The organism is Rhodococcoides kroppenstedtii (assembly GCF_900111805.1).
GTDB lineage: Bacteria > Actinomycetota > Actinomycetes > Mycobacteriales > Mycobacteriaceae > Rhodococcoides > Rhodococcoides kroppenstedtii.
Genome location: NZ_FOJN01000002.1, coordinates 1 through 57,671, shown reverse-complemented (window position 1 = coordinate 57,671; position 57,671 = coordinate 1). Strand labels below are relative to the sequence as shown.

General features: G+C 69.3%; 51 protein-coding genes and 1 pseudogene. 33 read left to right on the top strand and 19 right to left on the bottom strand.

Features of this window, described 5'->3' with window-relative positions:
• Positions 1–328: 328 nt before the first annotated feature.
• The 3 genes from BMZ18_RS19265 to BMZ18_RS02430 form a co-directional block, all read right to left on the bottom strand.
• Positions 329–1,420, bottom strand: coding sequence for a hypothetical protein (locus BMZ18_RS19265; protein WP_139203775.1), 1,092 nt, complete (start codon positions 1,418–1,420; stop codon positions 329–331).
• Positions 1,417–1,569 carry a hypothetical protein gene (locus BMZ18_RS19575; protein ID WP_156511583.1) on the bottom strand — a complete coding sequence of 51 codons (153 nt, stop codon included), beginning with the start codon at positions 1,567–1,569 and terminating at the stop codon, positions 1,417–1,419. The genes BMZ18_RS19265 and BMZ18_RS19575 overlap by 4 nt, the downstream gene beginning before the upstream one ends.
• Positions 1,570–2,330: 761 nt before the next feature.
• Positions 2,331–4,121 carry a recombinase family protein gene (locus BMZ18_RS02430; protein WP_068360485.1) on the bottom strand — a complete coding sequence of 597 codons (1,791 nt, stop codon included), beginning with the start codon at positions 4,119–4,121 and terminating at the stop codon, positions 2,331–2,333.
• Positions 4,122–4,138: 17 nt separating this feature from the next.
• Here BMZ18_RS02430 and BMZ18_RS02425 point away from each other — a divergent pair, with 17 nt between their 5' ends.
• The 10 genes from BMZ18_RS02425 (at position 4,139) to BMZ18_RS02380 (ending at position 9,984) form a co-directional block, all read left to right on the top strand.
• A complete protein-coding gene (locus tag BMZ18_RS02425; RefSeq protein WP_068360499.1) occupies positions 4,139–4,561 on the top strand; it encodes a VOC family protein in 423 nt (140 codons plus the stop codon).
• A gap of 160 nt (positions 4,562–4,721) precedes the next feature.
• Positions 4,722–4,943, top strand: a complete 222-nt coding sequence (infA, locus tag BMZ18_RS02420) for a translation initiation factor IF-1 (RefSeq protein ID WP_005140011.1) — start codon at positions 4,722–4,724, stop codon at positions 4,941–4,943.
• 103 nt (positions 4,944–5,046) lie between these two features.
• Complete coding sequence (gene rpmJ, locus BMZ18_RS02415; RefSeq protein WP_013127970.1) at positions 5,047–5,160, top strand: 50S ribosomal protein L36; 114 nt, start codon at positions 5,047–5,049, stop codon at positions 5,158–5,160.
• Positions 5,161–5,329: 169 nt separating this feature from the next.
• Positions 5,330–5,704 carry a 30S ribosomal protein S13 gene (rpsM, locus tag BMZ18_RS02410; protein WP_068102254.1) on the top strand — a complete coding sequence of 125 codons (375 nt, stop codon included), beginning with the start codon at positions 5,330–5,332 and terminating at the stop codon, positions 5,702–5,704.
• Positions 5,704–6,117: a 30S ribosomal protein S11 gene (gene rpsK / locus BMZ18_RS02405; RefSeq protein ID WP_068102252.1), complete on the top strand. Its 414-nt coding sequence runs from the start codon at positions 5,704–5,706 to the stop codon at positions 6,115–6,117. The genes rpsM and rpsK overlap by 1 nt, the downstream gene beginning before the upstream one ends.
• Before the next feature lie 20 nt (positions 6,118–6,137).
• Complete coding sequence (gene rpsD, locus BMZ18_RS02400; RefSeq protein WP_068102250.1) at positions 6,138–6,743, top strand: 30S ribosomal protein S4; 606 nt, start codon at positions 6,138–6,140, stop codon at positions 6,741–6,743.
• Positions 6,744–6,860: 117 nt separating this feature from the next.
• Positions 6,861–7,922 (top strand): DNA-directed RNA polymerase subunit alpha, encoded by a 1,062-nt coding sequence (locus BMZ18_RS02395; RefSeq protein ID WP_068102248.1) that lies wholly within the window; start codon positions 6,861–6,863, stop codon positions 7,920–7,922.
• A 39-nt stretch (positions 7,923–7,961) separates the two neighbouring features.
• Positions 7,962–8,555, top strand: a complete 594-nt coding sequence (gene rplQ / locus BMZ18_RS02390; protein WP_068102247.1) for a 50S ribosomal protein L17 — start codon at positions 7,962–7,964, stop codon at positions 8,553–8,555.
• Positions 8,556–9,455 (top strand): tRNA pseudouridine(38-40) synthase TruA, encoded by a 900-nt coding sequence (truA, locus tag BMZ18_RS02385; RefSeq protein ID WP_068360488.1) that lies wholly within the window; start codon positions 8,556–8,558, stop codon positions 9,453–9,455. It abuts the gene before it with no gap.
• Positions 9,456–9,465: 10 nt separating this feature from the next.
• Positions 9,466–9,984 carry an NADPH-dependent FMN reductase gene (locus BMZ18_RS02380; protein WP_068360491.1) on the top strand — a complete coding sequence of 173 codons (519 nt, stop codon included), beginning with the start codon at positions 9,466–9,468 and terminating at the stop codon, positions 9,982–9,984.
• Positions 9,985–9,995: 11 nt separating this feature from the next.
• Here the strand turns inward: BMZ18_RS02380 and BMZ18_RS02375 are convergent, their stop codons facing one another.
• Positions 9,996–11,483, bottom strand: a complete 1,488-nt coding sequence (locus BMZ18_RS02375; RefSeq protein ID WP_074921735.1) for a type VII secretion protein EccE — start codon at positions 11,481–11,483, stop codon at positions 9,996–9,998.
• A 56-nt stretch (positions 11,484–11,539) separates the two neighbouring features.
• Here BMZ18_RS02375 and eccB point away from each other — a divergent pair, with 56 nt between their 5' ends.
• Positions 11,540–12,955 (top strand): type VII secretion protein EccB, encoded by a 1,416-nt coding sequence (gene eccB, locus BMZ18_RS02370; RefSeq protein ID WP_074921733.1) that lies wholly within the window; start codon positions 11,540–11,542, stop codon positions 12,953–12,955.
• Here the strand turns inward: eccB and mycP are convergent.
• Together mycP and eccD are read right to left on the bottom strand one after the other, a co-directional pair.
• Positions 12,913–14,346 (bottom strand): type VII secretion-associated serine protease mycosin, encoded by a 1,434-nt coding sequence (mycP, locus tag BMZ18_RS02365; RefSeq protein WP_082895101.1) that lies wholly within the window; start codon positions 14,344–14,346, stop codon positions 12,913–12,915. The genes eccB and mycP overlap by 43 nt on opposite strands.
• A complete protein-coding gene (gene eccD / locus BMZ18_RS02360) occupies positions 14,343–15,830 on the bottom strand; it encodes a type VII secretion integral membrane protein EccD (protein WP_082895100.1) in 1,488 nt (495 codons plus the stop codon). The genes mycP and eccD overlap by 4 nt, the downstream gene beginning before the upstream one ends.
• 219 nt (positions 15,831–16,049) lie before the next feature.
• Here eccD and eccCa point away from each other — a divergent pair, with 219 nt between their 5' ends.
• The 8 genes and pseudogenes from eccCa (at position 16,050) to BMZ18_RS02320 (ending at position 31,753) form a co-directional block, all read left to right on the top strand.
• Complete coding sequence (gene eccCa, locus BMZ18_RS02355) at positions 16,050–20,048, top strand: type VII secretion protein EccCa (RefSeq protein ID WP_074921730.1); 3,999 nt, start codon at positions 16,050–16,052, stop codon at positions 20,046–20,048.
• Positions 20,045–21,574, top strand: coding sequence for a type VII secretion-associated protein (locus BMZ18_RS02350; RefSeq protein WP_068364377.1), 1,530 nt, complete (start codon positions 20,045–20,047; stop codon positions 21,572–21,574). The genes eccCa and BMZ18_RS02350 overlap by 4 nt, the downstream gene beginning before the upstream one ends.
• A gap of 132 nt (positions 21,575–21,706) precedes the next feature.
• Positions 21,707–21,982, top strand: coding sequence for a WXG100 family type VII secretion target (locus tag BMZ18_RS02345; RefSeq protein ID WP_169817735.1), 276 nt, complete (start codon positions 21,707–21,709; stop codon positions 21,980–21,982).
• Between the two features lie 76 nt (positions 21,983–22,058).
• Positions 22,059–22,253: pseudogene (locus BMZ18_RS02340) on the top strand (hypothetical protein); the annotation flags it as partial.
• Positions 22,250–23,200 (top strand): ABC transporter ATP-binding protein, encoded by a 951-nt coding sequence (locus BMZ18_RS02335; RefSeq protein WP_068364368.1) that lies wholly within the window; start codon positions 22,250–22,252, stop codon positions 23,198–23,200. The pseudogene BMZ18_RS02340 and the gene BMZ18_RS02335, both read left to right, overlap by 4 nt.
• The gene (locus BMZ18_RS02330) at positions 23,197–23,976 is read left to right on the top strand and encodes an ABC transporter permease (protein ID WP_068364366.1); all 780 of its coding nucleotides are present in this window, start codon (positions 23,197–23,199) and stop codon (positions 23,974–23,976) included. The genes BMZ18_RS02335 and BMZ18_RS02330 overlap by 4 nt, the downstream gene beginning before the upstream one ends.
• A 41-nt stretch (positions 23,977–24,017) precedes the next feature.
• Positions 24,018–27,818, top strand: coding sequence for an ABC transporter ATP-binding protein (locus BMZ18_RS02325; protein ID WP_074921728.1), 3,801 nt, complete (start codon positions 24,018–24,020; stop codon positions 27,816–27,818).
• Between the two features lie 107 nt (positions 27,819–27,925).
• On the top strand, positions 27,926–31,753 hold the full coding sequence (locus BMZ18_RS02320) for a multifunctional oxoglutarate decarboxylase/oxoglutarate dehydrogenase thiamine pyrophosphate-binding subunit/dihydrolipoyllysine-residue succinyltransferase subunit (RefSeq protein ID WP_074921727.1): 3,828 nt from the start codon (positions 27,926–27,928) through the stop codon (positions 31,751–31,753).
• Positions 31,754–31,823: 70 nt separating this feature from the next.
• Here BMZ18_RS02320 and BMZ18_RS02315 read toward each other — a convergent pair whose 3' ends face one another.
• Both BMZ18_RS02315 and BMZ18_RS02310 read right to left on the bottom strand, forming a co-directional pair.
• Positions 31,824–32,855, bottom strand: coding sequence for a beta-ketoacyl-ACP synthase III (locus tag BMZ18_RS02315; protein WP_068364357.1), 1,032 nt, complete (start codon positions 32,853–32,855; stop codon positions 31,824–31,826).
• A 136-nt stretch (positions 32,856–32,991) separates the two neighbouring features.
• Positions 32,992–33,609 carry a TetR/AcrR family transcriptional regulator gene (locus BMZ18_RS02310; RefSeq protein ID WP_068364354.1) on the bottom strand — a complete coding sequence of 206 codons (618 nt, stop codon included), beginning with the start codon at positions 33,607–33,609 and terminating at the stop codon, positions 32,992–32,994.
• Positions 33,610–33,678: 69 nt separating this feature from the next.
• On the opposite strand from BMZ18_RS02310, the gene BMZ18_RS02305 reads away from it, so the two are divergent.
• Genes BMZ18_RS02305 through BMZ18_RS02295 form a run of 3 tightly spaced genes read left to right on the top strand, consistent with a single transcriptional unit; the run spans position 33,679 to position 37,028 of the window.
• Positions 33,679–35,292 carry a flavin-containing monooxygenase gene (locus tag BMZ18_RS02305; RefSeq protein ID WP_068364349.1) on the top strand — a complete coding sequence of 538 codons (1,614 nt, stop codon included), beginning with the start codon at positions 33,679–33,681 and terminating at the stop codon, positions 35,290–35,292.
• Positions 35,289–36,122: an SDR family NAD(P)-dependent oxidoreductase gene (locus BMZ18_RS02300; protein ID WP_068364346.1), complete on the top strand. Its 834-nt coding sequence runs from the start codon at positions 35,289–35,291 to the stop codon at positions 36,120–36,122. Before BMZ18_RS02305 ends, BMZ18_RS02300 begins: the two co-directional genes overlap by 4 nt.
• Before the next feature lie 18 nt (positions 36,123–36,140).
• Positions 36,141–37,028: an alpha/beta hydrolase gene (locus tag BMZ18_RS02295; protein ID WP_068364343.1), complete on the top strand. Its 888-nt coding sequence runs from the start codon at positions 36,141–36,143 to the stop codon at positions 37,026–37,028.
• A 27-nt stretch (positions 37,029–37,055) separates the two neighbouring features.
• On the opposite strand, the gene BMZ18_RS02290 is transcribed toward BMZ18_RS02295, so the two are convergent.
• Positions 37,056–37,925: a glycine betaine ABC transporter substrate-binding protein gene (locus BMZ18_RS02290; protein WP_068364340.1), complete on the bottom strand. Its 870-nt coding sequence runs from the start codon at positions 37,923–37,925 to the stop codon at positions 37,056–37,058.
• Positions 37,926–38,001: 76 nt separating this feature from the next.
• Here BMZ18_RS02290 and BMZ18_RS02285 point away from each other — a divergent pair, with 76 nt between their 5' ends.
• The 4 genes from BMZ18_RS02285 to BMZ18_RS02270 are packed head-to-tail and all read left to right on the top strand — an operon-like array spanning position 38,002 to position 41,496.
• The gene (locus BMZ18_RS02285; protein WP_170851435.1) at positions 38,002–38,985 is read left to right on the top strand and encodes an ABC transporter substrate-binding protein; all 984 of its coding nucleotides are present in this window, start codon (positions 38,002–38,004) and stop codon (positions 38,983–38,985) included.
• Positions 38,982–40,130, top strand: a complete 1,149-nt coding sequence (locus tag BMZ18_RS02280; protein WP_068102275.1) for an ABC transporter ATP-binding protein — start codon at positions 38,982–38,984, stop codon at positions 40,128–40,130. The genes BMZ18_RS02285 and BMZ18_RS02280 overlap by 4 nt, the downstream gene beginning before the upstream one ends.
• Positions 40,130–40,819: an ABC transporter permease gene (locus BMZ18_RS02275; protein WP_068364334.1), complete on the top strand. Its 690-nt coding sequence runs from the start codon at positions 40,130–40,132 to the stop codon at positions 40,817–40,819. The genes BMZ18_RS02280 and BMZ18_RS02275 overlap by 1 nt, the downstream gene beginning before the upstream one ends.
• Complete coding sequence (locus BMZ18_RS02270) at positions 40,816–41,496, top strand: ABC transporter permease (RefSeq protein WP_068364332.1); 681 nt, start codon at positions 40,816–40,818, stop codon at positions 41,494–41,496. The genes BMZ18_RS02275 and BMZ18_RS02270 overlap by 4 nt, the downstream gene beginning before the upstream one ends.
• Before the next feature lie 22 nt (positions 41,497–41,518).
• Here BMZ18_RS02270 and BMZ18_RS02265 read toward each other — a convergent pair whose 3' ends face one another.
• From BMZ18_RS02265 to BMZ18_RS02250, 4 genes are all read right to left on the bottom strand, one after another.
• Positions 41,519–42,709: an NAD(P)-dependent malic enzyme gene (locus BMZ18_RS02265; protein WP_068105993.1), complete on the bottom strand. Its 1,191-nt coding sequence runs from the start codon at positions 42,707–42,709 to the stop codon at positions 41,519–41,521.
• A gap of 231 nt (positions 42,710–42,940) precedes the next feature.
• The gene (locus tag BMZ18_RS02260; RefSeq protein WP_068364330.1) at positions 42,941–43,198 is read right to left on the bottom strand and encodes a hypothetical protein; all 258 of its coding nucleotides are present in this window, start codon (positions 43,196–43,198) and stop codon (positions 42,941–42,943) included.
• The gene (locus tag BMZ18_RS02255) at positions 43,195–44,079 is read right to left on the bottom strand and encodes a PHP domain-containing protein (protein WP_244516391.1); all 885 of its coding nucleotides are present in this window, start codon (positions 44,077–44,079) and stop codon (positions 43,195–43,197) included. Before BMZ18_RS02255 ends, BMZ18_RS02260 begins: the two co-directional genes overlap by 4 nt.
• A gap of 12 nt (positions 44,080–44,091) precedes the next feature.
• A complete protein-coding gene (locus tag BMZ18_RS02250) occupies positions 44,092–44,697 on the bottom strand; it encodes a suppressor of fused domain protein (RefSeq protein WP_371828474.1) in 606 nt (201 codons plus the stop codon).
• 52 nt (positions 44,698–44,749) lie between these two features.
• On the opposite strand from BMZ18_RS02250, the gene BMZ18_RS02245 reads away from it, so the two are divergent.
• On the top strand, positions 44,750–45,472 hold the full coding sequence (locus BMZ18_RS02245) for a metallophosphoesterase family protein (protein WP_068364327.1): 723 nt from the start codon (positions 44,750–44,752) through the stop codon (positions 45,470–45,472).
• Positions 45,462–46,310 carry a chromosome partitioning protein ParB gene (locus BMZ18_RS02240; RefSeq protein ID WP_068102283.1) on the top strand — a complete coding sequence of 283 codons (849 nt, stop codon included), beginning with the start codon at positions 45,462–45,464 and terminating at the stop codon, positions 46,308–46,310. The genes BMZ18_RS02245 and BMZ18_RS02240 overlap by 11 nt, the downstream gene beginning before the upstream one ends.
• A 31-nt stretch (positions 46,311–46,341) precedes the next feature.
• Here the strand turns inward: BMZ18_RS02240 and BMZ18_RS02235 are convergent, their stop codons facing one another.
• From BMZ18_RS02235 to BMZ18_RS02210, 6 genes are all read right to left on the bottom strand, one after another.
• On the bottom strand, positions 46,342–47,505 hold the full coding sequence (locus BMZ18_RS02235; RefSeq protein ID WP_068102285.1) for an ABC transporter ATP-binding protein: 1,164 nt from the start codon (positions 47,503–47,505) through the stop codon (positions 46,342–46,344).
• A gap of 4 nt (positions 47,506–47,509) precedes the next feature.
• Positions 47,510–48,340 (bottom strand): carbohydrate ABC transporter permease, encoded by an 831-nt coding sequence (locus BMZ18_RS02230; protein WP_068364325.1) that lies wholly within the window; start codon positions 48,338–48,340, stop codon positions 47,510–47,512.
• Positions 48,341–48,343: 3 nt separating this feature from the next.
• Positions 48,344–49,285, bottom strand: a complete 942-nt coding sequence (locus tag BMZ18_RS02225) for a carbohydrate ABC transporter permease (RefSeq protein ID WP_068102288.1) — start codon at positions 49,283–49,285, stop codon at positions 48,344–48,346.
• Complete coding sequence (locus tag BMZ18_RS02220) at positions 49,282–50,655, bottom strand: extracellular solute-binding protein (RefSeq protein WP_201132841.1); 1,374 nt, start codon at positions 50,653–50,655, stop codon at positions 49,282–49,284. The genes BMZ18_RS02225 and BMZ18_RS02220 overlap by 4 nt, the downstream gene beginning before the upstream one ends.
• A 183-nt stretch (positions 50,656–50,838) precedes the next feature.
• Positions 50,839–51,330, bottom strand: a complete 492-nt coding sequence (locus BMZ18_RS02215; protein WP_068102291.1) for a YflT domain-containing protein — start codon at positions 51,328–51,330, stop codon at positions 50,839–50,841.
• Between the two features lie 4 nt (positions 51,331–51,334).
• A complete protein-coding gene (locus BMZ18_RS02210; RefSeq protein ID WP_074921725.1) occupies positions 51,335–52,315 on the bottom strand; it encodes an HpcH/HpaI aldolase/citrate lyase family protein in 981 nt (326 codons plus the stop codon).
• A gap of 58 nt (positions 52,316–52,373) precedes the next feature.
• On the opposite strand from BMZ18_RS02210, the gene BMZ18_RS02205 reads away from it, so the two are divergent.
• The 5 genes from BMZ18_RS02205 (at position 52,374) to BMZ18_RS02185 (ending at position 57,495) form a co-directional block, all read left to right on the top strand.
• Positions 52,374–53,651, top strand: coding sequence for a magnesium transporter MgtE N-terminal domain-containing protein (locus BMZ18_RS02205; protein WP_068364324.1), 1,278 nt, complete (start codon positions 52,374–52,376; stop codon positions 53,649–53,651).
• On the top strand, positions 53,644–54,216 hold the full coding sequence (locus BMZ18_RS02200) for a DUF1003 domain-containing protein (RefSeq protein ID WP_068364322.1): 573 nt from the start codon (positions 53,644–53,646) through the stop codon (positions 54,214–54,216). Before BMZ18_RS02205 ends, BMZ18_RS02200 begins: the two co-directional genes overlap by 8 nt.
• Positions 54,217–54,300: 84 nt before the next feature.
• Positions 54,301–55,380, top strand: coding sequence for a lytic transglycosylase domain-containing protein (locus BMZ18_RS02195; RefSeq protein WP_244516390.1), 1,080 nt, complete (start codon positions 54,301–54,303; stop codon positions 55,378–55,380).
• Between the two features lie 110 nt (positions 55,381–55,490).
• Positions 55,491–56,339 carry a lytic transglycosylase domain-containing protein gene (locus tag BMZ18_RS02190; RefSeq protein WP_068364316.1) on the top strand — a complete coding sequence of 283 codons (849 nt, stop codon included), beginning with the start codon at positions 55,491–55,493 and terminating at the stop codon, positions 56,337–56,339.
• 19 nt (positions 56,340–56,358) lie between these two features.
• On the top strand, positions 56,359–57,495 hold the full coding sequence (locus BMZ18_RS02185) for an Mrp/NBP35 family ATP-binding protein (protein WP_068102300.1): 1,137 nt from the start codon (positions 56,359–56,361) through the stop codon (positions 57,493–57,495).
• Positions 57,496–57,671: the final 176 nt, after the last annotated feature.

Here is a 57,671-nt window from a genome sequence, read left to right as displayed (position 1 = left end):
CTAAAATGCTTTTGCATGTAATTCGAATAGATCTACGTCAGAACGACTCAGCCCGGCCCTTCATGGCAAGCCGGCCTATCCGTCCGTCGTTGCAATTCTAAACGCTTTCAGGATAAATTACGGGCCAGCAATCGCTACTTCATGCGGCGTTCGCGGCTGAACTTCCCGAGCCAGTGCCTCAGACTCAATTGGAAGCGTTGATTGCTGCATCCAAGCGATTGCGCTTCTGCTAGCAAATCTTCGATTGTCTCAAAGATACTGTTGATGCGGTTAGCGTGCTCGGGTACGTCATAACTGTGCGACTTGTTCCGTATCATTCGTCCTTCTGTCATGCTTTGTTCCCCCTTTCCCATTCGTCTTCGAAATACGACGAAAACTGCTTGGGTCTGATTCTCTTCGTCGTGACCGGGAAGTCGTACTCGTCTACGTTGTCTCTCAACTGGTCGCCTCTTACCTTCTGTGCAGTAGATGTGCGGTTACTTGATGAATAATCTCTCTTCACCTTAGGTAATCTCTGCACCTTCCGGCGAAAATTGCTGTCGAACTCAACCTCAGGGTCGTCGTCCAATGCTCGCTCTGTCTCCATGAAAGTCTTCAACTGTGTCGGTGTCAGACTGTGACGGTAATTCTCTAGTTCAGCCTCTTCCACCATATCAATCAACGGGTCGTTCATAATTGCATCATTCTCCTCATAGTCAACAGTACCGGAATAACCGGCCCACTTCTCAAGCATCTTCTGCCGTCTGTAAACGCGAATCATTTCTCGCTGGATACGAGTGATGTAGTAAGACATGGGATGCTCGGGTACGTGTCCAGTCAGTCGGGTCACGCTGGCTTCTTTTGCCTTGATTTCGCAGAAGATCACGAACGCTTCACCAATCGCGTCGTAGTAGTCCTCCCCGGTCCTTCCAAGACCGCGAACCATACGACCAATAGCGGGAAGGTACTCGTGACGTTGAATCCACGACTTTCCTTCGTTCTCGTCGTTCCTGTAAATCGTGATGCCAGACGCCCTAGCAGTGCGTTGCAGAGCACTCCACTTCTCTATTACTTCGCCATCTACCTCAAAAACAATTTTTCGGTTTTCTTTGATATTTTTTGACGTCTCTTCTCGCACTTCTTCTACTATAAAGACGGAACAGGATGAAACATTACTCTTATCCAAAACACTAGAATCAAATGCCTCATCAGTATGGATAGAAGATGTAGTGGGTGAGTGCTTAGAATCAGAGGTAACATAAGTATCGGTAAGGTTGTCGGGCTCGTACTGATCTTCTGGTTCTATGTATGAAGGTGTGTTCCAGTAGTAGGCGTCCTTGGCTTCATCGTCCTTGGCGTGCCAGATTTGGCTTTTGAGGTCTGAGAGCCTGCGTGGCCTCTTGGCGGCGACTACCCGCGCGTCGGTCGATGTGGCAGTCACGAAATATCACCGACCAACTTGTCGATCTGATCGGCTAGTTCGGGGAACCTGGCCTTGAGGCCGCTGACGGCCTGGTTGCGTGCGATGCGGTCGGCATCTTCATAGCAAGTGGCCTCTGAGATTGCCTGCAAATATTCGTTGTGGGTCATGTTGTTCTTCTTTCTGATAGGGAGTAACAAAAAGGCCGGTAGGGCGACTACTCCCCACCGGCCTTTCAGCAATTTCCCTATCAAAAGAAAAAGTCTATGTTGCGCCTTTCAAGGTAGTCGTCCAAGGGCTTCGTGTTCACATCAATTATAGCAAATTCGATGGTTTGAATGCAATGCGTCGGCGGCAGCCTCGGGCATCCTTGTCGATTTCTCATGATCTATATTCCGTGAATAAGAACTTGCTGTCAACAGGCAATTGCTGGCCCATAGTTCGCCCTAGGGCTTAATAACAAGCCGGCAGTAGGTGCAACTACCCCTAACGCAAAACCGCCCCGATCAGGACGACCAGGGCGGTTTTGCCACCAGTGAAACAATCAGAGACTTCTTACAGGGTAGGACCACAAGACGACTCCAATAAATCCGCCTTATCATTATAGCATTTTCATGGACGGTTCGGAGCGTCGGAATTAAAGCAAATATCAATCCATGTTTCTTGCATTTGTGCAGGTCAAACGCTATTTGCATGCCGCGTAGAAATGGTACTACGCTTTTCCCATACGAAGCGAAAGGAGGTCCAGCAAGACCAGACTGAAACCAGCAAGTACGACACAGCACGAAACGACGAAAGGCATAACCGTGCTCGCAACAACCACCTACCACGAAGGACCAGTGATGGAATATGTCCCCTGTTTACGATATCGCTCAGGCGGTAGCCCTGGCGCTTGAGACGGCTCCCAGCCTAGTGACAACTGATATTGAGTTCATGACCGATCTGCTTGTTTCCAAATTGGCTCAATAAGGCTTAGGTCAACACGTCGTGCGGGAGCGCCGTTGGTCGGCTTGATCAGCACAGCCGTCAAAAACCGCATGATGATCGCTCGCTTCTGGCTCAGGTTGGCGCTGTCGAAACCCTCGGAGAACGAACCGATGGTCTCGGTGGCGCTGACCTGGGCCTTTTTGCGTTGCAGAGCCTTGATTTTGGCGTCCTCAGCGTCTCGCATCGGTATGAAGTCCGGCAGGCTGAGAGCGCCGTCGTTCCAGGCCTGCCGCAACTCGGCTATCCGCCGTTCGAGTGCTGCAATCTCGCCGGAGTAGTCCGGTCCCACGTCCTCGGGCGGCTCAGCCCGAGAGATGTGCGCCTTGACCAGGGCAGAGACGAAATCATCGACCGGCCCCATCTGCCGCACCAGGCGTCCACAGCCCCCGAGGTTCCTCATACAAGCGTAGTGAGCCTTCCTACGCTTGCTGGCCGCTCTGCCGTACATCTTCGCTCCGCAGTGGCCGCACCTGGCGATGCCGGTCAGCAGGTACTTGTTCGTCGTGTCGACCGGCTTGCTCGGGTTCGCGGTCAGACGCTCCTGCGCGGCCTCCCACAGGTCACGCGGAACGATTGCCTCCCACGTGCCCACGCCAATCTCCCGGCCTCGGTAGAACCGCAGTCCGGCGTTGCGAGGATTTCGCAGAATCGCCCTGAGGGTTGCTCGGTGCCACTTGCCGCCACTGACTGTCGGAGTGTCCTGCCAGTCGTACAGGATCGACGTCAGCGACTCCCCTGCGACCACGCGGCGGTAGGCCTCTCGGATCATCTTGGCCTCGGACTCAATGACGTTGTAGGCACGGTCGTACCCGAACGGACGGCTCCGGCCTTGCTGCGGCAGTCCCTGTTCTGCGCGCTCCTGTGCCTTACGGGCAACTCGTCTGGCCGTGTCCCTACTGGCCTTGTTCGCCACGTTCACGAGCGTGCGAGCCATGAAGATGCCGTCGCCGGTAGACAGGTTGACCTCGCCGGTAACCACCTTGTTCGGCACCTTGCGCCGGTCGATGACGTCGATCAGGTCTTCGAGGTCTCTGGGCTGACGCGCCAGGCGGTCCAGGTCATAGCAGATCAATCCGTCTCGCTCGCCGGATCGCAGATCGTTCAGCAGGGCGGCCCACTCGGGCCGGACCTTGCTCTTGTAGGCACTGACGCTGTTGTCCTCGTAGACCTTCTTGACGAACGAGCTGATCAGTCGCTTGTTCAACCCGGACAGGTTGGCGCCGCCGGGGATGCCGGCGGACAGCATCTTCCCGACGTTGCCGGTACGGCCGAGACTGCGTTGGACGATCTCCTTGCCGGAATCCCCGAGCGCGACGGCCAGGACGAGGGCCTTGCGACGTTCGTGGTCCGTCACCGAGATCCCGTGGACCGACGCTACGGAGAGGGTGAGCAGTGCCGCGGCTTCGAGGAAGAACGCGGTCTCACCGCCGATCGCGGCGATCGAGGCCACGGTGCCCACGCCGGGGATCGCGGCCGTCGCCCCGGCGGCGCCCCCGCTCGACGTCACCGCGGTGAGGAACATCTTCTCCAGGCGCGCGACGATCTGCTCGGGCGACTCCTCGGGGTGCGCACGCCGCAGACGCCACACGTACTTCTCGACGGCCGGGGCCTGGAGCCGGCTCCCGTTGTCGAGGACCAACGACACCGCCCGCTCGACCCGGCCCGGCTGCTCACCCATCGACCACGCCCATCGATCATGCTCCGTCTCGTTCCGCACTTCCGTCACCGTCGACACCGTTCTACCGTGAGGTGGTGACATCGACGACACGTCCCGGCTTCGCGACGTGGCCGGCCCTGCGTTACCGGGACGCTCGCGCCGCCATCGCCTTCCTGACCGACGTCCTCGGATTCGAGGCCGTCGCGGTGTACGGCGAAGGCGACCGCGTCGACCACGCGGAGCTCCGGTGGACCGGGTCGGGGGGAGCGCCCGGCGGGGTCATGCTCGGTTCGGTGCGCGAGGACAGCGTCATCGCCGGCCTGCCGGCCGGGATCGGCGCCGTCTATCTCGCGGTGGACGACGACGCGATCGAGGCGATCTTCGACCGCGCTCGGCAGTCGGCGGGGCGCGTCGTCGAGGCCTTGCGCGACGAGGATCACGGCGGGCGCGGGTTCACCGTGCTCGATCCGGAGGGCGTGTACTGGTCCGTCGGGACCTACGCGGGACACTCGGGCTGACGGTTCGCATCGACCGGCCGCCGGGTGGCGCGGTTCGGACGCATTTGGTAGGCCCGTCGAGGACCCGGTAGTATCGAACGTCGGTGCGCTCACGCGTGCCTGCATGAGTCGGTGACGACGAAGTCAATTCTAGGTGTGACACGCCAGGATCGCGGAGGACATGGCAAAGAAGGACGGCGCAATCGAGGTCGAGGGTCGAGTGGTCGAGCCCCTGCCGAATGCGATGTTTCGCATCGAGCTGGAGAACGGTCACAAGGTGCTCGCTCACATCAGCGGCAAGATGCGGCAGCACTACATCCGCATCCTCCCCGAGGATCGCGTCGTGGTCGAGCTCTCCCCGTACGACCTGACGCGTGGACGAATCGTCTACCGCTACAAGTAACAGCAGTCCCCGGTTCCTTGTGGGCCGGGGATCAACCATGTCCGAAGCTCGTCACCGGCTCGCCGGTCACGGGGGCCGGGCACGACCAGGAGATCGAACAGACGTGAAGGTCAACCCGAGCGTCAAGCCGATCTGCGAGAAGTGCAAAGTGATCCGCCGCAACGGCCGGGTCATGGTCATCTGCGACAACCTGCGCCACAAGCAGCGTCAGGGCTGATCGACCCTCTCTCGAAGATCTACTTGGCACCACCGCCAGAAGAAGACCTCCCAGCACCAGCCACCCACACGCGGGTGGTGCACCCTCGGCCGCGGAGGCCGGGGCCCCGAGCACACACGTATGGGGACGGACCGGGAGCAGACCTCCGCACGAATGAAGGAACCGCCACATGGCACGTCTAGCCGGTGTGGATCTTCCGCGCGAGAAGCGCATGGAGATCGCACTCACCTACATCTACGGCATCGGCCGTACCCGGTCGCACGAGATCCTCGCGGCCACCGGCGTCAGCCCGGACCTGCGCAGCAAGGACCTCACCGACGAGGACCTGACCAAGCTCCGCGAGTACATCGAGGAGTCGCTCAAGGTCGAGGGCGACCTGCGCCGTGAGGTGCAGGCCGACATCCGACGCAAGATCGAGATCGGCTGCTACCAGGGCCTTCGCCACCGTCGTGGTCTGCCCGTCCGTGGACAGCGCACGAAGACCAATGCGCGCACCCGCAAGGGACCGAAGCGCACCATTGCCGGCAAGAAGAAGGCGAAGTAATGCCCCCGAAGTCACGCACCTCCGGTCCGAAGAAGACCCAGAAGACGCGCCGCAGGGACAAGAAGAACGTTCCGCACGGCAGCGCGCACATCAAGAGCACGTTCAACAACACGATCGTGTCGATCACAGATCCGAGTGGCAACGTCATCTCGTGGGCGTCGTCGGGTCACGTGGGCTTCAAGGGCTCGCGCAAGTCGACTCCGTTCGCTGCTCAGCTCGCGGCCGAGAACGCTGCGCGCAAGGCGCAGGAGCACGGCGTGAAGAAGGTCGACGTGTTCGTGAAGGGTCCCGGCTCCGGCCGCGAGACCGCGATCCGTTCGCTCCAGGCGGCAGGCCTCGAGGTCGGCACCATCTCCGATGTCACCCCCCAGCCGCACAACGGCTGCCGTCCGCCCAAGCGCCGTCGCGTCTAGCGGGAAGGAAGTAACAGAACATGGCTCGTTATACCGGACCCATCACCCGCAAGTCGCGTCGTCTGCGCGTCGACCTCGTCGGAGGCGACCAGGCCTTCGAGCGTCGCCCCTACCCGCCCGGCCAGCACGGCCGCGCGCGGATCAAGGAGAGCGAGTACCTGCTCCAGCTGCAGGAGAAGCAGAAGGCACGCTTCACCTACGGCGTCATGGAGAAGCAGTTCTCCCTGTATTACAAGGAAGCCAACCGCCTCAAGGGCAAGACGGGTGAGAACCTGCTGCGCATCCTCGAGACGCGTCTGGACAACGTCGTCTACCGTGCGGGCCTCGCCCGGACGCGTCGGCAGGCACGCCAGCTGGTCACGCACGGCCACTTCTTGGTCAACAACAAGAAGGTCGACATCCCCAGCTACCGCGTCTCGCAGTACGACATCATCGACGTCCGCGAGAAGTCGCTGAGCACCCTCCCGTTCCAGATCGCCCGTGAGACCTACGGCGAGCGTCCGGTTCCGGGATGGCTGCAGGTCGTGCCGAACCGCCTCCGCATCCTGGTCCACCAGGAGCCCGAGCGCGCGCAGATCGACATCCCGCTGCAGGAGCAGCTCATCGTCGAGTACTACTCGAAGTAAGACGTGCCCGCCCTGTGAGCCTTGCGCGCATCCCCGTGATGCGCGCAAGGCTCGCAGGCGGTTCGTCGCCCCCACCACGAGCGTCATATAGCGGACGCTCATCCCAGGAGGACATCAATGCTCATTTCTCAGCGACCCACGCTGACCGAAGAGGTCATCGCTGACAACCGCTCGAAGTTCGTCATCGAGCCCCTCGAGCCTGGCTTCGGGTACACCCTCGGCAATTCGCTCCGCCGCACCCTGCTCTCGTCGATCCCCGGCGCCGCTGTCACCAGCATCCGCATCGACGGCGTCCTGCACGAGTTCACCACCGTCCCCGGGGTGAAGGAAGACGTCACCGACATCATCCTGAACCTCAAGGGACTCGTCGTGAGCTCCGACGAGGACGAGCCGGTCACCATGTACGTCCGCAAGCAGGGCCCGGGCACCGTCACCGCCGGCGACATCGTGCCGCCGGCCGGCGTCACCGTGAACAACCCGGACCTGCACATCGCGACCCTCAACGACAAGGGCAAGCTCGAGATCGAGCTCGTCGTCGAGCGGGGCCGCGGCTACGTGCCGGCCGTGCAGAACAAGGCCTCGGGCGCCGAGATCGGCCGTATCCCGGTCGACTCGATCTACTCGCCCGTGCTCAAGGTGACCTACAAGGTGGAGGCCACTCGCGTCGAGCAGCGCACCGACTTCGATCGGCTCGTGCTGGACGTCGAGACCAAGAACTCCATCACCGCTCGGGACGCGCTCGCTTCGGCGGGCAAGACCCTGGTCGAGCTGTTCGGGCTGGCCCGTGAGCTCAACGTCGAAGCAGAAGGCATCGAGATCGGACCCTCGCCCGCCGAGGCCGACCACATCGCCTCCTTCGGTCTGCCGATCGAGGACCTGGACCTCACGGTCCGGTCCTACAACTGCCTCAAGCGCGAGGGTGTGCACACCGTCGGCGAGCTGGTCGGTCGCACCGAGTCGGACCTGCTGGATATCCGCAACTTCGGACAGAAGTCCATCGACGAGGTCAAGGTCAAGCTGCACTCGCTCGGCCTCTCGCTCAAGGACAGCCCGGCGACCTTCGATCCCAGCACCGTTGCCGGGTACGACGCCGCCACCGGAACCTGGAGCGACACCGACGGCAGCGTGAGCGACGCCGACGGAGCCGAGCAGGACTACGCCGAGACCGAACAGCTCTGACGCGCACGCGTTCCGAGCACCTGATCAGGAGAATTTGACATGCCCAAGCCCACCAAGGGTCGCCGTCTCGGCGGTTCGGCATCGCACCAGAAGGCGATCCTGGCCAACTTGGCCACGGCGCTCTTCGAGCACGGCCGCATCACCACCACCGAGTCGAAGGCCAAGCGCCTGCGTCCGTACGCGGAGAAGATCATCACCCACGCCAAGGCCGGCACGCTGGCTCACCGTCGTGAGGTCATGAAGGACATCCGCAACAAGGACGTCGTCCACACGCTGTTCGCCGAGATCGGCCCGCACTTCGCGGAGCGCAACGGCGGCTACACCCGCATCATCAAGACCGTCCCCCGCAAGGGTGACAACGCCCCGCAGGCCATCATCGAGCTCGTCCGCGAGCAGACGGTGTCCTCCGAGGCCGATCGCGCTCGTCGCGTGCAGGCATCGCAGGCCGCTCCGGCTGCTGCCGCCACCAACGACGAGACCGCTGCCGACGAGGCCGCTGCCGAGCAGAACGTCGTGGAGGCCGTCGAGGCCGACGCGACCGACGCTCAGGTCGAGAACGCCGACGCGGTCATCGAGGGTGTCGAGGCGGAGGACGCCCACGCGTCCAACGCCGACGAGGCCGACAAGAAGTAAGTGTCCTTTCCGGACTCCGCGTACGAGCCCGCCACCGATTCCGGTGGCGGGCTCGTCCGTTTGCGCCTGGACATCGCCTACGACGGAACAGGTTTCGCGGGGTGGGCCACCCAGCGTGATCAGCGCACGGTGTGCGGGGTGCTCGAGGACAAGCTGAGCACCGTCGTCGGGCAGCCCGTCCGCTTGGTCGTCGCCGGCCGCACCGACGCCGGCGTCCACGCCGAGGGGCAGGTCGCGCATCTCGATCTGCCGCGGGAGGCGTTGCTGCGCATCGATTCCCATCGCCCCGGGGTGGCGCCCGACCTCGGGGTGCTGGTGCGGCGTCTGTCGCGCTTCCTGCCGCCGGACGTCCGGGTCACGGGCGTGACCGAGGTGTCGAAGGACTTCGACGCCCGGTTCTCCGCGCTCCGACGCCACTACGAGTACCGGTTGTCGACGGCGCGGTTCGGTGTGTCGCCGATGCGCCGGGGCTTCGTGGTCGGGTGGCCGCGGTCGGTGGACGTGGCGGCGATGAACGATGCGTCGGCGAGAATGCTCGGCCTGCGCGACTTCGCCGCGTTCTGCCGGCGGCGCGACGGGGCGACGACGATCCGCGATCTGCAACGCTTCGAGTGGGTGCAGGACGGTGACGAGTTGACGGCGTTCGTCAGTGCGGACGCCTTCTGTTGGTCCATGGTGCGGTCTCTCGTGGGCGCGGTGCTCGCGGTCGGTGAGGGTCGACGCGCGGTGACGTGGCCGGCGTCGCTGCTCGCGGAGTCGGACCGGTCCAGTGCGATCACGGTGGCTCCCGCGCACGGGTTGTCGCTCGTGCGTGTGGACTATCCGGCGGCGTCCGAGCTGGCGGAGCGTAATGCGACCACGCGGGCGGTGCGGCCGTCGGCGCCCGGGTGCTGCGGATAGGGTCCGGGTCATGGCTCCGGTTCTCGGCGTGATCGTCGGCAGCGTCCGTGCGGGACGGGTTGGCCCGACGGTGGCGCGGTGGTTCGTCCGGCACGCGGAAGCGGACGGGCGCTTCGAGGTTCGCGTGCTCGATCTCGTGGAGGTGGTTCTGCCGCTGGATCTGTCGGGTGGTGACGGGCCCGACGCGGTCGCGGCGTGGGCGGGGGAGTGCGACGCGTTCGTGCTGGTGACCCCGGAGTACAACCACGGCTATCCGGCGTCGCTGAAGCTGGCGCTCGATTCGGTGAAGTACGAGTGGCGCGGCAAGCCGGTGGGGTTCGTGTCCTACGGCGGGATGGCCGGTGGTGTGCGTGCGGTGGAGCAGCTCCGGCAGGTGGTGGCCGAGTTGCACATGGTGTCGGTGCGCGACGCCGTGTCCTTCGTGCGGGTCAAGCGAGCGTTCGATGCCGACGGGGCCACTCCGGACGAGGTGGCCCCCGATGCTGCCAACCGGATGTTGGGACAACTGGCCACCTGGGCCGGGCGGTAGTCGCCCGCGCGTCACCAGGCCGACCGGCCGATCACCTCGGTTTCCGCGGCCGTGGACATCAGGCGCAGCGTCGTCGTGCGGGTGCCGACGCGGCATCGGACGCGGTCGGATCCTCCCTCCTGTACCAGGGCGATGTCCGCGACGTCGTCGTCGCCGGTCGTGGTGAGGACGCAGGTGCGGTCGTCCGGTCCGTCGGCGCCCGCGTGATCGCGCACCAGCAGGTCCGTTCCCGCGTCCGGCGCCTGGTGTGGCGCTCGGACCGACAACCGAGTCGTGTCGCCGGCGGCGGCGATCACGGACCCCCACACCGCGGGGCGGTCGGTGAGTACGACGACGCGGGCGCCCGTGGCCACGGCGCGCCACACGAGCTGGAACAGCACGAACGTGTCGACCGCGACGGCGACACGGCGCACTCCCGGTCCCCACAGACGAACGGTCACGCCGCGCCCGTCGTCCTGCACCCCGATCAGCTGTCCGCAGCCGGCCACGGGAACGGTGACGGTGTCCAGCGCGTCCGGGTGCAGCGCGCGCAGTCGCGCGGGGCGTCGCCCGTGTCCGGGACCGACTCCGCGCGCGGGCACTCGGGCTCGGGGTGTGCCCGGCATGCTGCGAACCTCGGCGTCGGAGCCGACGAGCAGACAGCCGCGAGGTGACGACCCGGCGGAGGTGAGCCACCACGACGCGGCGTCGGCCTGCGCGACGGCGGTGGTCGCGGTGCGCTCCGTGCGGCGTCGAATCGGTGCGGTCCACCACCGCAACGGCACGGACGCGACATCGAAGTGATCGAGGTCGTCGACGTCGAGCGGTCGGAATCCGACGTGGTGCTCCGCCGCCACCTGCTCGAGTCGGCCAAGGTGGAGACCCAGTACGGCCGCGAGGCCGGCCGACCCGCCCCCACGACGGGCGATGGCCGGTGCCGCGTGCGCCACGTCGAGGACCAGGGTCAAACGCGTCGTTCGCCCGGCGACGGCGCCGGCAGCGCTCGTGATCGGGAGGTACGTCGCGCCGGGCCGGGTCGTGGGGTCGGGGCGACGGGCGACGGTGTCGAGCACGAGGTCGACGGGGGCCTCGTCCCCGTCGATGGTGCGAGACAGGAACGCGGACACGGGGACCGCGAGGTCCGGCTCGGCGGTGTCGCCGTCCAGGACGGTCCACCCTTCGGCGCGGGTGGGTGCCAGATCCACCGTTACGGACGCCGTCCCGCCGTCCCAGACGACGGCCGTCGGCCGCCCGCCGACGTTCAGGGACAGCGTGGTCGCGGTCCGCGCCCGCGACCATGGAGGCATCATCGTGGCCAGGACGACCAGGACTGCGGCGGTGACCGCCGCGCCGACGGTGAACGCAGCCCAGGTCGGTGCGCCGATCGAGGCCGAGCCGAGGCCGACGAGGGTGCCCACCGCAGTCGCCGCCGTCACCCGCGCGTGGTCGGTCGGTCGAGCATCGGTCGCCCCGGCGGCGTCGTCGGCGGCCGGTGAGCCGATGTACTGTGCCCTCAACACGGACGGCCTCGGGGGGCGTCCGCGGGCGGCCGGGGGGCCGGTGAGGTGGGGGAACGATGGGACGAGAGCCGGTCACGAAGTGGCAGGTCGGGGCGCACCGGTTCGCGACACGACGAGTCGATGTCGCTCTCGTGCACGGTGATCCGACGATGCGTCACGATCCGCTGCGCGCGTCGTCGCGCGCCACGGCCGTGGGAGCGGTGGTCGCGGTGCTCGTGCTCGCGGGGTGCGCGATCCTCGCCTTCCTCCGCCCGGCGCCCACCATCGGTGACGCCGACATCGTGCGGGACGACGACACGGGGGCGCTCTACGTCGTGCTCGACGGAGTGCTGCATCCCACGTCGGGCCTCGCGTCCGCGCGCCTGATCGTCGGTCGGCCGGACGACCCCGTGGGGGTCCCCACCGAGCGCATCGCCGAGCGCCCGCGCGGGGCGGCCGTCGGCATCGTCGACGCCCCGCATTCCATCGCGGTGCGCACCGATGCCACCGTGTGGTCCGTGTGCGACCGCGGCGCGACGTCGAGCGAGGCAGGAGCGACCACGGTCGGGGTGACGTCCGATCCGACCGATCCGAACACGCCCGGTCCCCGGCAGTCCGGCGGGGCGGTGCTCTGGCAACGCGACGGGATCACCTACCTCCTGCACGACGGCGTCCGGTCCCGCCTCGACCCGGCGGACACCGTGCTGATGCGCGCGCTCGGACTCGACGATGCGCTGCCCGTGCGCGTGTCCGCAGCGCTGCTGGATTCCGTGCCCGAGTCGCGGCCACTCGAGGTTCCCCGCATCGACGGCGTCGGCACGCCGGTGGCGTATGCGTTGGGCGACCGACGCGTCGGCTCGGTGGTCACGGTCGATCTCGGTGATCGCAGCCGGCACTACGTGGCGCTCGCCGACGGGATCCAGGCGGTCGGCTCGGCGGTGGCGCAGGTCCTGCGCTTCTCGGATTCCGCGGGACGCGTCGGACTCGACGCCATCGCTCCGGACGTCATCGCGCGGGCACCGCGAACGGAGCGCCCGTTGGACGTATCGGCCTTCCCCGAGGCTCCGCCGCAACTCGCTGCCGTCGGGAACGTGTGCGCCGCATGGTCCTCGCCTGCGGCCGGTCCGGTCGTCGTCACCACGGGGGACGACGTTCCGGCGGGTCGCCACGACGCGGTGGTGCAGCCGGGAGCCGACGGCGGCGGAGATGCCGTCGATCGGGTCGACATCGACGCCGGGGCCGGTGTCTTCGTGATCGCCACCGATCCCTTGGTCGCGGAGACCAGGCGCGACGGCCGGTTCTACGTGTCGGACACCGGGGTTCGATACGGCGTGCCGACGGACGACGATGCGTCGGCTCTGGGCCTCGGCGAACCCGTACCCGTGCCGTGGTCCATGATCGCGCGGCTCCCGGCGGGTCCCACTCTCGACGCGGATGCGGCTCGACGCACTCACGACGGACCTCCGCTCGAGGCGGCGTCCCCGGGTCGCTGACGCCGGAGGGCGTCCGGGGGTCGCTGACGCCGGAGGGCGTCTCCGGGCCGCTGACGCCGGAGGGCGCGCAGTGCGGAGACGAGGGCGACGAGGAGGGCGCAGGCTCCGGCCGCGGACACGGCGAGGACAGCCGCTCGACGGTCGGGCGGTGGATCCACCGAGACGGCGGGGAGCGGCCGGGACGCGGCCTGGCGTGTCGCGTCCGTCGCGGTGGACGTCACCGCCGCGACCGGGTCGAGCGTGCCGTACCCGACCGCGGTGTCGACCCCGCCGGCCGGTGCATGTGCCGTGCGGACGATGCGGTCGATCACCTCCGGGGCGGTGAGCGACGGGAAACGCGACCGCACGAGGGCGGCCGTCGCGGAGGCGAACGGTGCCGCGAAACTGGTGCCGTCGAACGGCAGGACCCGCCCGTCGGCGTCGATCGTGCCGGTGGCCAATCCACGTCCTGTGGGGGAGAGCGAGACGATGCCGGTGCCGGGGGCCGCGACATCCACCCAAGGGCCACCCAGGGTGAAGGCGGACGGACGACCGTCCGGGTCCACCGACGCGACGGTGAGCACGTAGTCGTCGAACCAGGCAGGCGAGGCGACGGTGCGCACCGGAGCGTCGTCCGCCTGTGGGCCGCGGACCACGTCGTTCCGGTCGCGACACCGGCGGCCGTCGAGGTTGCCCGCCGCCGCGACCACGACGACATTCTTCTCCACGGCGGCGTACCGCACGGCGGCGCCCAGGGCCGAGTCGCCCAGCGGTGATCCTGCACGCGCACAGGCGACTTCGGAGATGTTCACGACCGTGGCACCGGCGTCGGCGGCGGCCACCACGGCGCGGGCCATCGTGTCCACGTTGCCGTAACCGCTGGACGTCGATCCGTCCTCGGCGTCGGGTTCCGAGCGCACGGCGGCGAAGGCGGAGCTCGATTGACGAATGGAGAGCACTCGGGCGTCCGGCGCCCCGCCCGCGAATCCGGACGACGCGTCGTCGCGCGCCGCGATCAGGCCGGCCACGACGGTGCCGTGCGCGTCGCAGTCCTGTGTGCCGTCACCGGTGGCATCGACGTAATCGCCACCGGCGCGCAGACCGGGCAACGACGGATGACGCGCGACCCCGGTGTCGATGACGGCCACGAGCTGGCCCGCGCCGCGGGTCAGGTGCCACACGTCCGCGAACCGGAGGTCACGCTGGGCGGGCGGCGGAACCGTGGGAAACTCCGCCTCCGCAACCGTCGCACACGCAGTTCGCTGCTCGGTCGGCTCATCGGGGCCGATCGGGTCCGCGGTCGGCAGCGCCCGCGGATCGACGGGGGGCGTTGCCGCCGCCGTCGGGGCGGCGGTCAGCACGGTCACCAGGGCGGCCGCCAGGACGGCCCGTTGTCGACCACGGGTAGTCACAGGCCGCGCACCGCAGACAGGGCCCCGACGATCCAGACCGTCAGGGGCACCAGCGCTCCCGTCGCGGCGTACTCGGCCCAATCTGCCGCTCGTCGTACCGGCGGTGAGAACCGTCGTCGGGGCGCGACCAGCCCCCAGAGCACGAGAGCGGCGGCGACGGGCGCTGTCACGCCGAGCCACACGAGGGCGAGCTCCGGACGCAGGATCACACCGACCACGCACACCGCCGGCGCGACGCAGGCGCCGCACACGGCCGTGACTGCGGCACGGGTGCGGTCGCCGTGTCCACGGCTCTGCGCACAGAACACCGCGCCGACGAGGGCGGCGAAAGTGATTCGGGCCGCGTCGATGTCGCGGCCGAGGTCTGCTGTCGCCGTGATCACCGCCGCGGTGGTGGCCGCCAGGGACAGCGCGGTGACATACCCGGTGAGGTAGGCGCGTGCTGCGGCGGCGCGAGCGGCGACGAGGTCGATGTCGGTGTCGACGGTCGCGGTGGCCGCGGCTCGGGTGGCGGGGGTGTGGCGGTGCACGACGCGCCCCGAGCTGCCGACGGGTCCCGCGGCGTCACCGAGCGGAACCGGGGGAATACGAATGCCCGCCCGGGTCGCCGCGAGACGTGGGGCGCGGGTGACGGCGACCGTGCACACCAGCGCGGTCACGGCCGCGACGGACGCCGCCGGAAACGATGTGAACGCGACGACGGCACCGACGACCGTTCCGATCACGGCCACGGTGGTGACCGTCGTGAAGGTCGCCCGTCCCACCGGACCCGCGGCCACGGCGGTCAGGACGCACACGGTGACCACCGCCGCGAAGCCCAGGACGGCGTCGGCACCGAGATCGCGACCGGGGACGGCGGCGGCTCCCGCGCCGAAGGCGAGCAGACACGCCGACCCCCGGGCACAACAGATCAGGCCCGGGTCCCTGGACATCGTGGCGCAGACGTGGGCGGCGATCGTGGTGAGAACGGCGATCGCGACTCCCAGCGCGATCAGGGCGACACCGTCGCCGACGGCCACCACACTCGCCGCCGCGGCCGCCAGTACGGCCCCGATCGGTCCCGTCACTGCGGCGGGCCGCGGCGCCCGATCCGCGCGGAGATGCGCCGAGACCGCGGCTGCGACATCGTCCACCACCGGAGCGGAGATCGTGTCGGCCCGGCGCAGCACGAGCACGTCCCCGTCTCGAATACCGTTGTCCGACAACGACGACGACCGGTCCAGACGCCGACCCGACAGGGTCCACAACTCGTGGGCCGCGGGCGCGCCCAGCACATGCCGCGACGGGCCCTCGTCCGGTGGGGAACCTGTCGGGCGCACGATGTCGAGCACCGCGGGGATCACCGCGGCCACCGCCAGACCTGCGGGCATGCTCACGTCCGCTTCGACACCGAGCCCCACCACCGTCGTCCTGACGGAGTGGTGCTGGACAGCTGCCGCGCCTGGCACCCGCGCGATCGTTTCCGTGCCGTGTTCCCCACTCATCGACCTGTCCCCCCGAACGGTCTCGTTTCCCGGGCGACCCGAACCCGCCCGCCGGAACCCGACAGCACTATAGGACACGGCTCGGACACGGTCCGAGTGGTCGGTTCGGGGCCGTCGAACGATCCCCGGGTCCGCGACGATCACCGAGCCCGTGTCGGACGGTCGGGTTAGTGTCGTGCCGATTCGTCGACGGGGCGACGGATCACGAGGGGGGAATGCATGTCGATCGACGTGGAACGACCGGGTGGTTCGCCGCCGACCGACGGCGCCCGGGTGGGGTTCGCTCGGCCGCCGTCGCGGGTGACGGCGCCGTCGGTGCCGACCGGCGACGTCGTTCTGGAAGCGCCGCCCGACGTCCCTCGGGTGACTCCGGCGAGTCCGGTGACCAGGTTGATCCCGGTGGTGATGGTGGTCGCGATGGTCGGCACGGTCGTCTTCATGGTGACGTCCGGTGCGGCCGCCAATCCCACGGCGCTGCTCTTCCCGATCATGATGGCCGTGTCGATGCTCGCGATGTTCGCGAGTGGAGGACGAGGCGGGTCGTCGCGCGTGGCCGAGTTGGCCGAATCGCGTCGTGACTACGCCGTCTATCTCGATCGCACCCGCGCCGAGATCGAGCGCACCGCAGCCGCGCAGCGAGACGCTCTCGACCATGCGCACCCCGAGCCGTCGTCCCTGATCGCTCTGGCCGGATCCGCCCGCATGTGGGAGCGGCGTCCCGACGACCCGGATTTCCTTCACGTTCGGGTGGGTCTGGGTGATCAACGACTGGCGACCCGGCTCGTCCCGCCGGAGACCGGTCCGGCGGAGGACGTCGATCCTGCGTGCGCCTCCATGCTGCGTGAGCTCGTGCGCGCGCGGGCCATCGTTCCGCTGCTGCCCACCGCGGTGTCGCTGTCGGCCTTCTCGGCGGTGACCGTCCCGTCGTCGGAGCGGGGCCGGGCGGTCATGCGCGCCATCGTCGGCCAGGCGGTGGCCTTCCAGGGGCCCGACGATCTGCTCGTGGTCGTCGTCGCGCCGGCCGAGTACGACGCGTGGGACTGGATCAAGTGGCTTCCGCACCACCGGCAGCCGATCGACGGGGCGACCCGGGAGACGCTCCGGTTCGAGTCCGTGGCCGAAGCCATGGACGCGTTGTCCCGCGTTCGCGCCGCGGTTCGCGTTCTGCTCGTCGCGGACGGGTGGGGCGACGATTCCCACGTCGTGCGGGGCGTGCTCGGCCGACGCGGTGTGACCGTACTGGCGGCGGTCGCGGGGGCCGGCGACACCGATTCGGCGTCGCTCGCCGACGGGGAGTCGGGCCGAACACTCGAACTCGTGATGGACGGGGATCGTCTCGGTGCGCGCAGCAGCGTCGGCGTCGAGATGTTCGGCCGTGCCGACTCCCTGGACGTGGCGACGGCGACCTGTCTGGCCCGCGCGCTGGCTCGATACCGGATCGAGTCGGCCACCACCGTCGCCTCGACGCGTCGACACTCGGGAGCCTGGGTGGACCTGCCCGGCATGACGCGTCCGGAACTTCTCGATCCGGACCTCGCCTGGCGCGGTCGTTCGGGGAGCGCGCGGCTACGGGTGCCGTTCGGCCTCGACGAGGACGGCGGCGTGGTCGAATTGGACCTCAAGGAAGCCGCCGAAGGCGGAATGGGTCCGCACGGTCTGTGCATCGGTGCGACCGGCTCGGGAAAATCGGAGCTGCTGCGCACGCTCGTTCTCGGCTTGATCGCCACCCATTCCCCGAACGTTCTCAATCTGGTCCTGGTCGACTTCAAGGGCGGCGCAACGTTTCTCGGGCTGGAGGAGGCGCCGCAGGTTGCGGCGGTGATCACCAACCTCGCCGAGGAAGCGCACATGGTGGAGCGCATGCGCGACGCGCTGGCCGGGGAGATGAACCGCCGTCAGGAACTGCTCCGATCCGCAGGGAACTTCGCGAACGTCACCGACTACGCGGCCGCACGCGGACGAGGTGCAGCGCTGGATCCGCTGCCGGCGTTGTTCGTCGTCGTCGACGAGTTCTCCGAACTGCTGAGCCGCTTCCCGGAATTCGCGGACCTGTTCGTCGCGATCGGCCGACTGGGTCGATCGCTCCACATTCATCTGCTGCTGGCAAGTCAGCGACTCGACGAAGGGCGCCTTCGTGGCCTCGATTCCCATCTGTCGTATCGCATCGGTCTCAAGACCTTCTCGCCCGGAGAATCCCGGTCGGTTCTGGGTGTGCCGGACGCCTACCACCTGACCGGCGGTCCCGGCGCCGGGTTCCTCAAGAACGACGCCGGTGACCCGGTGCGCTTCACCGCGTCGTTCGTGTCCGGCCCCGTCGAACGGACCACCGGCGCACCGGCTGCAGCGTCGTCTGCTCGTGCACACCCGCCGGTGCGACTGTTCTCCGCGACGGACCGGTCGGTGCCGCGAGCGTCGACCCCGAGTCTCGACCACGAGGTGGTTCGCCCCGCGGCCGACACCCCCACCGCGGGTCCGGCGCCGACGCTTCTCGCTGCCGTCGTCGATCGTGTTCGCGGTCGTGGCCGCCCGGCCCATCGGGTGTGGCTGCCCCCGTTGGACCGGCCGGTCGCGCTCGACACCCTCGCGGACGCGACGCCGGACACCGCAGTCGGCTCGCTGTCGGCGACGATCGGCGTCGTCGATCGGCCGTTCGACCAACGTCGCGATCCGCTGCGGGTCGACTTGACCGGCGCGGCCGGTCACGTGGCCGTGGTCGGTGGACCCCACTCGGGCAAGTCCACCGCTGCGGCTACCGTCCTCCTCGCTCTCGCCCGCCGCTATGCACCGGGCGAATGCCGGATCGTCGCGCTCGACTTCGGCGGCGGCACGGTATCCCTGCTGCGGGGGTTACCGCACGTGGCCGCGGTCGCAGGTCGGACCGAGGACGAGGTGGTGCGGCGGATCGTCGCCGACACCGCAGCGGTCGTCCGGCGCCGCGAAGAGTTGTTCCGTCGGCTGGGTATCGCGTCCATGGCGGAACTGCGGGCTGCTCGGCCTGCGCGGCCCGACGTCGACACCGCCGACGTGATCCTCGTGATCGACGGGTGGTCGACGGTGCGATCCGATTTCGAGTCCCTCGAGGCCGCGCTCACCCGCGTCGCGACGACCGGCCTGTCCTACGGAGTGCATCTCCTCCTCACGGCCGGGCGGTGGGCGGACATCAGGCCCGCGGTCAAGGACGCGATCGGAACGCGGGTGGAGCTCCGGCTGGTCGACCCGCTGGACTCCGACATCGGTCGGGCGCAGGCGTCGAAGGTGCCGGCCCGGCCCGGGCGCGGTGTGACCTCGACCGGTCTGCACCTGTTGATCGCCCTTCCCCGGACCGACGGCAGGGAGACGGTCGCCGGCCTGACCGGTGCGGTGGGCGATGCGGTCGCCGGGGTGCAGGCTCGGTGGGCGCACGTCCCCGCCGCGACCGCGGTGCGGTTGCTGCCGCACCGACTGTCTCGCGCCGAATTCCTCGCGGGAGCGTTCGGGGGAGGGTCGAAACGCACGTGGCCGCCATCGACCGTGGGGGCCGGCTTCCACGGGCGCATACCGATCGGCGTCGACGAGGACGACCTGGCCCCGGTGCACCTCGATCTCGCGGAGAACCCGCACTTCCTCGTCCTCGGGGACGGGCGGTGCGGGAAGACTGCTGTTCTCCGCGCGTTGTGCGCGGGTCTGGTCGAGGCGAACGACGCCGCATCTCTGCGCGTCCTCGTGATCGACTATCGCCGAACACTTCTCGACGTCGTCCCGGACGACCGGCTCGCCGGACGGGCGTCGTCGGCCGAGGAGGCCGGCCCGATGGTGGTCGAACTCGCGCGGCACCTCCGCGCCCGGCGGCCCGGACCCGACACCACGAAGGAACAACTCGCGGCGCGGTCCTGGTGGACGGGACCCGACGTCGTCGTGGTGGTGGACGACTACGACCTCGTGGTCACGCCCACCGGCAATCCGCTGGCGGAATTGCTCGACCTGCTCTCGGTAGCCCGCGACGTCGGGCTCCACCTGGTGATCGCCCGTCGGGCCGGCGGCGCGGCGCGGGCGCTCTACGAGCCGGTGCTGGCGCGACTACGCGACCTGGCGAGCCCGGGCCTGATCATGAGCGGCAACCGCGACGAGGGTGTGCTGCTCGGCACGGTGCGCCCGTCAGACCAGCCGCCGGGTCGCGGAACTCTCGTCGACCGCTCGTCGTCCAGGGTCGTCCAGACGGTGTTCTCGGAGGACTCGTGATCGGCCTGGCCGTCGGCGTGGCTGCGGTGTGGTGGGCCGACGGCACCGCGGTCCGATCGATGTCGACGGGTCTGACGCGCTACGCGGGCGTCGTCGTCGCCGACGAGGACGCGCCCACGGTCGACGTGCTCGGCAGGGTGGACGATTCGGTACCGCTGGACGGCCACGACGTTCCGGCGTCGGAAGCACTGAGCGCGTTGATCGAGCGGGCGTGCCGCGTCGGAGGGTCGGCGGGCTCGGTGTCGGACACCCTGGTGTTCGTGCATCCACCGCACTGGGGGCCGGTGCGCTGCGGGGTGCTCTCGGTGGCCGGCCGCCCCCACGCGCGTGAGGTGCGGTTGGTCGACAGTGCCGTCGGCGCGGTGGTCGCGGCGTCCCCCTGTGCTCACGATGGTGGTTGTCGCACAGCCGTTCTCGACAGGACGCCCGCCCGGGTGACGCTGTCGACGGTCGTTGCCGAGCCAACGTCCACGGCCGGTCCGGTGCTCACGGATTGTCGCCTGCTGGTGCCGTCGACCGTCGTCGACGACGTGGCTGTCGACGCCGCCCTCACCGCAGCGTGGCAGGAGGTCACTGCGACGCTGTCGATCTGTCGGGTCGTCGTGCACGGACCCGCGGACGTGCTGTCCACGGACTCGGTGGCGGAACTCGCAGCGGTGCCCGTGATCGAGGTCGAGGACGGATCCCTCGCGGTCGCCGCCCGGAGCATGCACGTGAGCACTCGCCATGCCGGGGTGGTTCCCACGGACCCGGCGGGAGACGCGGCCGGGGGGACAGGCGGACCGCGGAGCGACACTCCGATCGGCTGGGACGACGATCTCGACGCCGCCACACCGCGCCGGGGTGCCTGGCTCGCGGACCGGGTCGCGGCCGCGAGACCGGCGAACCGTCACCGTCCTGCGCTGCGGATCGGGGCCGGGGTGGCCGCTCTGCTCGCCGCGGCCGCCGCCGCGTGCGCGCTGGTGGTGCTGTGGCCGGTGGGCACGCCGTCCGCCGTCGAGCGCGTCGTATCACCGGCCCGGACCGCCGCACCGGCGCCGGTCGAGAAGCGGGTGACCCCGACGAGCGAGCCGGCCCCGACCAGCGACCCGCGGCGGTCGATCGAGCCGCCGGCACCGACGGGCACGCCGTTCCGCGTGGGGGCACTTGGCGTGTCCATCCCGGCAGGCTGGCACCTGCAGCCCGGTCCAGACCGGGTCGAACTGCGCCCCGACGACGGCGCACCGATGCGCATCCTTCTCGTCGTCCGCGAGATCGACGCCGGCCTCGGTCTCGACGAGATCGAGGCGGAGCTCGACGCTGTGTCCGAGGGTTCCCGGCAGGTCCACGGTTTGCACCGGACCGAAGGCCACGGCCGTCAGCAGCTCGAATACCTCGAATCGGCGCCGGACGGAACGACTGCCGGATGGACCGTCTTCGCCGCGCGCGGCGAGCAGATCAGTGTCGGCTGTCAGGGCGGACCGGGCACCCATTCGGTGCTCACCCCGGTGTGCGACGCACTGCTGGCCGGCCTGTCGGTCCAGTGACTCCGTGTCTCGAGGTCCACCGGGATCGTTGCCGGGCCGAGGGAACCGTTCGGCGGCGGGCGGCGTCCATACAGATGCAGGGGGGTGCGACACCGCGGAACCCACGCCATCGAGGGGGAGTACATGTCACAGATGAGGACCACCGTCGAGACCATGCAGGTCACGGCAGGCAAGGTCGACCAGCTCACGCTGGAGGTCAAGGCGCTGCTCGACCAGCTGCGCGGCGACGTCGCGAGCGTCGGGGGCAGCTGGGAGGGCGCGGCCGCGGTCGCGTTCCAGAGCGTGATGAACAGCTGGGACACCAGCGCCAACAAGCTGCAGTTGTATTGTCATTGGTGTCCAAAGGTTGAGAGGCATTCCGATGACTACGTCCAGGTCAGCAGCAGTCTATGTTCGAATCAGTCTTGACCGTGCGGAAGATGAAGCCGGGGTGACTCGCCAGCGCGAGGACTGCCAGAAGTTGGCCGAGCGTCTGGGCTGGACCGTAGGCAAGTTCGCGGCGCGGCGCGGGGCGGTCATGCTCGGGACCCTTCTGCCCGCGGGCATCGGTGCCGCCGTGGGCGGCGCCGGCAACCGCGCCCTCGGCAAGACCGTGATCGGCAACGCGCGGGACGCGTTCGGACCACCTCCGCAGGACTGGCCGGCCGGCAACCGGCCCGTGGCCACCGGGCCACGGTGACCGGCCCGTACCGGCCCCCGCCGGCTCTGGCAGCACGCGGGTTGAGCAAGGCCTTCGCGGGGATCGACGCCGTCCGCGACGTGTCCTTCGTCGTGCCCACGGGCTCCGTCACGGGTTTGCTCGGACCCAACGGCTCGGGCAAGTCGACCACCCTGCGCATGCTGCTCGGTCTGGTGCATCCCGACGCCGGCGAGGCCGACGTGGCCGGACGTCCGCTCGCGGCGCACGACGTTCCCGGTCGCGTCGTCGGCGCGGTCCTCGACGGCCGCGGCGCGCATCCGCGTCGTACCGCCCGCGCACACCTCCGGTGCCTCGCCCCCGTCGTGGGGGTCTCCGACGCTCGGGTCGAGGAAGTGCTCGCGCTGGTCGGCCTCCACGACGTCGCTCACCGGCGGACCGGCACGTACTCCCTCGGGATGCGGCAGCGGCTGGCCCTGGCGACCGCGCTGCTGGGCGACCCGGCGGTGCTCGTGCTCGACGAACCGGCCAACGGCCTCGATCCGCAGGGCATCGTCTGGCTTCGGGACGTCCTGACGGCCCATGCTCGGTCGGGTCGGACGGTCCTCGTGTCCAGTCACCTGGTGCGGGAACTCGAGCAGACGGTCGACCACCTCGTGATCATGTCGGCGGGGCGCGTGGCGTTCCACGGCAGCCTGGCCGAGTTGGGCGCGCTCCACCCGCCGCGCACGCTCGTCGCGTCCGCCGACCCCGCGGCACTGGCTCTGGCTCTGGCCGCGGCAGGGCACACGGACGCGATCCTGGGGGCCGACGGTCGTCTCGTCGTCACGGGGATGGGCGCCGACGGCGTGGCCTCCGTCGCGCGGACCGCCGGAGTTCCCGTGTTCGGAATCGAGACGGCGACGACGGACCTCGAACGGATCTTCCTGTCCATGACGGGCGCTCCCCCGCCGGTCCCGGCCGGACCGTCGACGGGAGTGCGGCGATGACCGTGGGTGCAGCCGAGCTGCTGCGGTCCGAGTTCCGGAAGGTGTTCTCGCTGCGCACCTGGTGGGCTCTGGGCCTGCCGCCGATCGTCATCGGCCTGCTGTCGGGTGCGATCTACGGCGCGATCGCCTCGTCGGACGTCCTGGCCGGAGTCACCGACGCCGACGTCCTCGCCGTCACCCTGACCGCAGCGGTCACGGTGGGTGCTGTCGTGTTGTTCGCCGCCGTCTTCGGGGCGGTGCACGTGGCCGGCGACCTGCGTCACGGGTCGTGGGCCACCTCCCTGATCGCCGTCCCTCGCCGTGGGCGCGTCGTGTCCGCGCAGCTCACGGTCAGCGCTGCGGTCGGAGCGCTCTACGCACTGCTGTCGGTCACCGCAGCACTGTTCTCGCTCACCGTCGTCGGCGGTGACGCGGTGGCCGTCTCGGGCTCCCTGGTCGCCGGCCTGCTGCCCGCCGCCGTAGTGGCGGGCGTGCTGTGGAGCGCCCTGGGTTGTGGGCTCGGCCTGCTCACCGGATCCCCCACGTGGAGTGCCGTGGCCCTGGTCGCATGGCTCCCGCTCGGCGAGTCGGTGGTGGCCGTCGTCGCGAGCGGGCTCGGCGCGGACGCGGCGGTGCGCCTGCTGCCGGGCCTGGCGACCGTCGGCATGGTCACGCTCGGGCGCGGCCCTACCGACCTCCTGCTTCCCTTCGGCGCCGCGATCGTGTGCCTGCTGCTGTGGGCAAGCGGGATGGCCGGGGCCGGATGGTGGCGCGCGGTGATGCGGGACGTCGAGTGAGCCCCCGAGTGAGCCGAGCACGAGCATGAGCGGATTCGGCCATCGCGTCTGAGTCCGCCGGATGGATCCGGCGGCTCACCGCGGAGTGCCTGACCCATCGCCGTACGGCAGTGGGTGCCCTGCTGGTGACCTTCGTGGCCGCCGGGATCGACGTCTGCTTCCCGCTGCTCACCCGCATCGCGGTGGACGACGCCGCGGCGTCGCGGACGGAGACGCTCGGGGCCGTCGCCGCCGCGATCGTCGGTCTCGGAGTGGTGCGCTTCGCGTGTCAGTTCGGCCGGCGGCTGCTGGCGGGTGCGCTGTCCGTCGACGTCCAGCACGAACTGCGCCAACGGTTGATGGGAACGCTGCTCCGGCTCGACGGTCCCCGTCAGGACGAGATCGCGGTCGGTCAGGTGGTGTCGCGCTCGATCAGCGACCTGCAACTGGTGCAGGGTCTGCTCGCGATGGTGCCGCTGTCCGCCGGGGCGGTGCTGCAGTTCGTCCTGGCTCTCGGGATCATGCTGACGCTCTCCCCCGCGTTGACCCTGGTCGCGCTGGCGGTGGTGCCGGCCATGTCGATCCTCGTGGTGCGCCGACGGCCGCAGCTCTACGCGGCCACGTGGTCCGCACAGCAGCGCGCTGCCGAACTGGCCGGTCACGTCGAGGAGACGGTCACCGGCGTGCGGGTGGTGAAAGGTTTCGGCCAGGAGAGTCGAGCGGTCGACGTCCTCGTCGACATCGGCCGACGGTTGTTCGCCGAACGCCTGCGAGCGGCGCGGGTCAACGCCCGGTTCGCTCCGGGCATGGCTGCGCTCCCCCAGCTCGGACTGGTGGGGGTCATCGCCCTCGGCGGGTGGTTCACGCTGTCCGGTGCCATCACGGTCGGCACGTTCCTCGCGTTCGCCAGCTACGTGATCACCCTCGCCGCGGTGACCCGCACGGTGACGTCGGTCGTGGTGATGGCCCAGCTCACCCGCGCCGCCGTGGAGCGGGTGTACGAGGTGATCGACACCCGGCCCAGCGACGACCGGCCCGCCGGCGCCGCGCCGACGCCCGTTCCGGACGGCCCGTTCGGACTCCGCCTGCGGGACGTCCACTTCGGCTACGCCAGTGGTCCACCGGTGCTGGCCGGACTCGACCTCGACGTCGCTCCCGGGGAGACGGTGGCCGTGGTCGGCCCGTCGGGAAGCGGGAAGTCGACGCTGTCGATGCTGGTCCCGCGCTTCTACCGACCGACGGCCGGGTCGATCGAGCTGACCTCCCCGGCGGGAACGGCGAACATCGCCGACGTGGACGCCGCGGCCCTGCGCGGCGCAGTCGGCGTCGCGTTCGACGAACCGTTCCTGTTCTCACGGACGATTCGCGAGAACGTCGCCCTCGCCCGGCCGGACGCGAGCGACGACGACGTCCTCGACGCCATCCGTCGCGCCGCGGCCGAGGACGTCCTCGAGACGGTGCCCGGCGGTCTCGACGCGCGTGTCGGCGAGCGCGGGCTGACCCTGTCCGGCGGTCAACGGCAGCGACTCGCGCTCGCCCGCGTCCTGCTGGCCAGACCCCGCGTGATGGTGCTCGACGACGCGACGTCGGCCGTCGACGCGCACACCGAGGCGACGGTCTACGCGCGTCTCCGGGAGGTCGGGTCCGGCCGGTCCCGACCCACGATGCTGGTGCTGGCCCACCGACGGTCGACTCTCACGCTCGCGGACCGCATCGTCGTGCTGGACGGGGGCCGGGTGATCGACTCCGGGACCGAGGCGGAACTCGACGACCGGTGTGCGCTGTTCCGGATGCTGATGTCCGCGGACGCCGCCGCCGACCGTGTCGGTTCTGCCGACCCGGACGCCGAGGTCGATCTGTGGCCGGACGCCGCGGTGCCCGACCGTCCGACGGCCACGGCCGGCCCGGCAGGCGGCGCCGGCCCCGGCGCCCACGGGCCCGGATCCGCGCTCGGGGGCGCGATGGCCGGCGACGAGATCGCCGCAGCGGTCGCGGCCCTGCCCGAGGCAACGGACCGTCCCGACGTCGACGAGTCGGCCGCGCGCACCGACGAATCGACCTTCACCCTGCGTCGCACGCTGGCACCGGTCGCGGGCCTGCTCGCGCTCGTCGCGACGTTCCTGGCCTTCGATTCGATCGTCACCGTCGCGTTCCCGTCGATCGTGCGCTTCGCCGTCGACCACGGCGCCGTGGAGCGGAACACCGCGGTCCTCGCCGGTGTCTCCGCGGCGGTACTGGCGTTGGTGGCGGCCGACTGGCTGGTGGTTCGTGCGCTCACCGTGACCACCGCGCGCGCCGGCGAGACGGTGCTGTTCTCGCTGCGGGTCCGCAGCTACGCCCACCTGCAGCGGCTCGGCCTCGACTACTACGAACGAGAACTGTCCGGTCGCATCATGACGCGGATGACCACGGACGTCGACGCGCTGTCGTCGTTCCTGCAGACCGGGCTCTCGACGGCGATCGTCGCCGTGCTGACCGTGGTCGGGGTGTCGATCGCGCTCGTCCTCACGGACGGGGTGCTGGCGGCGGTCACGTTATCGGTGGTGCCGGTGCTGACAGTCGCGACGGTGGTCTTCCGACGCATCTCCTCCCGTGCCTACGCCACGTCGCGCGAGCGCATCTCCTCGGTCAACGCGGACTTCCAGGAGAACGTGTCGGGTCTGCGCGTCGCGCAGGCGGCGCGGTTCGAGGACGAGGCCCGCGAGGCCTTCCGTGCTCGGTCGTGGTCCTATCGCGCGAGTCGCATGCGGTCCCAACGCGCCATCTCCGTCTACTTCCCCTTCATCACCGCCCTGTCGGACGTCGCGCTCGCCGCCGTCGTGCTGGTCGGGGCGCATCGGGTCGCCGACGGCAGCGCGACGCCGGGAACGCTGGTCGCCTTCGTGCTATATCTCGGGTTGCTGTTCGGACCCATCCAGCAGCTCTCGCAGGTGTTCGACAGCTACCAGCAGGCGACGGTCGGACTCCGACGCATCGCGGCCCTGCTCGCGACCTCGAGCTCCCTCGAGTCGGCACCCGACGAGACCGGCTCGGGCGAGGCCGATCGACCGGCTCCGGCGCTGCGTCTCGTCGGCGACGTCGAGCTGCGTGACGTGGGATTCCGATACGAGGGGGCCGACCGGGACGCCGTGCGCGACGTGCGCCTGTCGATCCCGGCGGGGTCGACGGTGGCCCTGGTCGGACGTACCGGCGCCGGGAAGTCGACGGTGGTCAAGCTCATCGCTCGGTTCTACGACCCGACCTCGGGTGCCGTCCTCGTCGACGGGGTGGACCTGAGAACCCGGCCCCTGACCGCCTATCGCCGACGCCTCGGAGTGGTCCCGCAGGAGGCGCACCTCTTCGGCGGCACGGTGGCGTCGAACATCGCGTTCGGACGGCCCGACGCGAGCCGCGCGGACATCGAGGCGGCCGCGCGGGCGGTGGGGGCGCTGCCGATGATCGCGGCACTGCCGTCGGGCATGAACACCCCGGTCGGTGAGCGCGGTCGGGGCCTGTCCGCCGGCGCCCGACAACTCGTCGCGCTGGCCCGCGCCGAGTTGGTGGACCCGGACGTCCTGCTGCTCGACGAGGCCACCGCCACCCTGGACCCCGCCACCGAGCGCGCCGTACTGGACGCGAGCCGCACCATCACCCGACGCCGCACCGCGGTGGTGGTGGCGCACCGACTGGCGACGGCCGCCCGAGCGGACACCGTGGTGGTGGTGCACGACGGACGCATCGTCGAGAGCGGGCCGCACGCGATGTTGATCCGTTCCGGAGGTTTCTACGCCGAGCTGTGGGACATCACCGAAGGACGCGGATCGGCGATAAGTGATGCAGACCACATCGTCATCGGAGACGATGACTCGACCACACAGCGGTGAAGCCCGTCACACGGCCGACGCGGCGGCGCGAGCACCGACCGGAAGGTCTAACCTGGAGTGGCCGTGCGCTGAGCGAGAACAAGAAGGAAACGAGGCGAACACCTGCCGTGAGCAGCAGTTCTACTACACAGTTCGGACAGAACCAGTGGCTGGTCGACGAAATGTACCAACGTTTCAAGACCGACCCCTCCTCGGTCGACGAGAGCTGGCACGAGTTCCTCGCCGACTACACCCCCGAACAGAACGGTGGCGGCGATCCCGCGACCGGACGCGAGTCCACCAGCGGTGCAGCATCTTCCGGTAACGGCAGCGCTGCCCCCGCCCCGAAGGCCGAGAAGCCGAAGGCCGAGCCGAGCAAGCCCGCGGCCGAGAAGCCCGCCGAGCCGAAGGCCGACAAGCCCTCCGAGCCGAAGGCCGACAAGCCCGCCGCCCCGAAGGCCGAGAAGCCCGCCGCCAAGGCGGAGCCCGCGAAGGCGGCGCCGACGAAGCCCGCCTCCAAGGCCGCATCCGCCACGCCGGCCGCCAAGGCCGGCTCGTCCGACCAGAACGACCAAGCGCCCGCCGAGGACACCTCGAAGGTCCTGCGCGGCGCGGCGGCCGCCGTCGCGAAGAACATGTCGGCTTCGCTGCAGATCCCCACGGCGACCTCCGTGCGCGCGATCCCGGCGAAGCTGATGATCGACAATCGCCTCGTCATCAACAACCACCTCGCCCGCACGCGCGGCGGCAAGATCTCGTTCACCCACCTGCTCGGGTACGCGATCGTGCAGGCCGTGAAGGCGTTCCCCAACATGAACCGGCACTTCGCCGAGGTGGACGGCAAGCCGAACGCGGTGACGCCGGCGCACACCAACCTCGGTCTCGCGATCGACCTGCCCGGCAAGGACGGGTCGCGTTCGCTGGTCGTCGCGGCGATCAAGGGCTGCGAGGACATGTCCTTCACCCAGTTCCACACCGCATACGAGGACATCGTGCGCCGTGCGCGCGACGGCAAGCTCACGGCTGCCGACTTCTCCGGCGTGACCATCTCGCTGACCAACCCGGGCACCATCGGCACCGTGCACTCCGTGCCGCGTCTGATGAACGGCCAGGGCGCGATCATCGGCGCCGGCGCCATGGAGTACCCCGCGGAGTTCCAGGGGTCGAGCGACGAGCGCCTGGCGGAGTTGGGCGTCGGCAAACTGATGACGCTGACGTCGACGTACGACCACCGCATCATCCAGGGCGCGGAGTCGGGCGATTTCCTGCGCACGATCCACAACCTGCTGATCAGCGACGAGTTCTACGACGAGATCTTCCACGGTCTCGCCATTCCGTACGAGCCGATCCGTTGGCGTCGTGACCTGCCGACGGGCACCGTCGACAAGAACACCCGCGTCCTGGAACTGATCGCGGCGTACCGCAACCGCGGTCACCTCATGGCGGACACCGATCCGCTCATGTTCACCAAGGACAAGTTCCGGATGCATCCGGACCTCGACGTCATCAGCCACGGCCTGACGCTGTGGGACCTCGACCGCGAGTTCGCCGTCGGCGGCTTCCACGGCGAGGACCGGATGAAGCTGCGGGACGTCCTCAGCGTCCTGCGCGACTCGTACTGCCGCCACGTCGGCGTGGAGTACACCCACATCCTCGAGACCGACCAGGTGGCCTGGCTGCAGGAGCGGGTGGAGGCCAAGCACGTCAAGCCGACCGTCGCGCAGCAGAAGTACATCCTGAGCAAGCTCAACGCGGCCGAGGCCTTCGAGACGTTCCTGCAGACCAAGTACGTCGGCCAGAAGCGCTTCTCGCTCGAGGGCGCCGAGTCGGTCATCCCGATGATGGACTCCGTGATCGACCAGTCCGCCGAACACACGCTCGACGAGGTCGTCATCGGCATGCCGCACCGCGGCCGCCTCAACGTGCTGGCGAACATCGTGGGCAAGCCGTACTCGAAGATCTTCACCGAGTTCGAGGGCAACATGAACCCGGCGGCCGCGCACGGCTCCGGCGACGTGAAGTACCACCTGGGTGCCGAGGGCAACTACATCCAGATGTTCGGCGAGAACGACATCAAGGTCTCGCTCACCGCCAACCCCTCGCACCTCGAGGCGGTCGACCCGGTGCTCGAGGGCCTGGTTCGCGCCAAGCAGGACCTCCTGGACAAGGGCGACGGTCGCGATGGTTTCTCGGTGCTGCCGCTGATGCTCCACGGCGACGCCGCCTTCGCGGGTCAGGGTGTGGTGGCCGAGACGCTCAACCTCGCACTGCTGCGCGGGTACCGCACCGGCGGAACCGTGCACATCGTGGTCAACAACCAGGTCGGCTTCACGACGGCACCGGAGTTCTCGCGCTCGAGCGAGTACTGCACGGACGTGGCCAAGATGATCGGCGCGCCGATCTTCCACGTCAACGGTGACGATCCCGAGGCCTGCGCCTGGGTCGCGCGTCTCGCGGTGGACTTCCGTCAGAAGTTCCACAAGGACGTCGTGATCGACATGATCTGCTACCGCCGTCGCGGTCACAACGAGGGCGACGACCCCTCGATGACCCAGCCGGCGATGTACGACGTGATCGACACCAAGCGCAGCGTCCGCAAGAGCTACACCGAGGCGCTCATCGGCCGCGGCGACATCTCCCTCAAGGAGGCGGAGGACGCTCTCCGCGACTACCAGGGCCAGCTCGAACGGGTCTTCAACGAGGTACGCGAGCTCGAGAAGTACGCCCCGGAGCCCAGCGAGTCGGTCGAGATGGATCAGCAGATCCCGCACAAGCTCACGACGGCCGTCGACAAGTCGATCCTGCACCGCATCGGCGACGCGTTCGTGAACGTGCCCGACGGCTTCACCGTGCACCCCCGCGTGCAGCCGGTGCTGGACAAGCGTCGCGAGATGGCCTACGAGGGCAAGGTCGACTGGGCGTTCGGCGAGTTGCTCGCCCTGGGCACGTTGATCGACGAGGGCAAGCTCGTTCGCATGTCCGGCCAGGACACCCGCCGCGGCACCTTCACCCAGCGGCACTCGGTGCTCATCGATCGTAAGACGGGCGAGGAGTACACCCCGCTGCACAACATCGGCAGCGACAACCCGGGCAAGTTCCTGGTCTACGACTCCGCGCTGAGCGAGTACGCGGCCGTGGGCTTCGAGTACGGCTACTCGGTGGGCAACCCCGACGCGCTGGTGCTGTGGGAGGCGCAGTTCGGCGACTTCGTCAACGGCGCGCAGTCCATCATCGACGAGTTCATCTCGTCCGGTGAGGCCAAGTGGGGACAGCTCTCGGACGTCGTGCTGCTGCTGCCGCACGGCCACGAGGGTCAGGGCCCGGACCACACGTCCGGCCGTATCGAGCGCTTCCTGCAGCTGTGCGCGGAGGGTTCGATGACCGTCGCGGTGCCGTCGACGCCGGCGAACTACTTCCACCTGCTGCGTCGTCACGCCCGTGACGGCATCCAGCGGCCGCTGGTGGTGTTCACCCCGAAGTCGATGCTGCGCAACAAGGCCGCGGTGAGCAACATCGAGGACTTCACCGACGGCAAGTTCCACTCGGTGTTCGACGAGCCCACCTACGAATCGGGCGACGGCGATCGCTCGAAGGTGGAGCGTGTGCTCATGGTCAGCGGCAAGCTCTACTACGAGCTGCTGGCGTACAAGCAGAAGAACAAGCGGGACGACGTCGCCATCGTGCGCGTCGAGCAGCTCTACCCGATCCCGAACCGTCGCATCGCCGAGGCGTTGGACGGCTACCCGAACGCCACCGAATACCGGTGGGTCCAGGAGGAGCCGGCCAACCAGGGTGCGTGGCCGACCTTCGGTCTCGCGTTCCCGGAGCTGCTGCCCGAGCGCCTGTCGGGCATCAAGCGCGTCTCGCGTCGCCCGATGTCGGCGCCGTCGTCGGGGTCGAGCAAGGTCCACGCAGTGGAGCAGCAGGAGATCATCGAGACCGCCTTCAACGGCTGATCTTCCCGCAGACGAGAAAGGGCCGCACCCTGCGAGGGTGCGGCCCTTTCTCGTGGCGCGCGACGGCCGGTCAGGTCGCCGGCGCGTCCGGCAACGTGACGACCTGTCCGGCGAACGAGAGTCCGGCGCCGAAGCCGAGCAGCAGCGCGGTGTCGCCCTTCTTCGCCTTGCCGGTGCGCAGCAGTTCCTCGACGGCCAACGGAATGGACGCGGCGGAGGTGTTGCCGGCCTCGGCGATGTCGTTGGCCACCGGAATGTCCTCGGCGAGCTCGAGGCTCTTCGCCAACAGGTCGGTGATGCGGGAGTTGGCCTGGTGCGGAACGAAGACGTCGAGATCGCCGGCCGTGATGCCCGCCCTGTCGAGTGCTTCGCGTGCCACCTTGGCCATCTCGAACGCGGCCCAGCGGAACACGGCGATACCCGTCATCGCGATCCACGGACGATCCGCGGTGGGATCCTCCTTCAGGTCGGCGAAGTACTGCAGCCAGTCCTTGTCCTGCCGGATCGCTTCCCACTGCGAGCCGTCGGAGCCCCACACGACCGGTCCGATGGCGGGCTCGTCGGTGAGGCCGATGACCATGGCACCGGCGCCGTCACCGAAAATCATGCGCGTGCCGCGGTCGTCGGGCCGAGTGGTGACGGACAGCTGCTCGACGCCGATGACGAGCACCTTGTTCGCCGTTCCGCTGCGCACCATGTCGGAGGCCGTGGCAAGTCCGTAGCAGAACCCGGCGCACCCGGCGCCGAGGTCGAACGCGCCGGGACCGTCGAGGCCGAGGGCATCGGCGACGATCGGGGCGGCCGGCGGACTCAGCAGCAGGTGGGTGGACGTCGCGACGATGATGCAGCCGATCTCGGAGGGATCGACGCCCGAATTCTCCAACGCGCGCCGACCTGCCTCGATGGACATGTAGACGACGTTCTCGTTCTCCGCGGCGAACCGACGGGACTCGATGCCGGTGCGCGTACGGATCCACTCGTCGGAGGAATCGATGGTGCGACAGATCTCCTCGTTGGTCACCACACGTTCGGGTCGGAACGCGCCGATCCCGAGAATCCCCGAGTGTCGCGTCTCGCTCGGAACTGTGATCTGCGCGCCCATCGACGGCCGTCCTCTCCTCATCGGTCTTCGGCGTGGACGCCGGAGTTCGTAGTGTGTCTCACGGTACTTCCGCCTCGGGGCACGCGGTGCACCGACGCCACGAAAGACCGCGGCGAGTTCTTCCCCTCGTGTATCGCTACGCCACGGTCGAGCGTTCCGCCAGCAGCGCCGCCGCGTCGTCGGGCCCGAGCGCCACCGCCGGCAGGGCTCGGGTGAGCAGCGCGATCAGTTCGTCACGGGAGAGCAGCTCGTCGCGCAACCAGTGCACGGTGGTCTCCTCGCAGAAGGCGATCCATCCGCGGATGGCGAGGTGGATCAGCGGAGTCGGCTCGATGCCGACGAGCGGCAGCTGCGCGAGCGTGCGATCGACCATGGCGTCCCGCGTGCGTTCGAAGACCGCTCGCGTGGCCGGGTCGCCGCTGGCGGTCCCGCGCAACAGGGAGACGTAGGTGGTGCGGTTGGCGGAGACGTAGTCCACATAGGCGGTGAGCGTGGACATGAGCGTCTCGATCGGTCCGAGGCCGTCCGGGGGTGCGGTGGACTCGAGCATCTCCCGGCTGATGTGCTCGACGATGGCCAGGTGGTACTCGTCCTTCGACGAGAAGTAGTGGAAGAGCAGGCCGCGCGACACCCCGGCCTGATCGGCGATCTCGTCGACGGAGATCTGCGACAAGGGGCGACCGGAGAGCATGGAGACGCCCAGCTCGATCAGCTGCGCCCGACGCTCGTCGGGGCTCAGCCTGGTCCGTTTCATGACCCCATCCTACTGAATGTCGGTCAACAACTGTTGACCATTGCTCAACAAGGCTCTAATCTCCGGTGCATGAGTCATCCAGTAACAGATACCGACGCGGTCGCTGCACGGTACGTCGACACCATCATCATCGGCAGCGGCTTCGCCGGATTGGGCGCTGCGATCAAGCTCAGCCAGCAGGGCAACTCGAACTTTCTGGTGCTCGAGCGAGGCTCGGACGTCGGCGGTACGTGGCGCGACAACACCTACCCCGGTGCCGCCTGCGACGTGCCGTCGCACCTCTACTCCTACTCGTTCGCGCTCAACCCCGACTGGACGCGCTCGTTCTCCCGTCAGCCGGAGATCCAGCGGTACATCGAGAAGGTCGCCCGTGAGCACCGCGTGTACGACCGGCACGTCTTCGACTGCCACGTCGAGTCCGCGCGGTGGAACGAGGCCACGGCGCAGTGGGACCTCGAGACCACGCAGGGCGCGTTCACCGCGTCCAAGCTGGTGTCCGCCGTCGGTGCGCTGAGCGAGCCGAACCTACCGGACATCCCCGGTATCCGGGACTTCCGCGGCGACATCTTCCATTCCGCCCAGTGGGACCACGAGACCAGCCTGCGCGGCAAGCGCGTCGCCGTCATCGGTACCGGCGCGTCGGCCATCCAGATCGTGCCGGCCATCGCTCCCGAGGTCGCGCACCTCGACGTCTACCAGCGCACCGCCCCGTGGGTGCTCCCCCGCCTCGACCGCGAGTACACCGCGCTCGAGCGCGCCGCATTCAAGTACGTCCCGGGCTTCCAGCGCCTCTCGCGGACGGGCATCTACGCCGCCCGCGAGACACAGGTCGTGGGTCTGGCCAAGGCACCCGCCCTGATGAAGGTGTTCGAGTTCATCGCACGCCGCCAGATCGCCCGCGGCATCAGCGACCCGGAGCTGCGTCGCAAGGTCATGCCGAACTTCCGTATCGGCTGCAAGCGCATGCTCATCTCGAACAACTACTACCCGGCGCTCAGCCGGCCCAACGTCGACCTCGTCACCGACGGCATCGCGGAGGTGCGCGAGCACTCCATCGTGACGAAGGACGGCACGGAGCGCGAGATCGACGCCCTGGTGGTGGCCACCGGGTTCCACGTCACCGACTCGCCGACCTTCCAGGGCATCTTCGGTCGGGACGGTCGCTCGCTCGCCGAGGTCTTCGACGAGCGCGGCCAGCAGGGGTACAAGGGCGCGGCCGTCGCCGGGTTCCCCAACCTGTTCTTCCTCGTCGGCCCCAACACCGGCCTCGGCCACACGTCGATGGTGTTCATGATCGAGTCGCAGTTGAATTACGTGATCGACGCGCTGAACACCATGGATCGTCACAATCTCGGCGTCGTCGAGGTGCGGCGGGACGTGCAGGACCGGTACAACAATGAGCTACAGCAGAAACTCGGCAAGTCCGTCTGGCTCACCGGTGGCTGTGCCAGCTGGTACCTCGACAAGCACGGCAACAACACCACGCTCTGGCCGGACTTCACCTTCGAGTTCCGCCGCATCACCAAGCAGTTCGACCTCGAGGCCTACGACGCGGTGGCAGCCGCGGACCTGACCTCGGCCGAGGCCGAGCCCACCCCGACCGCCGTCGGCACGCCTGCTCCGGACACCACCCGGAATTCCGACGATCCCGCCGACCTCACACCGAAAGCGACTGCACGATGAGCGAATTCCCCGGACGCGTGGCCGTCGTCACCGGCGCCGGCTCGGGCATCGGCCGCGCCCTGGCGCTCGATCTCGCCTCCCGCGGTGCCCGCCTGGCCCTGTCCGACGTCGATTCGGTCGGCCTCGCCGAGACGGTGGCCGCCGTGACGGCCCGCGGCGCCGAAGTCCGCAGCGACCACCTCGACGTCAGCGAACGCGCCGGCGTCCTCGACTACGCGGAGACGGTGCGCAGCCACTTCGGCGCGGTGAACCAGATCTACAACAACGCCGGCATCGCGCATCACGGCGACGTCGAGCGCACGGAGTTCAAGGACTTCGAGCGCATCGTCGACGTCGACTTCTGGGGCGTGGTCAACGGCACCAAAGCGTTCCTCCCCCACCTGATCGAGTCCGGGGACGGCCACGTCGTCAACGTGTCGAGCCTGTTCGGTCTGCTCGCGATTCCCTCGCAGTCCGCCTACAACGCGGCGAAGTTCGCCGTGCGCGGGTTCACCGAGGCCCTGCGCCAGGAGATGCTGATCTCCGGCAAGCCCGTGCGGGTGACCTGCGTGCATCCCGGTGGCATCAAGACCGCGATCGCGCGTAACGCGACGGTCACCGACGATCACGATCAGCGCACCGTCGCCGAGATGTTCGACCGCAAGCTCGCGCGGACCACCCCGGAGACCGCGGCGCGCGTCATCCTGACCGGCGTGCAGAGGAACAAGGCGCGCGTGCTCATCGGGGCCGACGCGAAGGCGTTGGACATCCTGGTCCGCGTCGCCGGTCCGCACTACCAGGACCTCGTCGCCAAGGTCACCGGCCGCATCATGCCCAAGCCCGTGGCCTGACGGGTGCCCCTACGCCCGATGTCGCTCCCCCTGCCCGTGGTCTCGCGGGCAGTGGGAGCCATCTTCCGTCTCGCCCTGTCTCCGCACCTGCCCACCGCGGTGCACCGACGCGTCCTCGAGCTCCTCGCCGCAGGGCTCCCCCTTCCCGACGGCACCGTGGCGCGCACCGGCCGGCTCGGCGGGGTGCCCGTCGAGTACGTCACGGTGGGCGCCACGACACGGCCGACGACTGTGGTCTACCTGCACGGCGGCGCCTACGTCACCGGATCGCCGCGGACCCACCGCGCACTCACCGCCACGCTCGCGCAGGACAGTGGGGCCCGTGTCGTCGCCGTCGACTACCGTCTCGCGCCGGAACACCCGCATCCCGCTGCCCTGGACGACGCGCTCGCCGTGGTCGACGCCCTGCTCGCCGAGGGGTCGACGCCGTCGTCGCTCGCCGTCGCGGGCGACTCGGCGGGCGGCGGGTTGGCCGCGGCTCTCACCGGAGCCCTGGTCGACCGGGGAGTGCGACCGGCGTGTCTGGCCCTGATCTCACCGTGGACCGATCCCGCCGATCGGGACTTCCCCGCCGACCGTGACCTGTTGCTCGATCGTCGGTGGCTCGAGCGGTCGGCGGCCGACTACCGCGGTCATCGCGACGCCGCCGACCCCGGCTACGCGCCCGCGCACCGATCGCCGGTGGGTTTCCCGCCCACGCTGGTGCACGTCGGCGCGGCGGAAATCCTTCACCCCCAGGTCCTCCGCTACGTCGAGGCGCTGCGCGCCGCGGACGTTCCCACCACGCTCACCGAATATCCGGACCTGTGGCACGTCGCTCACCTACAGGCCACTCTGACCGAACCGGCCCGCGAGGCGGTGCGCGAGCTCGGTGCGTTCGTCCGGGAGCACCTCGCCCGCGCCTGACGCCGACCACCTCGTCGACGAGCCGCGTCAGCGACCCCCGGCTTCGTCCACCCACCGCTGCGCGACGGCGTCCGCGGGTTCGCCGGCCGCGACCCGCTCGACGGACGCGGCGAGGTCGGCGGTGGTCAACTCGCCCGCGACGGTCTCGAGCGCGGATGCCGCGGAGTCGTCGAGCGCGCCCTTGCGCACGATCGGAACGACCTCCTGCGCGGGAAACGCTTCCCGATCGTCGGTCAACGTCGTCTCGTCGGCCGCCGCCGGCGGAAGCGGCGCGGTGAGCGCGCGCCCCACGAGGACTCCGGCGTCCTCGCCCTCCCCCACCCGGGCACGGAAACGGCAGTCGTAGACGTCGGCCAGCGTCGCGAGCACCGCCTCGCCGTCCGGGACGTCGGTCTCGCCGCTCACCCGCACCGTCGCGTCGGCGCACGACGGGGCGAACGCGGACAGCGTCACCGCCCCGGTCACCGCCGACGACGTCCGCACGACGACGTCGTCGGCGGCGGTGGCGGAGTCCGCGACCGTGAGCCAGTCCGGAAGCGACCGCGCGAGCGCCTCGTGCACGTCGTCGGACGACCGGGCGTCCGAGGACGGATCGAGCAGGGCGAGGGCCGCGCCGGAGAAGGTGGGCAGCACCGACGCCCGCGTGTCGTCGAGCGCGGCGAGACCGTCCGGCAGCCCGCGGGCGGGGACCACCACCGCGTCCACCCCCGCGCGCGCGAACGCCGCGCGGTAGATCGCGGCGAGAGTCGTCCCCACGGGAGAACCGGTGTCCGCCACGGTGATCGGTGTCGACGCGAGCAAAGCCGCGCCGCTCTGCGGCTCGGCGGTGCCGCAGCCGGTCACCGCCGCCGGGACGACGGCCAGGGTGACGGCCACCGCCACTGCGTGTCGCTTCACTTCGGGCTCCCTCGCCGTCGCGGGCGAATATGCGCCGACGCCTGTGCTTGTCGGTCACTATCGTTACACTCGCCCGGTGAACACGACACGTCGCACCCGTCACCCTCGTCGCGGATCGGTGCGCCTGGCCACCACCGCCCTCGTCGCGTCCGCCGCGCTCGCGCTGTCGGCCTGCGGCGGTGGCGATTCGAATCCGCTGAGCAGTGGAGGCGAGGGCGGCAGCGGGGGTGACACCAACGCGATCGTGGTCGGTTCGGCCAACTTCACCGAGTCGGAGATCATTGCCAACATCTACGCGGATGCGTTGCGCGCCAACGGGTTCGACGCCAGCACGCGTCTGTCCATCGGCAGCCGCGAGGCGTACATTCCGGCGGTGCAGGACGGCTCGATCGACCTCATCCCGGACTACACCGGCAACCTGCTGCTCTACTTGGACCCCGAGGCGACGGCCACGGCGTCGGACGAGGTCTCCGCGGCCCTGACCGAGGCGCTGCCGGACGATCTGTCCGCCTCCACCCCGGCTCCGGCCGAGGACAAGGACGCGGTCGTCGTCACTCGCGAGACCGCCGAGCGGTGGAACTTGACCAACATCAGCGACCTTGCCCCCTACGCCGGCGAGGTCCGGTTCGGTGGTCCGCCAGAGTTCGCCGAGCGTCCGGTCGGCCTGCCCGGCCTGCGCGACAAGTACGGGGTCGACATCCCCGCGGCCAACTTCGTCCCCATCTCCGACGGCGGCGGGCCGGCCACGGTGGCGGCGCTGGTCTCCGGTGAGATCACGGCCGCGAACCTCTTCACCACCACACCGGCCATCGTGGAGAACGACCTGGTGGCCCTCGCGGACCCGGACAACAACTTCCCGGCCCAGAACGTGGTCCCGGTCTACAACTCGTCCAAGGCCTCCGACAAGTTGACCGCAGTGCTGAACGCGGTGTCGGAGAAGCTCACCACCGTCGAGTTGCTGGCCCTGAACCAGGAGGTCTCGGGCGCGAACAAGACCGAGCCCGCCGCCGCCGCCAGCGCGTGGGTGGCCGAGCAGGGACTGGACAAGCCCGTCCAGTGATCCGCTTCGACGGGGTCACCAAGCAGTTCCCGGACGGCACGACGGCGGTCGACCGCCTCGATCTCGAGATCGTCGAGGGTGCGTTCACGGTGTTCGTCGGCCCGTCCGGGTGCGGCAAGACCACCTCGATGCGCATGATCAACCGCATGATCGCCCCGTCGTCGGGTCGGATCGAGGTCGACGGCCGTGACGTCGCGTCCGTCGACGCGGTGGCCCTGCGCCGCGGCATCGGCTACGTCATCCAGAGCGCCGGTCTCCTGCCGCATCGCACGGTCGTGGACAACGTCGCCACGGTGCCGGTGCTGACGGGCACGTCCCGCCGCCAGGCACGCCGCGAGGCGATGGCCGTGCTCGAGCGCGTCGGTCTGGACGCGTCCCTCGCCACGCGCTATCCGGCGCAGCTGTCGGGCGGGCAGCAGCAGCGTGTCGGGGTCGCTCGCGCGTTGGCCGCCGATCCGCCGATCCTGTTGATGGACGAGCCCTTCAGCGCGGTCGACCCCGTCGTGCGGGAGGACCTGCAGAACGAGATGCTCCGCCTGCAGGCCGACCTCGAGAAGACCATCGTCTTCGTCACGCACGACATCGACGAGGCCGTGCGTCTCGGCGACCGCATCGCCGTGTTCGGTACGGGTGGTGTCCTGCAGCAGTACGACACTCCCGATCGTGTCCTGTCCTCCCCCGCCACCGATTTCGTCGCGTCGTTCGTCGGTCGGGATCGCGGGTATCGCGGCCTGTCCTTCCGAGACGGATCGTCGGTGCCCCTGCACCCGCTCTCCACCACCCGCGCCGAAGCGGCCACCGAGGTCAGGCTCGAGCCGAGCGAGTGGGTGCTCGTGGTCGACGAGGCCGATCGGCCTCGAGGGTGGATGGACGTCACCGGCCTCGAGGGAGTGCGTGCCGGCCACTCGATCGACGAGTCCACGGCCGCGGGCGGTTCGTTGTTCCCGGAAGGCGGTGATCTGCGCCAGGCACTGGACGCGGCCATCTCGTCGCCCTCCGGCATCGGCGTCGCGGTCCGCCGCGACGGGTCGGTGCTCGGCGGCATCGACGCCACCGAGGTCCTCGCCGTACTCGCCGCGCAGCGCGGCACCGAGGCGAGCGAGCGCAGCCGAGCGTTCACCGAGTCCGGGCCGGCCGCCGGCTGATGCGCTGGTTGATCGACAACATCGACACCGTCCTGGACCTGACCCGGACGCATCTCTACCTCTCGCTGCTGCCCTTGCTGATCGGCTTGATCATCGCGGTCCCGGTCGGCTCGATCGTCCGGGCGTCGCGGTGGGCGCGGCGGCTGACCCTGGTGGTCGCCAGCATCGCGTTCACCATTCCCTCGCTCGCGTTGTTCGTCACGGTGCCGCTCATCGCCGGCCTGCGCATCCTCGATCCGCTCAACGTCGTCATCGCGCTCACCGTGTACTCCACGGCGTTGCTGGTACGGGCCGTCCCGGAGGCGCTCGATTCCGTACCGCCGGACGTCGTGGACGCGGCGACGGCCATGGGGTTCGGCCGGTTCCGCCGTACCGTCACCGTGGAACTCCCCCTGGCGCTTCCGGTCCTGACGGCGGGCGTGCGCGTCGTCGCCGTCACCAACATCTCGCTCGTCTCGGTCGGGTCGGTCATCGGCATCGGCGGACTCGGACAGCTGTTCACTCAGGGGTATCAGCGCAATTTCCCGGACCAGATCCTCGCGGGCATCATCGCGATCGTGGTCCTCGCGCTGTTCTTCGATGCGGCGCTCTACCTCGTGGGCCGTCTGCTCACCCCGTGGACCCGGACTCGGCGCAGCAGTGGCAGCCGGGTTGTCACCGGAAGGTCCGCCGTGGGAGAGCCCACATGAGCATCGTGTCCGACGCCGTCGCGTACATCCTCGACGGAGCCAACTGGTCCGGCGGGACGGGAATCGGTACCCGCCTGCTCGAGCATGCCTGGTACAGCCTGGTGGCGGTACTGATCTCGGCGGTGATCGCCGTTCCCCTGGGCCTCGCCATCGGACACCTCCGACGCGGCGAGGTGGTCGTCGTGGGACTGGTGAACAGCCTGCGATCCCTGCCCACCCTGGGTGTGCTGACCTTCGCGGTGCTCGCCCTCGGACTGGGCCTCGTGCCCCCGATTCTCGCGCTGGTCCTGCTGGGCATCCCGCCCATCCTGGCCGGCACCTACGCCGGTGTCGCCAACGCCCCGGCCACCGTCGTCGACGCCGCCCGCGCCATGGGGATGCGAGAGCGCCAGGTGCTCTTCCGCGTGGAGGTGCCGGTCGCGCTGCCGCTGATTCTGGGCGGCCTCCGCAACGCCACCCTGCAGGTCATCGCGACGGCGACGGTCGCGGCCTTCGTCAACCTGGGCGGCCTCGGCCGCTACATCTTCGACGGACTGGCGCTCTACAGCTACGAGCGAGTCGTGGTCGGTGCCATCCTCGTGGCCGTGCTCGCGCTCGTGGCCGACGGCCTGTGGGCGCTCGCCGTGTGGGCGTCGATGCCCGGCACGGGACGCCTGCACCGCACCCCGCGCGTCTGACGCGCGGGGTCGGCGGACCGGGTCAGACCACGCCGTCCCGTCGAGCCGCCTCGGCGACGGCGGCGGCCACGGCCGGCGCCACCCGAGGGTCGAGGGGGCTGGGCACGATGCGATCCGGCGCGAGGTCGTCGCCCACCACCGACAGGATCGCCCCGGCCGCGGCGAGCTTCATGTTCTCGGTGATACGCCGCGCTCCGGCGTCCAACGCACCGCGGAACACACCGGGGAACGCGAGCACGTTGTTGATCTGATTCGCGAAGTCGCTGCGTCCAGTGGCGACGATCGCCGCGTGACGACGCGCGTCGTCCGGGTGGATCTCGGGATCCGGGTTGGACAGGGCGAAGACGATGGAGTTCGGGGCCATCGAGGCGATCGCCTCGTGGGCGACGGTGCCGGCGGAGACGCCGATGAAGACGTCGGCGTCCGCCAGGGCCTCGGCGGTTCCGCCGCGCAGGCCGCGCGGGTTGGTGCGGGCGGCGAGGTCGGTCTTGACCGGAGTCAGATCGTCACGACCGGACTCGACGATGCCGCGCGAGTCGAGCACGACCACGTCGGCCACACCCGCGGCCAGCAAAATGTCGGCGCACGCGACACCGGCGGCCCCCGCACCCGAGATGACCACCCGCAGCGGCGCGAGGCCGCGGCCCTGCACGCGCGCCGCCCCCTGCAGTGCCGCGAGCACCACGATGGCCGTCCCGTGCTGGTCGTCGTGCATGACGGGGCAGTCGAGGGCGTCGATCAGCTTGCGTTCGAGTTCGAAGCAGCGCGGCGCGGAGACGTCCTCGAGGTTCACCGCGCCATAGCTGGGGCGCAACCGCACGAGGGTCTCGACGATCTCGTCGACGTCGCCGGTGTCGAGCACCAGCGGGATGGAGTTGAGCCCGCCGAACTTCTTGAACAGGGCGGACTTGCCTTCCATGACCGGCAGGGAGGCACGGGGACCGATGTCGCCGAGGCCGAGAACGGCGGAGCCGTCGCTGACGACCACCACGAGCCGCTCGGTCCAGGTGTACTGGTTCACCAGATCGCGGTCGGCGGCGATGGCGCGGCTGACCTTCGCCACCCCCGGCGTGTAGGCGATGGACAGGTCGCGGACCGTCTCGAGGGGAGCGGTGACGCCCACGTCGAGCTTGCCGCCGACGTGGCTGAGGAAGATCTCCTCGTCGGTGATGTCGGCGGTGGAGGTACCGGCGGATTCGGGCGCAGCGGTCATGGCGAACTCCTCGCGGAAGCGTGTCGGGACACGGGACGTGGTCGGCATCGAGGCGCACACCGGTGATCGGTAACCCTGGCGGCGGGTGTCGAGCGGGGCGGCGCGGCGGTGGCCGCGCGCTGTCACGCCGCGGGTGGCGGCGCTACTAGTGGGTCCAGTGTGCCAGATCGACGACGGCCTTGTTACCCGAGAGTCAGTTCCGCCGCGTCGGTTCCACCGCGACGCTCCGCGTCAGTTCCACCACTGCGTCCACACCAGAGCCCCGGCGACGGCGAGGACGCCGAGGGAGCCGAGGACGGACAGAGCCCGGGTCCGGTGGTCGGCGAGGTGCTGGAGGACGAGGGCGGCGACGACGGCGACCACGTGCCAGGCGACGGTCGCGGTACCGGGGCCCGGGAATCCTCGGTCGTCACCGATGACGGCGGCGGCGATCACGACGGCGGTGAGGATCACCAGTCCGGCCGTGACGGATCCGCTGAGCGCCCTCATCGGCTGCTCCCCGGGAGCACCACGTCGATGCCCGTCGCTCGGTCGAGGAGCGTGGCGTACTGCTCGGGGTCGGTGGTGCGGGCGGCGAGCGGGGTGGTCTTGTTGGTGCCGTGGTAGTCGCTCGATCCGGTGGTGATCAGGCCGTGCTCGCGAGCGATACCGCGCAGCAACTCGGTGTCGGCCGGGCCGTGATCGGGGTGGTCGACCTCGAGGCCGCCGAGCACCCCACTCCGCGCGAGGTCGAGGATGTGGTCGAGATGCAGGAGTCGACCGCGCTTCCGCGCCCTGGCGTGGGCGATCACGGAGACGCCGCCGGCGGCGGCGATCATGGCGACGGCGTCGTCCAGCGGGGTGTCGGTCTTCTCCACGTAGAACCGCCCACCGGTCTTCAGCAGGTCCTCGAAGGCCTCGCCCACCGTGGACACGACGCCGAGGTCGACCAGCGCGCGGGCGAGGTGGGGACGCCCTGCGCTGGGACCGGCGGCATCGAGGATCGCGTCGGCGTCGACGTCGTACCCGGCGGCCGCCATCTTGCCGATCATCCTGCGCAGCCGCAGTTCTCGCTCCTCACGCAGTCGCCGCCGTTCTTCCTTCAGCGCCGGATCGTCGGCGTCGAAGAGGTACGCGAGCAGATGCACCGTGACGGGGTCACCGTCCTCGCCCCGGCCGGTGCAGGACATCTCCATCCCCCGCACCAACGTCGGCGCGTCGGCGCGCGTGCGCACGGCCTGCTCGGCCTCGGCCCACCCTGCGGTGGTGTCGTGGTCGGTCAGCGCGAGCACCGTGACCCCGGCGTCGATCGCGGCCTCGACGACACCGGCCGGGCTGTCGGTGCCGTCGGACGCGGTGCTGTGGGTGTGCAGGTCGATGCAGTCGGACACGGGCCCAGTCTGTCAGCCCGCCGGACCGAGGGTGGCCGCGGTCCGGGTGGGGTCGCGCACGTCGATCCCGGCCTCGGCCCAGGCCTCGCGCAACGCGTCGGCTCCGCGCAGGCGGACCCAGGCGGCCTCCGTGGCGGTGACCGGGACGGCGGCGAGGAAGCGCACGGGGTCCATCGGCTCGGCCAGGGGTAGGTCCTCGACGTCCGACTCCCCCAGCAGAACGGCGGTGAACGGGGCGCCCGGCCACAGCGGTTCCCCGGCGTCGAGGAGCGCGTCGGTGGTGAGGACGACCCCCTCCACCGCGGGTGCGGCGGCCAGCACGGCAAGGGTCTTCCAGACGTCGGTGACGGACGGATGGGCCAGGCGCAGCGTCAGAACCAGCTCCGCCCGCGGTCCGCGCACCGGGTCGGTCAGCGCCGCCGTCGGGTCGGTCATCGGGTGTCGGGAACACCCGACGCTGACGAGGCGCAGCAGCCCGTCCGATGCGTGACCGAAGAGCAGGACGTCGACGGGTTCGAGACCGAGGAACGTGCGCGACGCCGTCACCGGCGCGCCGCCCCACCGGGGCGAGACGTGTGCTCGTACTGCCTCGATCGGGGTGCGTCCCGCGTCGTCCACCACCGCTCCATACAACCACCCGCGTGCCGACGCGCCCGGTACGGTCGTCTGCGTGGTGCGAGTCCTGACTGTGTCCGACGAGGTCGTCGAGGGACTGTGGAACGCCCGCCGGCTGCCCTTCGAGGTCGATCTGGTGCTGGGCGCCGGCGATCTGCCGTTCGCGTACCTCGAGCACCTGACCAACGTCTCGAACGCGCCCTGCGTGTTCGTGCCCGGCAACCACGACGCCGATCTCACCGGCTACTCGGCGGGCCGCGTCGGCTGGATGCGCGCCGGCCTGCCCACGTCGTGGCCGGGTCCCAGCGGGGCGATCAACGCCGACCGGCGCATCGTCGTCGCCGCCGGGCTGCGCATCGCCGGTCTGGGTGGGTCGATCCGCTACCGCGACGGGCCCAATCAGTGGACCGAGCAGCAGCAGCGGCGACGGTCGGGCACGTTGGTGCGCACCGACGCCTGGCATCCACGACTGCGCCGGACCACCGACGCCGACGGGTCCTCTCGCGGGGTCGACATCCTGCTCACGCACAGCCCGCCGGCGGGCGTCGGCGACGGCGACGACGCACCGCACCGCGGTTTCCGCTGCCTGCACACGCTGACCGAGAAGCTCCGGCCGCAGTTGCTGGTCCACGGTCACGTCCACCCGCACGGCACCCGGCCCGTCGACCACGAACTGCACGGCGCGCTGGTGCTCAACACCGTGGGCTACGCCCTGTTCACCTTGACCCCCGGCGGCACGGAGCCGCCCGTGATCGAAAGACGCCGCCATGGTTCGTGACACCGGATTCCCCGCCGCCGACGCTCAGAACGACTTCTCTCGCCAGCGTCGCCGCGCGGACGTGGCGCGCCTGGTCGGGTGGCTCCGTCGGCAGCCCGACGACGTCAACACCATCCTGCCGTTCGACGAGGTGGTCGCCGCCCTCGGCCGAATGGGTGAGCGGCGTCTCGGGTTGGAGGTGATCCGCGTCGATTCGATCGTCGGCAGTGTCGATCGCACCCGCGATTTCGACCGCTACTTCCGCCCGACGTCGGCGCGCACGCGAGAGCGCTGGCAACGCTTGGCGACGGCGTGGCGTCGCGGTGAGTCCATGCCGCCGATCCAGGTCTATCGGGTGGGTCCGATGCACTTCGTCATCGACGGTCACCACCGCGTGTCGATCGCGTGCGCCATGCACCACAGCACCATCGAGGCGTACGTGACGGAGATCGTCACCCGGATCTCCCCCGACGGCATCTCGAGCCGCGGGGACCTGCTGGTGAAGGACCACCGCCGGATCTTCCTGAGCCGAGTGCCGCTGACGGGGAAGTCGCGCGACGCGATCGAGTTCACGGACCCGTGGCAGTACGCGGAACTCAGTGACGCGGTGGAGGCGTGGGGTTTTCGCCTGATGCAGGAACTCGGCGAGTTCGTCGACCGCCGGACCGTCGCGCGGCGGTGGTTCGGCGAGGAGTTTCTGCCCGTGGTCCGCATGGTGCGTTCGGTGGGCGGCATGCTGACCCGTCACACGGACGCCGAGGCGTACATGTGGGTCGCGCGCGAGCGGTATCGCCTGGTGCGCAGCCACATCTGGAACGACGAGATCCTGGCCCAGTTGAAGGACAACGCGCCCCGCTGATCAGCGGGGCGCGTCGTCGTGGTTCGCGCGGTCAGAGCGTCAGGTTGGCTCCGGACTCGGTGTCGAAGACCTGCACCCGACGCGGGTCGAACCACAGGTCGATCTTCTCGCCGATGCGGGCCCGCGACTCGGCGGCGACGCGCGCGACCAGCTGACCGGTGACGTCCGTGCCGGCGTCCGCGGCGAGCTCGTCGAGTTCGCGCGAGCTGACGCCGGGGCCCTCGGCGGAGAAGTACACGTACTTGTCCGACCCCATCGACTCCAGCACGTCGACACGCGCGGAGAACGTGCTGCCGTCGATGCGCTGGTAGGACTCCATGAGTGCCGCGTCCTCGAGGTGCTCGGGCCGGATGCCGACGACCACCTCGCCCTTCGCGTTCTTCCCGGCCACCTTCTGGCGGGCTTCGCCGTCCAGGGCGATGTCCCCGAGCGGGGTGCGCACCCCGGCGTCGGTGAGGGTGCCGGGAAGGAAGTTCATCGACGGCGAGCCGATGAAACCGGCGACGAACAGGTTGCGCGGGTGGTCGTAGAGCTCCTGCGGCGAGCCGATCTGCTGCACCAGACCGCCGCGCAGCACCACGACCCGGTCGCCGAGGGTCATGGCCTCGGTCTGATCGTGCGTGACGTAGACGGTGGTGGTGCCCAACCGGTTCTGCAGCTGCGCGATCTCGGTGCGCATCTGCACGCGCAGCTTGGCGTCGAGGTTGGACAGCGGCTCGTCCATGAGGAAGGCCTTGGGGCTGCGGACGATCGCGCGGCCCATGGCGACGCGCTGACGCTGACCGCCGGAGAGGTTGGACGGCTTGCGGTCCAGGTGCTGACCGAGGTCGAGAATCTTGGCGGCCTCTTCCACCTTCTGGTTGATCTCCGACTTGCTCATCTTGGCGAGCGTGAGCGGGAACGCGATGTTGTCGCGCACCGTCATGTGCGGGTACAGCGCGTAGGACTGGAACACCATGGCGATGTCCCGGTCCTTGGGTGCACGCTCGTTGACGCGCTCCCCCGCGATCCGCAGCTCACCGCTGGAGATGTCCTCCAGTCCGGCAATCATGTTGAGGGTGGTGGACTTTCCGCATCCCGACGGTCCGACGAGAATGATGAATTCCCCGTCGGCGATCGTGATGTCGACGTCGCTGACCGCAGCGGCGCCGTCCGGGTACAGCTTGGTCACCTTGTCGAGAACGATTTCGGCCATGGGTCTATCCCTTCACTGCGCCGGACGTCAGGCCCGCCACGATACGACGTTGGAAGAAGAGCACGAAGATGATGATCGGGATCGTGATGACCACTGCGGCAGCCGCAATGGACCCCGTCGGCTCCTCGAACTGGGAACTACCGGTGAACTGGGAGATGGCTGCCGGCACGGTGACCGAGCGCTCGGTGGCCGTGAGGGAGATGGCCAGCAGCAGGTCGTTCCAGGCGAAGATGAACACCAGGATCGCGGCGGTGACGATGCCGGGGGCGGCCAGCGGAGCGATGACCTTCCGGAACGCCTGGCCCGGTGTCGCACCGTCCATCTTGGCCGCCTTCTCCAGCTCCCACGGAATCTCGCGGAAGAACGCCGAGAGCGTGTAGATCGCCAGCGGCAGCGCGAAGGTGATGTACGGCAGGATCAGGCCCGGCCACGTGTCGAACAGCCCCAACGCACGCTCGATGTCGAACAGCGGTGTCACCAGGGAGATCTGGGGAAACATCGCGATCAACAGCGCGGAGCCCACCAGCAGCTTCTTGCCGGGGAAGTCCAACCGCGCCACCGCGTACGCGGCCATGGTGCCGATGACCACGGCGATGAGCGTCGTGATCAGCCCGATGCCGATGGAGTTGATCAGGGCGCTGGTGAACTGCGACGTCTGGAAGATGCCCTTGTAGTTGTCCAGGGTCCACGTGGTGGGGATGAACTTGCCGTCCGCGATGTTCGCGACCGGCTTGAAGGACAGCGAGATGATCCACACCAGAGGAATCAATGCGTAGAGCAACACCAGCAGGTTGACGATGGACCAGCCGGCTTTGGTCTTGGTGGTGGCGGCCATGGGTCAGCGCCCTTCCGTGTCCGAGCCGGGTGCGGAGGCCCCGAACAGTTTGATGAAGACGAAGGCGATGATCGCGACGCAGAAGAAGATCAACACGCTGATCGCCGACCCGAGCCCGAGGTTGAACGCCCCGAACAGGTTGTTGTACCCCAGGATCGAGACCGAGCCGGTGTTGTTGCTGCCTCGGGTGAGCACGTAGATGTTGTCGAAGATGCGGAACGCGTCCAGCGTGCGGAACAGCAGCGCCACCAGGATGGCGGGCTTCATCAGCGGAATGATGATGCGCACCAACCGCGTCCAGGCCCCGGCGCCGTCCACCTGGGCGGCCTTGAGCAGATCGTCCGGCACCAACGCCAGACCCGCGAGGAGCAGCAGCGCCATGAACGGCGTCGTCTTCCACACCTCGGCGAGAACCACGATGGCCAGGGACGGGATCTGTTGCGTCAGAGGCGCACTGCCGTCGGGCAGCAGGTTGGCGAGGTAGCCCGTCTCGGGCGTCCAGGCGTAGTACCAGCTGTAGGCCGCGGCGACGGTCACGATGCCGTAGGGAATCAGGACCACGGTGCGGACCAGTCCGCGCCCGAAGATGGTGCGGTGCATGATCAGGGCGACCGCGAGACCGAGCACGAACTCGATGGCCACCGAGATGACCGTGATGACCACGGTGACGGTGAACGCCGTCCACCAGTAGCCGTCGGTGAGGACGGCGACATAGTTGGACAGGCCGACGAACTGCCGCTCGTCGGGGAACGCCAGGTTGTACTTCTGCAGGGACAACCAGAACGCGTAGATGATCGGGTACGCGGTGACCGCCAGCATCATGATGGCGGCGGGCGCCACCAGCAGCAGTCCCAGTCGCCGCTCGGCCTTCTTGCCCTCCGAGCGTGCCTCCTCGGCCTGCTTGGAATGCTTGTGCGGCCGCGCGGTGTCGGCGGTAGCGGTCACGGGATCAGCCCTTCCGAGTTCACGGCCTGCGTCACCAGGTCGGCGAGACGGTCGACGTCACCCACCGGGTCGATGGACTGCGGCGGATGCATCGCGTCGGTCAGCAAGATCGAGATCGCCTGGTACGCGGGCGAGACCGGCCGGACCGCGGCGCTCTCGATCGACCCGAGCACGCCCTCCCAGGCCGGGTAGGCGGCCTGGAACTCGGGATCGTCGTACAGGTCCCGAATCACCGGCGGCACACCGCCGTCGACCGCGTTGTTGCGCTGATTCTCACGGTTCGTGAGGCATTCCACCGCCTCCCACGCCTCGTCGGGATGCTCGGTGGTCTTGGCGACGCCGATGTTGAAGCCACCGATGGTCACCTTCGCCGGCTCACCGGGAACCACCGCCGGGTACGGCGCACTGCGGAAGACCTCGTTCACCGCGGCGTCCTGCTGATCCGCCGGCACCGACGACAGGTCCAGGAACGACACGCCACCGGCAGCGGCGTTCTCCTTCAGACCGGGAAGAACGAAGGGGTAGTTGACCTCCGCGAACATGGAGCCGGCCTCGACGCCGAGGCGGGCGGTGCCCTCGTCGCTCTGCGAGATGGAGGGATCCGCACCGGGCGCCGTCGCGACCGCCTTGATGATCGACAGCGCCTTCTCGGTCGCCGCGCGGTGCTCCGGGGTGTCGTTGAGGTTCTGCGTCGTCCCGTCCTCGCCGACCACCTGACCGCCGGCGCTCTCGAGGAGGGTGTTGAACCACACCATGTAGCCCTCGTACTGCCGCGCCTGGACGCCGATCGCGGCCGGCTGTCCTGCCGACGCGTTCTCGCCGGCGACGGCGACCAGGTCGTCCCACGTGGCGGGCGGCTGACCGTTCGGCACGAGATCCGGCCGGTACCACAGCAACTGGGTGTTGGAGTTCAGGGGAACCGCGAAGAGCTTGGTGCGCTCACCGGTGGCCGGGTCCAGCCACCGCGCCGTCTCCAGCGGGCCCTCGAGCACCGATCCGTCCTGCAGCTTCGCGGACAGATCGTCCGGCACGGGCAGAGCCCACCCCGCCTCGGCGAACTCCGCGGTCCACACGACGTCGAGCGTCATCAGATCGAGGGAGCGATCGTTGCCGGCCAGACGCCGGGCCAACTGCAGCCGTTGATCGTTCGCGCTCTTGGGCAGCGTCATCTGCTGCACGCGATACCGACCGCCGGACGCCTCGGTGCACGCCTGCGCCGCCGCGGCGTACTGCTCGGCGCCGTCGGCCGCGGTGTAGAAACTCAGCACGATGCCGTCGTCGGACGAACCACATCCGGCCAACAGCCCGCCTGCCACCACCACCGCGGCGCCCGTCGCCGCGAGTTTCCTCGCCCTGTACCTCTTCGGCACGACCGCCTCCTCTGCCGCAGAAGGAAGGCACCGGACGGGGCCCCGACTCCGCAGCGTGTGCTTCGTTGGACACGCATTCCCTGCGAAGGGGAACCTAGTCCACAGCAGTGCGGAAAATCGGGGCTTGCGACAAGTCCGTGACCCATTCGGTACACGGAGGGTCGCGGCGGGGCGCCGACGGGGTCAAATGGCCAGTCGCGCCAACAGATCCCGTGCCTTCTCGGCGGTCTTGGGCTCGCAGAGGACGTCGTACCGACCGGCGACCAATTGCATGGTCGAGGCGAAGTCGCGCTGGCCCTTCGTCGCGGCGTACGGGATGGAGGCCGAGATCAGGCCGAACACCACGCCGCCGAGGACGCCGACGAGCAGCGCGCTGAAGTAGTTGGTGTTGGTGATGATCGCCAGGATCAGGCCGAGGAACACACCCAGCCAGGCACCCGAGAGGATGCCGCCACCAATGACTTTCGGCCAGGTGAGCCGCCCGATGACACGCTCGACCTGCATCAGGTCCACACCGACGATCGTGACGTCCTGGACCGAGAACTCCTGATCGGAGAGGTAGTCGACGGCGCGCTGCGCCTCGGCGTACGTGGGGTAGGACCCGATGGGCCATCCCGACGGCGGTGTGGGCAGTCCCTGACCGGGCCGACCCGGCTGCGACAGAGGATTCGTCATACCGTCATTGTGCCCGGTCAGCATCGGGCGTGCCCTCGCCCGTGACCGACATCCCCGCGGCCCGTCCCGCCGCGGCGACCGCCCGGGCGATCCGGTGCCCGGCCTCGTCGACCATCTCGTCGCCCACCATGACCGCGCCGCGATGCCCGCCCTCCGCCGAGAGGTGCCGCGCGTACGCCTCCGCGATCGCGACCGCACGGTCGAAGTCGTCCTGTCGCGGCGCGAAGATCTCGTTCGCGGCTTCGATCTGGGTCGGATGCAGCACCCACTTGCCGTCGTAACCGAGAGCCGCCGCGTGCCGCGCCGAGGCCGCGAACCCCTCCGCGTCACGCACCTGGACCCACGGTCCGTCGACGGCGGCGATGCCGTGCGAGCGCGCCGCGACGAGGATCGACATCAGGACGTGGTGGTAGGCGTCGCCGTGCGCGAGGCCCGGCGGCTGCGCACCCACGGTGAGGGTGCGCATGCCGATGTCCGCCATGAAATCGCCGGGACCGAAGACCAGCGCCTCGACCCGCGGCGAGGCACCCGCGATCGCGTCGACGTGCAGAAGTCCCCGGGCGTCCTCGATCTGCGCGTCGATGCCGATGCGCCCCACCGGCAGATCCCGCTCGCGCTCGAGCTGGGTGAGGATCAGGTCCAGCGCCTGTACCTCGCCGGCCGAGCGCACCTTCGGCAGCACGATCACCTCGACCCGATCGCCCGCCGGTCCGACCACGTCCGTCAGGTCGCGAAGGGTGTGCGCCGTGGTCCAGTCGTTGACGCGCACCATGCGGCGCTGCCCGCCCCAGTCGTCGGCGCGCAGAGCCTCCACCACCGAGGCGCGCGCCGCGACCTTGGCCGCGGGCGCCACCGCGTCCTCCAGATCGAGGAACACCGCGTCGGCGGGTAGGCCCCGCGCCTTGCTCATCATCGCCGGGTTGCTGCCGGGTACGGCCAGGACGGAGCGCCGGAGCAGCACCGAGCGGTCGGAGGGAAGGGTCACGACGCCGACCCTAGTCACCCGTTCGGCAGGTCGGATGCCCCGTCTACTCTTGCGTTCCATGGCTGCTGTGAACAAGGTGTTCGCCGCCCGACTCGCGGGTCTGGTGGTGCTCGGACCCGACGGCGAGTCGATCGGTCGCGTCCGCGACGTCGTGATCACCGTGCGTATCGGCCGACAACAGCCGCGCGTCCTGGGCCTGGTGGTGGAGCTGGCCACCCGGCGGAAGATCTTCGTGCCCATGCTGCGCGTGACCGCGATCGAACCCACGTCGGTCACGCTCACCACCGGGAACGTCAGTATGCGGCGGTTCTCGCAGCGCACCGGCGAGGTCCTCGCCCTCGCTCAGGTCCTGGACTCGAAGGTGCGCACCGACGATCCGGACGCCGAGGACCTGCACGGCGTGGACGCCGTCGTCGTCGATCTGGGAATCGAGCAGACCCGCTCGCGCGACTGGGTGGTCTCGCGTGTCGCGGTCCGGCCGCATCGGACCCGCCTGGGCCGGCGCGGCAGCATGCACGTCATCGACTGGCAGAACGTCCAGGGTCTGACGCAGATGGATCTGTCGCAGCCCGGTCAGGGCGTCTCGCAGTTGCTCGCCCAGTTCGACGGGCTGCGGCCGGCGGACGTGGCGGACGCGATCCGCGACCTGCCGGAGAAGCGTCGCCTCGAGGTCGCGTTCGCGCTCGACGACCAGCGGCTCGCCGACGTCATCCAGGAGATGCCCGACGACGATCAGATCGATCTGGTCCAGACCCTCGAGCCGGGCCGCGCTGCCGACGTGCTCGAGGCGATGGATCCGGACGACGCGGCCGACCTCCTGGGCGAGCTGCCCGAGCCCGAGGCCGAGGCACTGCTGCGCCTGATGGACCCGCAGGACTCCGAGCCGGTGCGACGACTGCTCGAGCACTCCCCCGACACCGCCGGCGGTCTGATGACCCCGGAGCCGGTGGTGCTCAGCGCGTCGGCGACGGTGGCCGAGGCGCTCGCCCGCGTGCGCAATCCGGATCTGACGCCCGCGTTGGCGTCGTTGGTCTTCGTGGTGCGCCCGCCCACCGCCACGCCCACCGGCCGCTACCTCGGGTGCGTGCATCTGCAGCAGCTGCTGCGGGAACCCCCGGCGTCCCTGGTGGGCGGGGTCATCGACACGACGCTCTCGAGCCTGTCTCCCGAGGACGGCCTGGGCGCGGTGACCCGCTACTTCGCCGCGTACAACCTGGTCTGCGGCCCGGTGGTCGACGAGGAGGAGCACCTCATCGGTGCCGTGACCGTCGACGACGTTCTCGACCATCTACTGCCGGACGACTGGCGCGAACAGGAGCACGTGGGTCATGACTGACGGGGGCATCTCCGCGCGGCAGCGGCTGGACACCCCGCGCGGTTCGCGGCGTTTCCGGGTGGACATCGACGTCGACGCGATCGGTCGGACGGGCGAGAACGTCGCTCGGTTCCTCGGCACGGGTCGGTATCTGGCGATCCAGACCATCATCGTGGTGGTCTGGATTCTGCTGAACGTGTTCGCGCTCAGCCTGCAGTGGGATCCGTACCCGTTCATTCTGTTGAACCTGGCGTTCTCGACGCAGGCCGCCTACGCCGCGCCGCTGATCCTGCTGGCGCAGAACCGTCAGGATGACCGCGACCGGGTCTCGCTCGAGGAGGACCGCGCTCGCGCCGCGCAGACCAAGGCGGATACCGAGTTCCTGGCGCGCGAGCTCGCCGCGCTCCGCATCGCCGTCGGTGAGGTGGCCACGCGCGACTATCTGCGGCGCGAACTCGACGATCTCCGAGCGGTTCTTGCCGATCCCGCACTGCGGGACGAGCGCGCGCGCAAGAAGGCGCGTCGACGTGGCGAGGAACCGGACGAACAGACTCGTTTCGACCACAGCGAGGACACGCGACGGTAACCTCGGTCACAGTGCGCATCGGGTCCTGTCGAATGCGCGCACGGTGATCGGTGGGGGTTGGTGCGTATGCGAGTCGGCGGCGTCGTGAGTGCGTCCGTGCTCCTGCTCGGGGCGATCACGGTGGCGGCCGGTGCGGCCACGCCCAGCTCCGCGAACCGGTTCGCGTCACCCCCCACGGCCGTCGTCGCCGCGGCTCCCGTGCCCTCCCGCGACACCGCGGTGGGCCTCGTCGATCCGCCCGAGCGGTCGGCGACCACGTTCCGTTCCCCGGCGCCGGCCGCGCCCGTCGGTGCTCCGATGACGGCGGCCGGGGCACCGGCCGCGAACATTCTGGTCGGCGCCCTCGGCATTCCCGAACTCGTCCTCCAGGCGTACCGCGCCGCCGAGGCGCGCACGGCCGTGACGACGCCCGGATGCAAACTCCCGTGGCACCTGCTCGCCGCCATCGGGCGCATCGAGTCCGGTCACGCGGGCGGCGGCCGGACCGACGTCGCGGGCACCACCCTGACGCCGATCCTCGGACCGCCCCTCGACGGCCGTTCGGCGGCCGACGCGGTCATCACCGACACGGACGGCGGTGCGCTGGACGGCAATTCGACCCACGATCGCGCCGTGGGACCGATGCAGTTCATCCCCTCGACGTGGGCGGCGTACGCCACCGACGGCAACGACGACGGCAAAGCCGATCCCAACAACGTGTTCGACGCCGCCGCCGCGGCGGGAAAGTACCTGTGTTCGGGCGGTCTCGACATGACCAAGGCCGCGGACGCGACGGCGGCCGTCATGCGCTACAACAACTCGGCCGCGTACACCGCGAACGTGCTGTCGTGGTCCGCCGCCTACTCCGGTGGCGCCAGCCCGGTCCCCGGACGCATCGGTGACGTAACGCCGATCCCATCGCCCGTGGACGCGCTCGCGATCGCCGCGGCCGCACCCGGGGCCGCCGACGTCGCGCCGGGCGCCGATCCGACCACGACGAGCGCGCTGCCGACGACGCTGACTCCCGCAACCACCACTGCACCGCCGGCGTTCGGGATCGAGGGACTGCCTCCGCTGCCCACCTTCGAGCTTCCGGTCATCCCGTGCCTGCTCTGCCCGCCGGCACCGCCCACCCGGGCCGCCACCGCACCCCCCGTCACGGACAGCACCGCCCCCACTCCATAACGGCCGGATAACAGAACGGCAACGGATACGGTACCCTCGCTCCCGGCACGTACACGTCGGAGCAGTCGCTCACGGATCACGAGTTCGGTGAGTGGCGAGGAGGTATATCAGTGGGTCGGCATCGCAAGAAATCGACTTCCGCACTACGCAGGAATTCGGTGATCGCGTTGACCGGCCTGCTCCCCGCAGGGGGCATCGCGGTCGCCAGCAGTTACGCCGCCGGCGCCGACATTCCGTTCCTGCAGACCCGCGCCGCCTCCCACGAGGTGCCGCTGGACACGAGCCGCATCGAGGCGACCCCGGCCGCCGCTCCCACCAGCTCCGAGACGCCGCCGCCGCCGCCCGAGCCCGCGCCTGCACCCGTCGTCGATCCCGGCCCTGCCCTCCCGGAGAGCGTCGTCGCGCATCCGTTGGGGGTGCCGGCCGTCAACGTCGAGGCCTACCGGAACGCAGAGCGGATCCTGCACGAGACGCTTCCGGGCTGCACCATGTCGTGGTCCCTCCTCGCCGGCATCGGACGCGTCGAGTCCACGCACGCCAACGATGGCAAGGTCGCGCCGGACGGCACCTTGCTCGAACCCATCCTCGGGCCACGTCTCGACGGCAGCCTGGCCGGCAACAACGTGATCTACGACACCGACGGCGGCGAGCTCGACGGTGACCCGGTCTACGACCGCGCAGTCGGGCCGATGCAGTTCCTGCCCGAGACGTGGAAGCGCTACGCCACCGACGGCAACGGCGACGGCAAGGCCGATCCGCAGAACCTCTTCGACAGCGCCGCGACCACCGGCAAGTACCTCTGCGACGGGGGCCTGAACATGGCCGATCCCGTCCAGGCCACGCAGGCCATCCTGCGGTACAACAACTCGATGGCGTACGTCGCCAACGTGGTGGCGTGGTCCGTCGCCTACTCCACCGGAATCGCTCCGGCCGAGGGCGACCTGCCTCGCATCCACTAGGCCCGCATACCATCGGGGTATGCCCGCAGTCATCGAATCGGACGTCCGCAGCGCGCTCGCGCGTGTGAACGACCCCGAGATTCGCAAGCCCATCACCGAACTCGGCATGGTCAAGAGCGTCGCCGTCGGTGACGACGGGTCGGTCGACGTCGGCATCTACCTCACCACCGCCGGCTGCCCCATGAAGACCGAGATCAGCGACCGGGTCCGCACCGCCGTCGCCGACGTCGCGGGAGTCGGCGAGATCCGCGTCGAGCTCGACGTCATGAACGACGAGCAGCGCACCGAACTGCGGAAGTCGCTGCGCGGCGATTCGGCGGAGCCGGTCATCCCGTTCGCTCAGCCGGGTTCGCTGACGCGTGTCTACGCGGTCGCCTCGGGAAAGGGTGGTGTCGGAAAGTCCTCCGTCACCGTCAATCTCGCGGCCGCCATGGCCGCCAAGGGCCTGTCGGTCGGCGTGCTGGACGCGGACATCTACGGCCACTCGGTGCCCCGGATGCTTGGGACCGATGCGCGCCCGACTCAGGTCGAGCGAATGATCATGCCGCCCGTGGCGCACGAGGTGAAGATGATCTCGATCGCCCAGTTCACCCAGGGCAACACCCCGGTCGTGTGGCGTGGCCCCATGCTGCACCGCGCACTGCAGCAGTTCCTCGCGGACGTGTTCTGGGGCGATCTCGACATCCTGCTGCTGGACCTGCCGCCAGGCACCGGTGACGTCGCGATCTCGGTGGCGCAGCTCATCCCCGGTGCCGAGATCCTCGTGGTCACCACCCCGCAGCAGGCGGCGGCCGAGGTCGCCGAGCGAGCGGGTGCCATCGCCCTGCAGACCCGTCAGCGGGTGGTCGGCGTGGTGGAGAACATGTCCTGGCTCGAGCTGCCCGACGGCACCCGCATGGACGTGTTCGGCACCGGCGGCGGTCAGGCCGTCGCGGACCGCCTCACCACGGCGGTCGGCGCGAAGGTTCCGCTACTCGGGCAGATCCCGCTGGACACCGCCGTGCGCGAGGGCGGCGACGAGGGCGTGCCCATCGTTCTCGGCGCACCGGACACTCCGGCCGCTCGTGCCCTCACCGAGGTTGCCGAGAAGTTGTCCGTTCGCAGCCGCGGGCTCGCCGGCATGAGCCTCGGCATCGACACCACGCGCCACCTCTGACCCCGCGCCCCTCAGAACGGGGGTGGGGTGTCGTCCGGTGGGATGACCCTGCGGAGTCGGTTGCGATGGCGTTCCTGTCGACGGCGGGCGTGTTTCTGTTCGGTGCGTGGAGCTGGTCGTTGGCGTTCGGTGGGTTTCGGGGGCGGCTTGCCCGGGGTCGGCGGGTCGCCGAAGAC

Bases quoted from the DNA above. Each gene is read 5' to 3' on its own strand.
- BMZ18_RS19575 (WP_156511583.1), bottom strand. From the start codon at position 1,569: ATGACCCACAACGAATATTTGCAGGCAATCTCAGAGGCCACTTGCTAT.
- infA (WP_005140011.1), top strand. From the start codon at position 4,722: ATGGCAAAGAAGGACGGCGCAATCGAGGTCGAGGGTCGAGTGGTCGAG.
- rpsM (WP_068102254.1), top strand. From the start codon at position 5,330: ATGGCACGTCTAGCCGGTGTGGATCTTCCGCGCGAGAAGCGCATGGAG.
- rpsK (WP_068102252.1), top strand. From the start codon at position 5,704: ATGCCCCCGAAGTCACGCACCTCCGGTCCGAAGAAGACCCAGAAGACG.
- rpsD (WP_068102250.1), top strand. From the start codon at position 6,138: ATGGCTCGTTATACCGGACCCATCACCCGCAAGTCGCGTCGTCTGCGC.
- BMZ18_RS02395 (WP_068102248.1), top strand. From the start codon at position 6,861: ATGCTCATTTCTCAGCGACCCACGCTGACCGAAGAGGTCATCGCTGAC.
- rplQ (WP_068102247.1), top strand. From the start codon at position 7,962: ATGCCCAAGCCCACCAAGGGTCGCCGTCTCGGCGGTTCGGCATCGCAC.
- BMZ18_RS02380 (WP_068360491.1), top strand. From the start codon at position 9,466: ATGGCTCCGGTTCTCGGCGTGATCGTCGGCAGCGTCCGTGCGGGACGG.
- eccB (WP_074921733.1), top strand. From the start codon at position 11,540: ATGGGACGAGAGCCGGTCACGAAGTGGCAGGTCGGGGCGCACCGGTTC.
- eccD (WP_082895100.1), bottom strand. From the start codon at position 15,830: ATGAGTGGGGAACACGGCACGGAAACGATCGCGCGGGTGCCAGGCGCG.
- eccCa (WP_074921730.1), top strand. From the start codon at position 16,050: ATGTCGATCGACGTGGAACGACCGGGTGGTTCGCCGCCGACCGACGGC.
- BMZ18_RS02345 (WP_169817735.1), top strand. From the start codon at position 21,707: ATGAGGACCACCGTCGAGACCATGCAGGTCACGGCAGGCAAGGTCGAC.
- BMZ18_RS02330 (WP_068364366.1), top strand. From the start codon at position 23,197: ATGACCGTGGGTGCAGCCGAGCTGCTGCGGTCCGAGTTCCGGAAGGTG.
- BMZ18_RS02315 (WP_068364357.1), bottom strand. From the start codon at position 32,855: ATGGGCGCGCAGATCACAGTTCCGAGCGAGACGCGACACTCGGGGATT.
- BMZ18_RS02310 (WP_068364354.1), bottom strand. From the start codon at position 33,609: ATGAAACGGACCAGGCTGAGCCCCGACGAGCGTCGGGCGCAGCTGATC.
- BMZ18_RS02305 (WP_068364349.1), top strand. From the start codon at position 33,679: ATGAGTCATCCAGTAACAGATACCGACGCGGTCGCTGCACGGTACGTC.
- BMZ18_RS02300 (WP_068364346.1), top strand. From the start codon at position 35,289: ATGAGCGAATTCCCCGGACGCGTGGCCGTCGTCACCGGCGCCGGCTCG.
- BMZ18_RS02295 (WP_068364343.1), top strand. From the start codon at position 36,141: ATGTCGCTCCCCCTGCCCGTGGTCTCGCGGGCAGTGGGAGCCATCTTC.
- BMZ18_RS02275 (WP_068364334.1), top strand. From the start codon at position 40,130: ATGCGCTGGTTGATCGACAACATCGACACCGTCCTGGACCTGACCCGG.
- BMZ18_RS02270 (WP_068364332.1), top strand. From the start codon at position 40,816: ATGAGCATCGTGTCCGACGCCGTCGCGTACATCCTCGACGGAGCCAAC.
- BMZ18_RS02265 (WP_068105993.1), bottom strand. From the start codon at position 42,709: ATGACCGCTGCGCCCGAATCCGCCGGTACCTCCACCGCCGACATCACC.
- BMZ18_RS02260 (WP_068364330.1), bottom strand. From the start codon at position 43,198: ATGAGGGCGCTCAGCGGATCCGTCACGGCCGGACTGGTGATCCTCACC.
- BMZ18_RS02240 (WP_068102283.1), top strand. From the start codon at position 45,462: ATGGTTCGTGACACCGGATTCCCCGCCGCCGACGCTCAGAACGACTTC.
- BMZ18_RS02235 (WP_068102285.1), bottom strand. From the start codon at position 47,505: ATGGCCGAAATCGTTCTCGACAAGGTGACCAAGCTGTACCCGGACGGC.
- BMZ18_RS02230 (WP_068364325.1), bottom strand. From the start codon at position 48,340: ATGGCCGCCACCACCAAGACCAAAGCCGGCTGGTCCATCGTCAACCTG.
- BMZ18_RS02215 (WP_068102291.1), bottom strand. From the start codon at position 51,330: ATGACGAATCCTCTGTCGCAGCCGGGTCGGCCCGGTCAGGGACTGCCC.
- BMZ18_RS02205 (WP_068364324.1), top strand. From the start codon at position 52,374: ATGGCTGCTGTGAACAAGGTGTTCGCCGCCCGACTCGCGGGTCTGGTG.
- BMZ18_RS02200 (WP_068364322.1), top strand. From the start codon at position 53,644: ATGACTGACGGGGGCATCTCCGCGCGGCAGCGGCTGGACACCCCGCGC.
- BMZ18_RS02185 (WP_068102300.1), top strand. From the start codon at position 56,359: ATGCCCGCAGTCATCGAATCGGACGTCCGCAGCGCGCTCGCGCGTGTG.